50 protein-coding genes (2 of these 50 cut by a window edge) are annotated in these 57671 nt (G+C 56.7%); 26 read left to right on the top strand and 24 right to left on the bottom strand.

Annotation, left to right across the window (positions count from 1 at the left end):
* Positions 1–90: the 3' portion of a VOC family metalloprotein YjdN gene (gene yjdN, locus GC087_RS20990; RefSeq protein WP_039339045.1), read on the top strand. The gene continues 348 nt to the left of window position 1, outside the view; the window shows 90 of its 438 coding nt (coding positions 349–438); its start codon lies beyond the left edge, outside the window; the stop codon is at positions 88–90.
* Between the two features lie 104 nt (positions 91–194).
* On the opposite strand, the gene GC087_RS20985 is transcribed toward yjdN, so the two are convergent.
* From GC087_RS20985 to GC087_RS20975, 3 genes are all read right to left on the bottom strand, one after another.
* Positions 195–1061, bottom strand: a complete 867-nt coding sequence (locus GC087_RS20985; RefSeq protein ID WP_324029233.1) for a nucleoside-specific channel-forming protein Tsx — start codon at positions 1059–1061, stop codon at positions 195–197.
* A 274-nt stretch (positions 1062–1335) separates the two neighbouring features.
* The gene (locus GC087_RS20980) at positions 1336–2685 is read right to left on the bottom strand and encodes a sensor histidine kinase (RefSeq protein ID WP_058702342.1); all 1350 of its coding nucleotides are present in this window, start codon (positions 2683–2685) and stop codon (positions 1336–1338) included.
* Positions 2682–3341 carry a response regulator gene (locus GC087_RS20975; RefSeq protein ID WP_033739018.1) on the bottom strand — a complete coding sequence of 220 codons (660 nt, stop codon included), beginning with the start codon at positions 3339–3341 and terminating at the stop codon, positions 2682–2684. The genes GC087_RS20980 and GC087_RS20975 overlap by 4 nt, the downstream gene beginning before the upstream one ends.
* A 233-nt stretch (positions 3342–3574) precedes the next feature.
* Between GC087_RS20975 and GC087_RS20970 the strand changes: the two genes are divergently transcribed.
* The 3 genes from GC087_RS20970 to GC087_RS20960 all read left to right on the top strand — a co-directional run bounded on the left by GC087_RS20970 (position 3575) and on the right by GC087_RS20960 (position 6359).
* On the top strand, positions 3575–3943 hold the full coding sequence (locus GC087_RS20970) for a helix-turn-helix domain-containing protein (RefSeq protein WP_058702343.1): 369 nt from the start codon (positions 3575–3577) through the stop codon (positions 3941–3943).
* A gap of 189 nt (positions 3944–4132) precedes the next feature.
* Positions 4133–5029 (top strand): LysR family transcriptional regulator, encoded by an 897-nt coding sequence (locus tag GC087_RS20965; protein ID WP_054634654.1) that lies wholly within the window; start codon positions 4133–4135, stop codon positions 5027–5029.
* Between the two features lie 109 nt (positions 5030–5138).
* The gene (locus tag GC087_RS20960) at positions 5139–6359 is read left to right on the top strand and encodes an MFS transporter (protein ID WP_324029231.1); all 1221 of its coding nucleotides are present in this window, start codon (positions 5139–5141) and stop codon (positions 6357–6359) included.
* 41 nt (positions 6360–6400) lie between these two features.
* Here GC087_RS20960 and GC087_RS20955 read toward each other — a convergent pair whose 3' ends face one another.
* The 3 genes from GC087_RS20955 to GC087_RS20945 form a co-directional block, all read right to left on the bottom strand.
* Entirely contained in the window at positions 6401–8791 is a 2391-nt protein-coding gene (locus GC087_RS20955; protein ID WP_324029229.1) for a glucose/quinate/shikimate family membrane-bound PQQ-dependent dehydrogenase, read from the bottom strand.
* A gap of 266 nt (positions 8792–9057) precedes the next feature.
* A complete protein-coding gene (locus tag GC087_RS20950; protein WP_033739027.1) occupies positions 9058–9663 on the bottom strand; it encodes a hypothetical protein in 606 nt (201 codons plus the stop codon).
* Between the two features lie 831 nt (positions 9664–10494).
* On the bottom strand, positions 10495–11655 hold the full coding sequence (locus tag GC087_RS20945) for a Gfo/Idh/MocA family protein (protein WP_058702345.1): 1161 nt from the start codon (positions 11653–11655) through the stop codon (positions 10495–10497).
* 273 nt (positions 11656–11928) lie between these two features.
* On the opposite strand from GC087_RS20945, the gene GC087_RS20940 reads away from it, so the two are divergent.
* Together GC087_RS20940 and GC087_RS20935 are read left to right on the top strand one after the other, a co-directional pair.
* Complete coding sequence (locus GC087_RS20940; protein WP_039339041.1) at positions 11929–12804, top strand: glucosamine kinase nucleotide-binding domain-containing protein; 876 nt, start codon at positions 11929–11931, stop codon at positions 12802–12804.
* On the top strand, positions 12801–13919 hold the full coding sequence (locus GC087_RS20935; protein ID WP_033739033.1) for an ROK family transcriptional regulator: 1119 nt from the start codon (positions 12801–12803) through the stop codon (positions 13917–13919). The genes GC087_RS20940 and GC087_RS20935 overlap by 4 nt, the downstream gene beginning before the upstream one ends.
* Before the next feature lie 89 nt (positions 13920–14008).
* On the opposite strand, the gene GC087_RS20930 is transcribed toward GC087_RS20935, so the two are convergent.
* Both GC087_RS20930 and GC087_RS20925 read right to left on the bottom strand, forming a co-directional pair.
* Positions 14009–15100 carry an ABC transporter ATP-binding protein gene (locus tag GC087_RS20930; protein ID WP_033739035.1) on the bottom strand — a complete coding sequence of 364 codons (1092 nt, stop codon included), beginning with the start codon at positions 15098–15100 and terminating at the stop codon, positions 14009–14011.
* A gap of 13 nt (positions 15101–15113) precedes the next feature.
* The gene (locus tag GC087_RS20925; protein WP_058702346.1) at positions 15114–15713 is read right to left on the bottom strand and encodes a GNAT family N-acetyltransferase; all 600 of its coding nucleotides are present in this window, start codon (positions 15711–15713) and stop codon (positions 15114–15116) included.
* A gap of 202 nt (positions 15714–15915) precedes the next feature.
* Between GC087_RS20925 and GC087_RS20920 the strand changes: the two genes are divergently transcribed.
* From GC087_RS20920 to GC087_RS20900, 5 genes are all read left to right on the top strand, one after another.
* Positions 15916–16143 (top strand): hypothetical protein, encoded by a 228-nt coding sequence (locus GC087_RS20920; protein WP_152607470.1) that lies wholly within the window; start codon positions 15916–15918, stop codon positions 16141–16143.
* A gap of 96 nt (positions 16144–16239) precedes the next feature.
* The gene (locus tag GC087_RS20915) at positions 16240–17571 is read left to right on the top strand and encodes an ABC transporter substrate-binding protein (protein ID WP_324030668.1); all 1332 of its coding nucleotides are present in this window, start codon (positions 16240–16242) and stop codon (positions 17569–17571) included.
* Positions 17572–17634: 63 nt separating this feature from the next.
* The gene (locus GC087_RS20910) at positions 17635–18507 is read left to right on the top strand and encodes a carbohydrate ABC transporter permease (protein ID WP_033739042.1); all 873 of its coding nucleotides are present in this window, start codon (positions 17635–17637) and stop codon (positions 18505–18507) included.
* Entirely contained in the window at positions 18507–19322 is an 816-nt protein-coding gene (locus GC087_RS20905) for a carbohydrate ABC transporter permease (protein WP_039339038.1), read from the top strand. Before GC087_RS20910 ends, GC087_RS20905 begins: the two co-directional genes overlap by 1 nt.
* Before the next feature lie 36 nt (positions 19323–19358).
* Positions 19359–20690 carry a glycoside hydrolase family 28 protein gene (locus GC087_RS20900; RefSeq protein WP_033739046.1) on the top strand — a complete coding sequence of 444 codons (1332 nt, stop codon included), beginning with the start codon at positions 19359–19361 and terminating at the stop codon, positions 20688–20690.
* A 1-nt stretch (position 20691) separates the two neighbouring features.
* Here GC087_RS20900 and GC087_RS20895 read toward each other — a convergent pair whose 3' ends face one another.
* Positions 20692–21762 (bottom strand): tartrate dehydrogenase, encoded by a 1071-nt coding sequence (locus GC087_RS20895; RefSeq protein WP_058702348.1) that lies wholly within the window; start codon positions 21760–21762, stop codon positions 20692–20694.
* Positions 21763–21898: 136 nt separating this feature from the next.
* On the opposite strand from GC087_RS20895, the gene GC087_RS20890 reads away from it, so the two are divergent.
* Positions 21899–22831, top strand: coding sequence for a LysR family transcriptional regulator (locus GC087_RS20890; protein ID WP_054634645.1), 933 nt, complete (start codon positions 21899–21901; stop codon positions 22829–22831).
* A 156-nt stretch (positions 22832–22987) separates the two neighbouring features.
* Positions 22988–24424, top strand: coding sequence for a methyl-accepting chemotaxis protein (locus GC087_RS20885; protein WP_324029227.1), 1437 nt, complete (start codon positions 22988–22990; stop codon positions 24422–24424).
* Between the two features lie 136 nt (positions 24425–24560).
* Here GC087_RS20885 and GC087_RS20880 read toward each other — a convergent pair whose 3' ends face one another.
* Both GC087_RS20880 and yghU read right to left on the bottom strand, forming a co-directional pair.
* The gene (locus tag GC087_RS20880) at positions 24561–24854 is read right to left on the bottom strand and encodes a DUF1330 domain-containing protein (RefSeq protein ID WP_006121667.1); all 294 of its coding nucleotides are present in this window, start codon (positions 24852–24854) and stop codon (positions 24561–24563) included.
* Positions 24855–24865: 11 nt separating this feature from the next.
* Positions 24866–25729, bottom strand: a complete 864-nt coding sequence (gene yghU / locus GC087_RS20875) for a glutathione-dependent disulfide-bond oxidoreductase (RefSeq protein ID WP_006121666.1) — start codon at positions 25727–25729, stop codon at positions 24866–24868.
* Between the two features lie 227 nt (positions 25730–25956).
* Here yghU and GC087_RS20870 point away from each other — a divergent pair, with 227 nt between their 5' ends.
* From GC087_RS20870 to GC087_RS20840, 7 genes are all read left to right on the top strand, one after another.
* Positions 25957–26874: a fructokinase gene (locus GC087_RS20870; RefSeq protein ID WP_058702349.1), complete on the top strand. Its 918-nt coding sequence runs from the start codon at positions 25957–25959 to the stop codon at positions 26872–26874.
* 399 nt (positions 26875–27273) lie between these two features.
* Entirely contained in the window at positions 27274–30360 is a 3087-nt protein-coding gene (locus GC087_RS20865) for a beta-galactosidase (RefSeq protein WP_324029225.1), read from the top strand.
* 50 nt (positions 30361–30410) lie between these two features.
* The gene (locus GC087_RS20860) at positions 30411–31655 is read left to right on the top strand and encodes an MFS transporter (protein WP_054688393.1); all 1245 of its coding nucleotides are present in this window, start codon (positions 30411–30413) and stop codon (positions 31653–31655) included.
* 237 nt (positions 31656–31892) lie between these two features.
* The gene (locus GC087_RS20855) at positions 31893–33431 is read left to right on the top strand and encodes a carbohydrate porin (RefSeq protein ID WP_058702351.1); all 1539 of its coding nucleotides are present in this window, start codon (positions 31893–31895) and stop codon (positions 33429–33431) included.
* Positions 33432–33497: 66 nt separating this feature from the next.
* Entirely contained in the window at positions 33498–34868 is a 1371-nt protein-coding gene (locus tag GC087_RS20850; protein WP_033739068.1) for a sucrose-specific PTS transporter subunit IIBC, read from the top strand.
* A complete protein-coding gene (locus tag GC087_RS20845; protein ID WP_033739254.1) occupies positions 34868–36277 on the top strand; it encodes a sucrose-6-phosphate hydrolase in 1410 nt (469 codons plus the stop codon). Before GC087_RS20850 ends, GC087_RS20845 begins: the two co-directional genes overlap by 1 nt.
* 29 nt (positions 36278–36306) lie before the next feature.
* The gene (locus GC087_RS20840) at positions 36307–37323 is read left to right on the top strand and encodes a substrate-binding domain-containing protein (RefSeq protein WP_033739070.1); all 1017 of its coding nucleotides are present in this window, start codon (positions 36307–36309) and stop codon (positions 37321–37323) included.
* A gap of 170 nt (positions 37324–37493) precedes the next feature.
* Here GC087_RS20840 and GC087_RS20835 read toward each other — a convergent pair whose 3' ends face one another.
* The 3 genes from GC087_RS20835 to GC087_RS20825 all read right to left on the bottom strand — a co-directional run bounded on the left by GC087_RS20835 (position 37494) and on the right by GC087_RS20825 (position 39372).
* Complete coding sequence (locus GC087_RS20835; protein ID WP_039339027.1) at positions 37494–37922, bottom strand: DUF6691 family protein; 429 nt, start codon at positions 37920–37922, stop codon at positions 37494–37496.
* 15 nt (positions 37923–37937) lie between these two features.
* Positions 37938–38363: a YeeE/YedE family protein gene (locus GC087_RS20830; protein WP_033739072.1), complete on the bottom strand. Its 426-nt coding sequence runs from the start codon at positions 38361–38363 to the stop codon at positions 37938–37940.
* A 502-nt stretch (positions 38364–38865) separates the two neighbouring features.
* On the bottom strand, positions 38866–39372 hold the full coding sequence (locus GC087_RS20825) for a phenolic acid decarboxylase (protein WP_033739073.1): 507 nt from the start codon (positions 39370–39372) through the stop codon (positions 38866–38868).
* A 98-nt stretch (positions 39373–39470) separates the two neighbouring features.
* Between GC087_RS20825 and GC087_RS20820 the strand changes: the two genes are divergently transcribed.
* Positions 39471–40349 carry a LysR family transcriptional regulator gene (locus tag GC087_RS20820; RefSeq protein ID WP_058707842.1) on the top strand — a complete coding sequence of 293 codons (879 nt, stop codon included), beginning with the start codon at positions 39471–39473 and terminating at the stop codon, positions 40347–40349.
* Between the two features lie 72 nt (positions 40350–40421).
* On the opposite strand, the gene GC087_RS20815 is transcribed toward GC087_RS20820, so the two are convergent.
* Genes GC087_RS20815 through GC087_RS20805 form a run of 3 tightly spaced genes read right to left on the bottom strand, consistent with a single transcriptional unit; the run spans position 40422 to position 43002 of the window.
* Positions 40422–40853: a GFA family protein gene (locus GC087_RS20815; RefSeq protein ID WP_039339024.1), complete on the bottom strand. Its 432-nt coding sequence runs from the start codon at positions 40851–40853 to the stop codon at positions 40422–40424.
* 37 nt (positions 40854–40890) lie between these two features.
* Positions 40891–41781, bottom strand: coding sequence for a siderophore-interacting protein (locus tag GC087_RS20810; protein WP_058702353.1), 891 nt, complete (start codon positions 41779–41781; stop codon positions 40891–40893).
* Between the two features lie 15 nt (positions 41782–41796).
* Positions 41797–43002, bottom strand: a complete 1206-nt coding sequence (locus GC087_RS20805) for an MFS transporter (protein ID WP_058707843.1) — start codon at positions 43000–43002, stop codon at positions 41797–41799.
* A gap of 132 nt (positions 43003–43134) precedes the next feature.
* Between GC087_RS20805 and iucA the strand changes: the two genes are divergently transcribed.
* From iucA to iutA, 5 genes are read left to right on the top strand one after another with little or no spacing between them, the layout of a single operon-like run.
* Positions 43135–44859, top strand: a complete 1725-nt coding sequence (gene iucA, locus GC087_RS20800) for an aerobactin synthase IucA (protein ID WP_058702355.1) — start codon at positions 43135–43137, stop codon at positions 44857–44859.
* Positions 44860–45807, top strand: a complete 948-nt coding sequence (gene iucB / locus GC087_RS20795; RefSeq protein ID WP_324029223.1) for a N(6)-hydroxylysine O-acetyltransferase — start codon at positions 44860–44862, stop codon at positions 45805–45807.
* Positions 45807–47540 (top strand): aerobactin synthase IucC, encoded by a 1734-nt coding sequence (gene iucC / locus GC087_RS20790; protein WP_324029222.1) that lies wholly within the window; start codon positions 45807–45809, stop codon positions 47538–47540. The genes iucB and iucC overlap by 1 nt, the downstream gene beginning before the upstream one ends.
* Positions 47541–47543: 3 nt before the next feature.
* The gene (gene iucD, locus GC087_RS20785; RefSeq protein WP_058707846.1) at positions 47544–48878 is read left to right on the top strand and encodes an NADPH-dependent L-lysine N(6)-monooxygenase; all 1335 of its coding nucleotides are present in this window, start codon (positions 47544–47546) and stop codon (positions 48876–48878) included.
* A gap of 27 nt (positions 48879–48905) precedes the next feature.
* Positions 48906–51101, top strand: coding sequence for a ferric aerobactin receptor IutA (gene iutA / locus GC087_RS20780; RefSeq protein WP_039339017.1), 2196 nt, complete (start codon positions 48906–48908; stop codon positions 51099–51101).
* A 110-nt stretch (positions 51102–51211) separates the two neighbouring features.
* On the opposite strand, the gene GC087_RS20775 is transcribed toward iutA, so the two are convergent.
* From GC087_RS20775 to GC087_RS20745, 7 genes are all read right to left on the bottom strand, one after another.
* Complete coding sequence (locus GC087_RS20775) at positions 51212–52285, bottom strand: acyltransferase family protein (protein WP_033739089.1); 1074 nt, start codon at positions 52283–52285, stop codon at positions 51212–51214.
* 262 nt (positions 52286–52547) lie between these two features.
* Positions 52548–53066, bottom strand: coding sequence for a YagU family protein (locus GC087_RS20770; RefSeq protein ID WP_058707847.1), 519 nt, complete (start codon positions 53064–53066; stop codon positions 52548–52550).
* A gap of 34 nt (positions 53067–53100) precedes the next feature.
* Positions 53101–53799, bottom strand: a complete 699-nt coding sequence (araD, locus tag GC087_RS20765; RefSeq protein ID WP_324029220.1) for an L-ribulose-5-phosphate 4-epimerase — start codon at positions 53797–53799, stop codon at positions 53101–53103.
* Positions 53796–54656 (bottom strand): L-ribulose-5-phosphate 3-epimerase, encoded by an 861-nt coding sequence (locus GC087_RS20760; protein WP_006121631.1) that lies wholly within the window; start codon positions 54654–54656, stop codon positions 53796–53798. The genes araD and GC087_RS20760 overlap by 4 nt, the downstream gene beginning before the upstream one ends.
* A complete protein-coding gene (gene ulaD, locus GC087_RS20755) occupies positions 54653–55309 on the bottom strand; it encodes a 3-keto-L-gulonate-6-phosphate decarboxylase UlaD (protein WP_039339014.1) in 657 nt (218 codons plus the stop codon). Before ulaD ends, GC087_RS20760 begins: the two co-directional genes overlap by 4 nt.
* Positions 55306–56787 carry an FGGY-family carbohydrate kinase gene (locus GC087_RS20750; RefSeq protein ID WP_039339013.1) on the bottom strand — a complete coding sequence of 494 codons (1482 nt, stop codon included), beginning with the start codon at positions 56785–56787 and terminating at the stop codon, positions 55306–55308. The genes ulaD and GC087_RS20750 overlap by 4 nt, the downstream gene beginning before the upstream one ends.
* Positions 56784–57671 carry the 3' portion of an MFS transporter gene (locus GC087_RS20745; protein ID WP_058707848.1) on the bottom strand. Its footprint extends 408 nt past the window's final position, so the window shows 888 of its 1296 coding nt (coding positions 409–1296); its start codon lies off the right edge, out of view; it ends in the stop codon at positions 56784–56786. Before GC087_RS20745 ends, GC087_RS20750 begins: the two co-directional genes overlap by 4 nt.

The following is a 57671-nucleotide window of genomic DNA, read 5'->3' as shown; positions in this document are numbered from 1 at the left end:
CAAAAAACTTTCTGGTCTGATGGCTTCGCCATGTTTATTGATAAATTCAATATTCCGTGGCGCATTAACGTTGTTAAATCAGACGAGTAAATTGTCGGTGATGCCGTTCAACGGCGTTGGATGGCGCATACAACAGCGGCCTTCCCAGGGGGAAGGCCGCCGTCAATTACCGTGCCTGTCTTGCAACAAACTGATCAGAAGTTATAGCCAGCCACCAGATAGTAACCCCAGCCCGTTGATTTAATTTCAGACGCGCTGCTGCCAAAACCTAACTCCTGACCGTCTCCCCACTGACCGCCGTTATGGAAGTAACGCGCCACAGCAGAGAAGTGCCAGTGCTCGTAGCCCAGTGACAGGATATGACTGGAGGCGATGGAATTACTGGTACGGATCGGCCCGGTCTTATCACGCAAGTCTGAGCCCCAGTCGAAGTTGGTAAAGCCTACATAGCCCAGGTTACCACCCCACAGTGTGGTGATTGGCACGAAATACTTCACCTTAAAGCGATAGCCGTCCCAGCTGTCTTCGTTCGTAGCACCGTAGTTTTCCCACTGGTACTTGGCATAGACGTTCAGTGACAGACCGATATCGCTGTGCGTATCGATGTCGGTGCCCAGGCCCATGTACCAGGTGTTCTGGCGGTTTGCGCTGTTACGGCCCATATCGTAGATATAGTTGTTGGCAAAATACCACTCTTTAAACGGACCGAAAGCCAGGCTGGTGCCGGTCAGTTTATCAATAGAGAAACGCGGTTCGATTTCCATGAACAGCGGTGAACCGTGGTCGAAAATACCGTTGGCGTTGTTGTTACCTACGCCAAAGAAGTTTGGCAGGTCAACGTAGCCGTAAAAATCAAACCAGTCTTTTTTGGCGAACGCTTCGTATTCCAGATAGACATCGTTATTGAACTGGGGCCCGAAGCGGGTGTGGTAACTGCCCACCACGTTGACGCTCTGATGCCACCAGTCGGAAAGGTACTGGGGATCGTTTTCTGCAGCCTGCACTGCACCGTTCAGGGAGCCTGCCAGCAGGGCACCTGCAACTAACGTTTTAAATTTCATTATATTTGACCACTGGTTTTCATACGCAAGACAATCGTTTGCGTGCTGTTTGGAAATCAATCCCAAAGGTTGGGCAGTAATGTACTCAGGCCGCCTGTTTTAGTTAGCGTAGCGTGCCTGTAACAGAGAGATAGAAAATAGCTTTTGATCACATTTGTCAAAATGTGTTGCATAACAATTCATCATAATTGTGATGATTGTCACAATATAGGGTTGTGGCTAACGGAACCAGGCAACCGTTTACGTTGTCGGGTTCCGAATCGATCGGCAGGAATCAGGGAAAGGTGACGCGTACCTGAAAACCGCAGTGCAGGCCTTGTGCGTCCCGACAGTTGGCAAGGGCAACGTCGATATGGTGTTTCTGGGCGACGCTGCGCACGATAGACAGACCTAAACCGCTGCCCTGCGCTTTAACGTCGGGTGAACGGGCAAAGCGATCGAATGCGCGTTCAAGAAAGGATTCCGGTACACCCGGACCGTTATCAACGATGTCGACAACGGTTTGTCCCGCTACACGATGCAGCAGCACATCGACCATGCTGCCTTCAGGCGTATGTAACATCGCGTTGCCAATCAGATTATCAAACAGGCTGCGAAGTTCGGAACGCCCGGCCTGCAGTCGATAGTGCGTGGTGCCGCTAAAGCCAATGTCGATACCGCGTTTATCCGCCACAACCATGAGCTGTTCAATACTCTCTTTCAGCACATCTTCCAGATCGATATTTTCGAGATGCGCGACGACTGACTGATCTTCCCAGCGCGACATATTCAGCAGTTGAGTGACCAGATGGCGCGTGCGGGTCACACCTGATTCCAGTTGAGCGAACTGACGGCTGGCCTCGCCGGGTTGAATGTGCTGACGCAGATTTTCCAGTTGCAGCGTGACGGCGGTGACTGGCGTCCGCAGTTCATGAGCGGCATCTTCCATAAACTGACGTTGTGAAGACCAGGCGGCACGCAGTTTATCCAGTAAGGAGTTGTAGGCCTCAACCAGGGGCTGAATTTCGTCGGGCAGCCGTTCCGGCGATACGCTGTGGGGATGGTGCGCATCCTGGGCGGCGATTTCTCGCGAGGCAACGCGCAAATCCCGGGTGATCTTGCGCACGACCAGCCAGATGACCAGCAGCGACAGCGGCATCATCAAAATCAGCGGAATAATCGCCGACAGCGCCCGTCGCACCATCATCTCTTTCATGTAGCTCAGGTTCAGCATGACCTGAATGGTTTTAATCTCACTGCCTGGCTGACCGGAACGGGTGTAAATGCGCCATTCACAGTCGCGGCAGTCACCGATCTGCACGTCTTTGTAGCCATTTTCCGACTGTAACGGCGCATGCAGCTCTGGCCATGAGCTGGATCGTAACCGGCCCTGCGCATCCCACAGTTGAATGACAAAGGCACTTTTGATCTTATGCGCAGGCGCAATCACCGGCATCAACGGGGGGATTTCACGGTTAACGGACCACGCATCGGCCAGCTTGGCGAGCTGTTCGTCCTTAATGACGCCAACCATTTCGCCGTAGCAGTTAAAAAAATACCAGGCGACACCGCCAATCATCAGTAAATGAATCAACAGCAGGGTACTGAGTAATTTATTTCGTAATGAACGCATAAAGATTTTCATATTGCCGGTACTCGCCAGCCCAGCCCACGCACGTTGCGAATCACATCATTATCCAGCTTGCGCCGCATCCCGTGGATAAGAACGTCCACGGCATTGCTGCTGACTTCTTCGCCCCAGCCGTAGATACGGTTTTCCAGCTGTTCACGTGACAGAATGGCACCGGGCCGCTCCAGCAGAGCATAAAGCAGGGCATATTCCCGGGCGGTGAGCTGTTCACGCTGCCCTTTGTACAGGACTTCGCGGGTCAACATATCCAGTTGAACATCGCCGCTGCCCAGCACCGAATCGGCAGAACCATGGTGGCGTCGGGTGATCGCGCGCATACGGGCCATGACTTCCTGCAGATCAAAGGGTTTGAGCAAATAGTCATCTGCCCCGTAATCCAGGCCCTGTACCCGCTGAGCGACCGTGTCGCGTGCGGTCAGAATTAATACCGGTGTGGCATCACCGCGCCCACGTGCGCGTCTGAGCACCTGCAACCCGTCGTCGCGAGGCAGACCGAGGTCAAGCAGCACGCAACTGTAACCGCCTTCGCTCCAGGCATTGTGCGCATACACGCCATCGCGTACCCAGTCGACAGACCAGCCCGCGGCTTCCAGCGCCTGCTGTAAATTGGCACCGATCATTTCATCATCTTCAACCAGCAACACGCGCATGGATGACGTCCCCCAGAAAAATGACCCCAGTGTAGCGCTGGATTATTAGCGCAGAATTATTGCTGTTACCAGCCTCAGCACTCTTACCGCACTGGCCGGGAAGGCGACAAAACCTGGCGTCGGTGCAGGCATGGAGCGCTTTGCTAATTCTGCGCTAATTTTCCGCTAATTAAGGGATAAATTTAGCGCGCTAAAGTGTGTTCCTGCACATCTGCTTTAACCAGGAGAACACCATGAATCAGCGCGAGTTTATTCGTAGTTTGCTGGAATGGATAGAAAGCAATTTAGGACACGATCTGCATCTGGACGAAGTCGCCCGCCGGGCGGGCTATTCCCGTTGGCACTTACAGCGTTTGTTTCGCCAGCACACCGGTTTCTCACTTGCCGAGTACATCCGCCAGCGCCGCCTGACCGAATCGGCCCTGACGCTGCTCAACAGCAATGAAGCGATCCTGCAGGTGGCGATGAACTACGGCTTTGATACGCAACAGGCCTACACGCGCACCTTTAAAAACTATTTTATGATGACGCCCGGCCAGTTACGACGCCAGCGCCGTGTTGAACCGGAGCGCTTGTTGTTTCCTCTCGCCATGGCCAGTTAGTCTCTGTATGGACATTGCCATCCTGATCGCTTGTGGCAATGTCCATACATCGCCCGCGCGATGTTCTGCCTCCTTTCCGCCGTGATGTTGTCAGCTTTCCTGACGTTCCTTTATGCTTAACGCCTGATACATGGCGCGCCTGCCATGTTGCACCCGGCGGCAGCATGCCGCGATGTCCGCAGGAAGCCCATGAATAACAGCGATAACCTCATCGCCATGATGGTGTTTGCACGCGTGGTTGAATTAAAAAGCTTCACAGAAGCCGCGCGCGTACTCGGCGTGTCAAAATCCCACATCAGTCGGGAGATCGCCGGACTGGAACAACGGTTGGGGATCCGTTTACTGCAGCGCACCACCCGCAGGATGACCCTGACCGAATTAGGCCAGGCTTACTATCCCTACTGCGTGCGCATGCTGGATGAAATGCAGCGGGCAGAGGCGTTTGTTCAGGAGACGCATCAACATCCCGTTGGACATGTGCGCCTGCAGGCTCCCGTTACCTTTGGCTGTCAGTGCATCGTTCCCATCCTCAATCGCTTTCTGCGCGGTCATCTGCACATCAACGTCGACCTCAGCCTGACGGATAACAACGACGAGACGATGGGCGAAGGCGTGGATGTCGCGGTTATCATCCGCGCTCATGCGCCACGTCAGGGCAATTTCCGGGTACTGAACGATATCCACTGGGGGCTGTATGCCGCCCCGGCTTATCTGGCGCAGCATCCTGCTATCTCGCATCCTCGCCTGTTACCGCGCCATGATTTATTGATGTTCCACGGCCCGGCACACACGGCTGCGCTGCCTTTTCGCCGTGATAAACAGCGCCTGGCGGTGGATGTCCGCAGCCGCTTTCGCGCTAACAACAGTATGGCTTTGCTGAATGCCGCGCTGGCAGGCACGGGTATTGCCTATTTGCCTTCGTACATGGTGCAGGAAGCCTTGGCGCAGGGCACGATTGTGCAGGTGCTGTCAGAGTGGCAGATGGATCGCTTGCAGAGTTACCTGCTGGTGCATCAGGACAGTCTGGCGGTTTCCGCGGTCAATCTGCTCTGTGATGTGCTTATCAGCCAGCTCAGTGGTCGCTGATTGTTGCAATACAGCAACAAACTATGCCAGCAGACAAATATCCCGCCCTCACTGTTGTTGTCTCGTGACCATTGGTAGCCTGAATCCCTGAACATAAGGGGGATATCGCATGGCAACCGCGTCGGAAGCACCTGACTCTGAACACTGGCAACGCAACTTGTGGGTTTGCGTATTCGGCTCCTTTACCACACTGGTAGCGATGACGCTTCTGCTGCCGTTTTTGCCGTTGTATGTGCAGCAGCTTGGCGTCAACGCGCCTGCTGCAATTGCGCGATGGTCGGGCATCGCCTATGGTGCCACCTTCTTCAGTGCGGCCTTAACTGCACCGCTGTGGGGGAGACTGGCCGATCGCTACGGACGTAAGCTGATGCTCATCCGCGCCAGTCTGGGTATGGCAGTAGCCATGGCGCTGACGGGCATGGCGACGGCGGCCTGGCAACTGGTGGCGCTGCGTTTACTGGCGGGATTACTGGGCGGTTATGCCTCCGGTTCGACCATTTTGATTGCGGCACAAACGCCCAAAGCGCACACCGGATGGGCTCTGGGTGTGCTGGCATCCGGCATGATGGCCGGTAACATTGTTGGTCCGCTGCTGGGTGGCGTCCTGCCGCCGCTGATAGGGATTAGAGCGACCTTCTGGCTGATGGGGGCGATCATCTTTGTGGCCTTTCTGGCGACGACCTTTTTACTGAAAGCGCGGCCGCCGGTGCGAAAAACCGACCAGGGGCTGTCTCAGCCGGTTGACGACCCGTCGCCGCACAAGCTTGTTAACGTCAGGCTGATGTGGCTCTCAGGCATGCTGCTGATTTTTGCCAACATGTCGATTGAGCCGATCATTACCCTGTATATCGGCCAGTTTTTACATGAGCAGCATGCCATAACGCTGATGTCGGGTGTGGTCATGGCGGCAGCCGCGCTGGGCAGCATTCTTTCCGCGCCTTATGCCGGCAGGCTGGCCGACCGTATCGGCCACTGGCGCGTACTGAGTGGCGGATTGCTGAGCTGTGCGCTGTTACTCATTCCGCAGGCGTTTATTACCGACGCGTGGCAACTTCTGCCTCTGCGCTTTTTGATGGGGCTGGCGCTGGGCGGATTGATGCCCTGTATTACCGCCATTATTCGTCACACTGTTCCGGCCACGCAGGTGGGGCGGATGCTGGGCTATTCCACCTCGGCGCAGTATATCGGGCAGGTAACGGGGCCGGTGTTCGGCGGGTTTATTGGCGGCGCATGGGGCATGCGGCCCGTCTTTCTGGCGACCAGCCTCGTGGTGGGCGTGTGCGCCTGGCTAAACTGGCGGCAGGGCAGAAAGGGCGGAAGGTCGGCATAAAAAAGGCGGACCGGAGTCCGCCTTGTTTTTACAGGTTCAGGTTATTTCTGGTCCGGCAGTGCATAGGCAATGACATAATCGCCCAGTTTGGTACCAAATGAACCATGGCCACCGGCAGCAATCACGACGTACTGCTTACCGTTAACTTCATAAGTCATTGGTGTCGCCTGACCGCCTGCTGGCAGACGCGCCTGCCACAGCAGCTCACCGGTATCGGTGCTGTAAGCACGCAGGTAGTTATCGGCCGTTGCGCCAATAAAGAACACTTTGCCGGCTGTGGCGACTGGGCCACCCAGCATTGGCATACCCATTTTGAATGGCAGCGGCACTGGCGCACTGTCACGAACGGTACCAATACGTTGCTTCCAGACGACCTTATTGGTTTTCAGGTCAACCGCCGATACATAACCCCATGCAGGCTGTTTACAGGGCAGACCAAACGGTGACAGGAACGGATTCAGTTCCACGCCATACGGCACGCCGTACTGCGGCTGAATACCGGTTTCGGTACCGGAACCGCCTGTTGCGCCGGCTGGTGGCTCTTCCGGATTACCCGGTCCGCGCGGAATCAGCTTGGACACAAACGGCAGTGCCATTGGGTTGGCAATCGCAATCTGACGATGCGGATCGACCGAAATCCCGCCCCACTCAAACATGCCCAGGTTACCCGGGAACACCAGCGTACCTTGCTCAGAAGGCGGGGTGAACGGACCTTCATAGCGCAGGCGTTTGAAGATCACGCGGCACACCAGTTGGTCGTACATCGTGGCGCCCCACATGTCCTTGTCCGTCAGATTCTGTTTTGGACGGAAGGTCAGTTCAGAGTAAGGCTGAGTCGGAGAGACGTGGTCGCCTTTTGCGGCACCCTGCGGAACCGGGGTTTCGGGGGCCGGTACAACGGTTTTACCGGTACGGCGGTCCAGGACGAAAATGTTCCCGGTTTTCGCTGGCGCATAAATCACCGGCACGGTGTTACCGTCTTTATCGGTAATATCGGCCAGCGTCGGCTGCGACGGCAGATCCATGTCCCACAGATCGTGATGCACGGTCTGATAAGACCACACCAGCTTACCGGTGGTGGCATTCAGGGCCAGGACGCTGCTCGCATAACGCTCCTGCTCTGGGGTGCGGTTACCGCCCCAGATATCAGGCGTTGTCACGCCCATAGGCAGATAAACGATATCCAGTTTCGGATCGTAGACCGCAGGTGCCCAGGAGTTCGGCGAGTTCATGGTGAACGTGTGTTCATCCGCCGGTATCGCGTTAGGATCTTTCGCACCCGGATCAAATACCCACAGCAGTTTGCCGGTATTAACGTCAAAACCACGGATAACGCCGGATGGCTCACGGGTTGAGAAGTTATCGGTCACCGCACCCGCCATCACGATGGTGGTGTCGGTAATCACTGGCGGAGAGGTCGGCTCATACATGCCAGGCGTAGTGACCGGCTGTTTGTGCTGAAGATCCAGCTCACCGTTATTACCAAAGGCCGGGCAACGTTCACCGGTTTCCGCATCCAGTGCAAACAGGCGACCATCGTTCACAGGCAGGTAGATACGACGCGAGCACAGCGCAGGCTGCGTATTCGCGGCATCTTTAGCTGCCGGGAACTCGTGGTAGGACACACCACGGCAGGTAACATGCTGGAAGGTTGGGTCAGTTTTCAAACCGGGATCAAATTTCCATTTCTGCTTACCCGTTGCCGCATCCAGGGCGAACAAAATCTGGTGAGGTGAGCAGAGATACAGCGTGTCGCGGATTTTAATCGGCGTCACTTCATCGGTGATTTCACCGGGATCGCTCGGCTTTTTCATATCGCCGGTCTGGAACTGCCAGGCAACCTGCAGCTCTTTCACGTTATCGTGATTGATCTGCTTCAGCGGTGAATAGCGTGTACCTTGCTGATCGCGCGCATAAGCTGGCCAGTCAGCATCGGCAACATTGCTCAACGGCTGAGCCTGCGTCGCCGTATCTGCTGTGGCAGACACGGCGCCGTTAACAACCTGCGGATCGTTAAAGACGGCATAGGCTAATACGACTGCACTGGCCACCAGGGCAACCGCCATCGCACTCAATGGGCCTTTGCCTGGACGATAAAAGACCCGGTAAACAAAAGGCAACACCAGCCAGACGCCAAAAATGACCAGGACATCGGTGCGAGGTGCCAGCGCCCAGAAGTCAGTACCGACTTCCCAAACGCCCCATGCCAGGGTCGCCAGCAGCAGTAATGCATAGACCAGCAGCGCAGCACTGTTTCGACGCCAGAGCAGAAAAGCGGTAAGCAGCATAGCTGCACCACCAATGATGTAGTACCAGGAACCACCAATCGTGGCTAACCAGATACCACCAATTAACATGAACGCACCCGTTAGCACGGCGAACAGCACCGTTAAAAAACGGACCACGCTAAAGGATGAGGAGTTTTTCCCCATAATGTTGACCTCGTTTCGTTGCCATAAAACACAAGAAAACAATCAGATAGATTGTTTTCAGTCATAAAGTACAAAAGTTAAAGGCATTCTTAATTAGGCTCTTCCGTTAAGCTCGATGATCCAGATGTGTTAAATGTTATAGCAAAATTGGTATGAGTTTTGATTTTTTTGGCTTAAAACTCTTAACAACGCACCTAAGGCAACACTTTAGAAGGGGTTAATGGTTCATCTCGATATGATCCATTACTAATCGAACGCAGGAAAGGTTAAAGCGTAAAAGGAATGAGATCGCCCGATAAACGCTGTAATTGCCAGCCGCTGATGTTCACGGCTGCGAGTTGTTCTGCGCTTAACGTTGGATCATAACCGCGGACGAATATCTCGGCGCCTTTTTCCCTTAACGATTCAATTAAGAAAGGAAAACTAAATTTCCGATAGTTGTCATTAAAGAAGGTTTCACTCAGGACAATTGCGGAAAAGGGAAAAGATTCGACTAAATGCCACTCTGCGCCAGGCGGTGCGAAATCAAAAAGCCAGAAAGCATAGGTGTTAATTAATTCCAGTAATCTTTCCCGGTAAAGCAAAAGACTGTGATAATTAATACCAATACGCACCCGTGAATCCTGCAAAGGTAAATAACGCGCAGGCTGATTCATCCATTCCTTTAACTGGCGATCGCACAGCGGAATAATCATTAATGCTGCTTCAGTTGCAAGGTGATTGTGTAATGAAATAATGTTGTCGTCATTAAGTATCATTTTCTCAGGACGTGCAAAGTCCGCATTGGGAAGATGATAGCAAATACCGGCCACCTGGCTCGTGACGTGATGAATAGGCTCAGTAATATAAGGGTTATATAAGCTATTTTTCATTATCTCTTCGAAACGTTTTTTATGTTTGCTGTGCGTTATATTTTTTCATTAACAAAGTGAAGTACGGCAATGAATATACGCTATTCTGTTGGCAAACACATTATCTCACTCTTCTTATTAGGCATTCATTTAACTTTATATGACATCTAATTATAACGTTGAATGGTTTTTCCAGACGTGATTACTGCACGCATGTTAATTTAGCAACACGCGATAACTTTACGAAATCGGGAAAGTCCGCAGTTAAGATTCACAGAATAAACTGTCGTGTTTTTGCCTGACTTACCGCTTCGGTTATGGCTTTATTTTCTCCTGGCTAAAGTTAGCAGCAGAGTTATCGGTTTTTTTATCGTTCGCACGTAATTATGATTGTGATAATCGTGACAGAAAACGCGACCAGATTGCTAAATAGCGTGACGAATTGAGGGGCGTACGAAACGGTATGGCACGCCGGACAGGGCGGGTACAGGCATTGTCCTCAACGCCCGAAGAAACCGGGCTGTGGCTGACTGGTCCCTGACGCCGCAAGGCGCGTGCAGCGCCGAATGGCCTGACAGGAGCCACTCTGAATGTGGCTCCTGTACTCCTGTAAGCAGGCAGCCACACTGGCGCGCCTCAGCGTGAACCTGATAAAGGCGTCGCAGGTGCGGAGCGTCGTTCACGCACAGGCTGTCAGCAACCTTTCGTGTCGGCGGGCAGGCTGGTAAGAAACGGTACGTTTCCCTTTGCCCTAAAAAAAAACCGGCCCAGAGGGCCGGTTTGAGTGAGGTACCAGTCAGTGATGCTAGCGATCAACCTGATGCTCTCGGGGAAGAAAAGATCAGGAGGGAACTAAGGCGTTCCCGTTTTTCCCAGGTTGGCGTCAAAATTTTCCCAGCTTTCGGTCAGATCGATGACGCTGCGGGTTTTGCGCGCTTCGTCAATCTTAATGGCCGTCAGGCCCGCTTCCAGTGCATCGATCACAGAAACTTTTAGCGGCGTGCCCTGCTTAATATGTTTCACGATCTCTTCAGCCATCAAGGCATCGGCCCCGTAGTGGCCATCATAGGCATTACCGTTATAGATGGTTTCAACCTCTTTTTCGCCGGTACGTGCGTTGTGCACGCGGAAATAGTTACGGACAAAATCGCCCTCGGCCATGCCGTCAGTCCCGATCACGCAGAAGCGACGGAACTCGTCCGGGACATTCAGGTTGGCGTGAAAGGCGAGCGTCGCGCCACTGGCATATTCAATCAGGGCCGTCTGGTAATCGACGATGTCCGCATCGCTGTCAAAGACCGCGTCGGTACTCGCCCAGCCACTCGGTTTAGTATGGTAAATCTCAGACTGCGCATTCACTGCGCCCTGCGGCGCATGTTGCGGTGTAAAGGATTTACGTCCACCAAAGCTGGCAACCCGCACAGGACGTTCCTGCATTAATCCCTGATAGAGATCGATGTCGTGACAGCATTTTTCCAGAATATAGGGGCCGGCATATTTTTCCAGCCTGCGCCAGTCGCGCTGAAAGAACGCGCCATGGTAAGGCTTGATATGCTCAGTGGCTTCAATTGAGGTAATTTCACCCAGTCGACGATCGTCCCGTGCGGCCAACAGATCGTGGTACAGCGGCGAATAACGCAGCACCAGCCCAACCAGGATTCGGTCTTCACCGTACTGGCGCACCAGTCTTGCCATCGACATCGTCTGTTCTTCATTGATCACGACAGGCTTTTCCGTAAATACGGTATAACCTGCTGCCAGCGCCTGCGTGACATGCTCAAGATGCATAAAGTTTGGCGAGCCCACCAGCAACAAATCAAAGCCGCCGTGCTGCAGCAGCGCGTCAATGGAGTCAAACGCCTTGCCGGGATCGATACCAAAACTGTGCAGATTCGGCAGCCCGGCAGGTGCGGGATCGCAATAGCCTACCAGCGAAAATGCGGGATCGGCTTTGTGAAACTCTTTAACCACGTGAGAAAGACGAAAGCCGAGACCAATAATGCCTACTTTCATGGGAAACCCCTGATCCTGAGTTCTGACAACGGTAATCACGCCGCTGACCGGACGTTATGGTTGAGATGCTGACCACCAACTTATTACGATGGAAAAAGTAATGTCAATAACGGGTTGTGTGATTTGCGTACGTATTTTTTGTTATTTAACTGATTTTAAATAAAAAATAGTTTTTGTTTTTTCCCTATATTTATTTGTTATTGCGATTTAAGTTTTTTTCACCTATCGTTCGCAGATTACAGAATCGAGATGAGTTAAGGCGGGAGGAAGCGCGTGCAATCACACTATCTCCTTGGTATTGATGGCGGCGGCACCCAGTGTCGCGCACGGTTAACCGACAGCGAGGGCACGCTCCTGGCCCAGGCTGTGGGCGGTCCCGCTAACGTCTGGTCCCAGTTCGATGCCGCACTGAACAGCGTTGAACAGTTAATCGCGGCGGTGCTGTCTCAGGCCGGCCTGGCCCCCGAGGCGCTGTCTCACACGTCGCTGGTAGCCGGTTTAGCAGGGGCCAATGTGGCCTCCGTTCAGGCACGTCTGGCACAATGGCAGCCCGACTGCGCGGCCCTGCAGGTCGTCAGTGATGTGGAAATCGCCTGCGCCGGTGCGCATGCGGCGGCACCGGGCGCGGTCTTTATTACCGGCACCGGGAGCCAGGGCGCGGCATGGGATGGCGAACGCTTTACGCTGCTGGGCGGCTGGGGATTTGCGCTTTCCGACCAGGGATCGGGCGCTGAGCTTGGTCGACGGGCACTGCGACTGGCGCTGCTGGCGCATGAAGCCATTGTTGAACGTACCGCATTGACGCACAGCCTGATGGCGCGTTTTGATCACAGCCCGGAATCCATGCTGCTGTGGACGCGCGATGCCATGCCGGCCGACTGGGCGCGCGTGGTGCCCGAGGTTTTCGCCGCGGCACATGCAGACGATCCTCATGCGACCGTCTTACTGCGGCAAACCGCTCACGATATTGGTTTGATGGTGAATCGTCTTTCCGCCATCAGTCAGGGGCAGGTTGCGTTAATGGGCGGGCTGGCAACCCCGATTTTGCCCTGGCTGGCAAGCGATGTGCAGGCTCGCCTGGTCGCTGCGCAATACGATGCGCTGGACGGCGCATTAATGATGGCACGATCAAATCTGAGGACTTTATGATCGCTCCCAACGTCACCGCGCGCATTCTGCGACTGATTGTGGAACATGCGCCCATCAGTCAGTCTGACCTGAAGGTTCGCAGTGGACTCAGTATGTCGACCGTGTCTCAGGCGACCAACCGCCTGCTCGCCCAGGGCATTGTGCAGGAGCTTGGCCTGCGGCGGGTCTCAATGGGGCGGCCTAAAACGCTGCTGGGGCTGAATCCCGATCGCGCCAGCGTCATCGGAATCCAGCTGAATGCCGAACGTAACCTGATCGTCATGACGGATCTCAGCGGCAATTTGCTGGGGGAACAGCAGATGCCTGCGGGCGCGATCACGCCGCGTCAGTTAGGCGACGCACTGGCCAGGTTTTTACGCGGTGTTGAAGAAAAACACGTCGGTGCGATTGGCCTGGCCCTGTCCGGTTTAGTCGATGCCGAAAACGGCTACTGCATCCGGTCTAAAGTTCTCGACTGGGAAAATGTCCCCATTGCGCAGCTACTGGAAACGCGCTTTTCTCTGCCGGTCTTTATCGAAAACGATGCCAACGCGATGGCGATGGCAACGATGGTCTTTGGGCAACTGGGTCATGCACAGTCTGCCGTTATCGCCACGTACGGCAAAGGCATCGGTGCGGGCATCATTCTCAACCGGCGACTGTACCGTGGACGGCACGGCAAAGCGGGCGAAATTGGCAATGGCCTGGTCGGTGATGGCTCGATGCGCCTGCTGGAGGATGTGGCCTCGTCCCGCGCCATTCTGCAACGTGTGGCGCAGGATGAGGAGGGCGGTCCGTTAACGCTGCAGGCGCTTGATCAGCGTCCGACGGCCGATGTGCTGGCGGCGCTGGAAGAGGCCGGTCGTGAGCTGGGAATTTCACTGGCAAACCTGTCGGTCGCCTACGATCCGGATATCGTTTATCTGGCTATGGAGCCGCATATGGCCTCGCGTATTCTTTTAGACCATATCACCCAAAGCTTTCAGGCCTATCGTCTGAAGCTTACGCCTCATATGACACCGCTGCAGTTTCTGACCGAATCCAACCGGATGTGGGCCCTGGGCGCGGCGGGTTTCGCCGTGAACATGCTGCTCGACCTGCTGGCTGCACAGGCAGACGAAGAACCGGTGACCTGACGAGGGGCACGCAGGCCGCTGGTACGATGATGCGGTCTGCACTGGTGAAGCTGGAAAAGTCATCTGACGGCGCCGGGGCGCCATCCGGTTTAGCGCAGACGCTGCCCCTGCTCATCAAACAGCAGGCAGTGATCGGTCGACAGTCCCAGCCTGACCGCCGTCCCCAACTCACGTGGCTGAGCCTCACGTTCTTCTACCACCAACATCTGTTCAATGCCCACATCCAGATAAAGGTAGCTGGTATGGCCCAGCATTTCGGCAAAGGACAGCGTTCCGCTAAATTGCTGTGCAGATGGTGTGGCGGCAGCGGGCTGAATATGTTCAGGGCGAATGCCCAGCGTTACGCGCTGACCTTCATGGCAGGGCGCCTCAATCTTCAGTACCAGCTGCGTGATGGCCAGATCAGGGACGGTTAACTGCACTTCGCCCTGACGCGTCGCCGTAATCTCAGCCCGCAGGAAATTCATCTTCGGTGAGCCAATAAATCCGGCCACAAACAGGTTGTCGGGATCGCTGTACAGGCTCAGCGGCGCGCCCACCTGCTCAATCTTGCCTTTACGCAGCACGACGATGCGATCGGCCAGCGTCATTGCCTCAGACTGATCGTGAGTAACATAGATCATGGTATTGCCCAGTGAGGCATGCAGACGGGCGATTTCAATGCGCATCTGCAGACGCAGTTCGGCATCTAGGTTGGACAGCGGCTCATCAAACAGGAAAATGCGGGGATGACGAATGATGGCCCGGCCAATGGCGACGCGCTGGCGCTGACCACCGGACAGTGCGCGCGGCAGGCGGTCTAACAGTTCTGTCAGGTGTAAGCGCGCGGCGGTCTGTTCAATGGCCTGGGCAATCTCCGCTTTTGATTTCTTCATTACCTCTAACGGATACGCCAGATTGCCGCGCACGGTCATATTGGGATAGAGCGCGTAAGACTGAAAGACCATGGCAATGCCGCGTTCGGTGGCAGGCTGGCGGGTCATGTCTTTGTCGTCGATGAGCAGCTTTCCGTCAGTAATCTCTTCCAGTCCGGCGATCATGCGTAGCAGGGTGGATTTGCCACAGCCGGAAGGCCCGACAAACACAACAAACTCGCCGCTGTTTATGGTGAGATCGACCCCGTGAATCACCCCGATGTTGTCATAGGACTTCTTAACGTTCTGTAAGCGCAGGCTGGTCATAAGCTTCCCCTGATCAAAGTAACTGGCCCATATAGATGGCGTTGCTGCGCAGGATATGGCTGAATCCCAGGCGTTGATAAAACGCGCAAACCTGCTCATTTTGCAGGCTGACGCCAAGATGGACACCGCGCACACCCGCGTTGCGCAGGGCTGCCAGTTCATGTTCGATCATCCTGCGTCCCCAGCCGCCCGCCTGAACGGGCGGCAGAAGATTGATATGCAGATGGGCAGGCCACTGCGTCACCAGCGCCTGTGCGGCAGGCTCAGGCTGACGGATACTGTCAAGAATCTTGCTGTCGTAAGGGGCGACAGGTGTGCGATCGCGGTATTTCTCCTGCAGCCGGGGCCACCAGTCGCGTGCAAGCTGCGCTTCAAAGGCGACGGTATCCGGTGTGGCAACGACATATCCCATCACCTTACCCTCAACCTCCAGCACAAAGGCAAAATCCGGGGCAAAGCGTGCATAGGGCACGGCAAAGCGCTGCCCGGGATACTCAGGGTCGGAATAGCAGTGACTGGCATCTTTTCCAGCATTGGCCGTTTCCAGACAAATACGGTAGAGCGCGGGATAATCCGACGCGGTCGCCGGACGAATGACACCTTGATTCACCATCGTCATTTCTCACAGGTCAGTCATTGAACAATCTCACGTTAATGAAAGCTGACTTAGTTTTCAAGATGGAATAATTACCGTGCTGTCAGTGGGCTTCCCGTTATGCCCGCGCTCTGCCTGACCAGACCAGTCTCCGTGCGCCCTTGTGGCGTGCTACCGCAGGGCCTGCGCGGATTACCCGTTTAAATTAAAAGTTAAAAATGTGAGCGTCATAGGATTTTCATATTTTTTATCAGCAGGTTATTACGTCATTTTGGCGGTGGATTATTGTGCTGCTGCGGAAAAGATCAGCATGAATATTACGCTGCATTTCTTTTTATCACCCCGCGCTTATTCGGATAAGCGGGCTGCCAGGTTGATTTTTTGCGCAGGCTCACAACCTGGCAATTCCGCCGGCCCGGTGTTTGACTTTATTTTTTTATTAAAGTAACTATGGATGAGAAGGTGAGTTATGCGGCTTCAGTCTGCGGGAGTGCAGACCGTGTGAAGAAAGGATGCCCGTCCTCTATTGGAGAAAGTGAGCATGATGTCTGATTCCTCAGTTCGTTCGTTCCGTTTTCGCACGTCGGTTCGTAGCCTCCTGGCGGCGGGCTTGCTGATGGGCAGCGTTGCGCATGCCGACAGCAAAGTCACGCTGAATGAGTGGGATATCTATACGTATCCTCAGCAAACGGCGGCAGTCGATGAAGGCATTAAAGAATTCACTCAACAAAACCCCGGCATCGTCATTAATCGCTCCGTGCACTCTTTCGAAGATACCCGAATTCCACTGAAGCTGGCGTTAACCGCAGGTGAAGGGCCGCAGATCGCACAGGTGAACCAGGGCGGCGGCGATATGGGATCGCTGGTAAAAGACAAACTGCTGCTGCCGCTGGACAGCTATGCGGCCGAGTACGGCTGGACCAAACGCTTCCCGGACTCCATTCTGAAGCGTAACCGCTGGTCTGACAGTGGTCAGTTTGGCAGCGGTAAGCTGTACGGTGTTGCCAGCCTCGGTGAAATGGTCGGCCTGTATTACAACAAAGCGCTACTGGATAAAGCCGGTATTGCGGTGCCGAAAACCCTGAGCGAGCTGGAAGCCGCCATGGCAAAACTGAAGCAGCAGGGCACGCCGCCAATGATGTTAGGTCTGCTGGACGGCAATATGGGTCAGCAACTGCTCAGCACCTTGTGGGAAGCGCAGATTGAAAGTCACGATCGTAAAGCGCTGGATGACCTGATTTATGACGTGGGCGGCACGTTCAAAGATGAAAAGCTGATTAAGGCCGCCACGATGATGAAAGGCTGGGCCGATAAAGGTTACCTGTTCCCTGGCTATCAGGGCATTGGCCACGATGATGCCGCCACGCTGTTCCAGAACGGTCAGGCGGCTTTTCTGGTCAGCGGCACCTGGTATCTGGGCCAGTTTAAAGACAATAAAGATATTCACTTTGCCGCGATGCCGGCGGGTGAGGGTGTGAAGCAGCCGTTGATGGTCGGCGGGACTGACCTGGCCTTCTCGATGACCAGCATGGCAAAAACCAAAGCGCAGCAGGATGCCTCAGCCAAATTTATCAACTATATGGTGTCAGACAGCATGGCAAACCGCTGGCTGAGTGTGGGCTTCCTGCCCGCCAGCACCAGTAAAGACGCAAAAATCCCGGCCGACAATCCGCTCTTAGGCGAGGCCTATCAGGTCTGGCTGACGCTCAATGCCTATGACGGACTGGGTCACTATGTGGACTGGGCCACCCCGACGATGAACGCCGAACTCAATCAAAACGTACAGCTGCTGCTGGCGGGACGACTCACGGCGAATCAGACGGTCACTAACTTCGATAACAACTATCAGCGTTATATAAAAACCCTGAAACACTAAGCCGGGTGCCCGGCAGCATATCTGCCGGGCCTGAATGTCGATCTCACTACGACGAGTACGGTTATGTTGAATCAAAGCAGTTGGCGCAATTTTCTCTATCTTCTTCCAGCCGTGCTGGTTTATGGACTGTTTCTGTTATTGCCGCTGCTGGCGTCACTGGGAATCAGTTTTACCGAATGGGATGGCATATCCATGCCGGTTTTTGCCGGCGTCGCTAACTACCTGCGCATGTTCAGCGATCCGGTGTTCTGGATTGCGCTGGGCAACAACGCCATCCTGATGCTGTTTTATACGCTGCTGCCGATCAGCGTCGGACTCCTGCTATGCAGCTTTTTGTATGAAACCCGCAACAATACCGAGCGCAGCGTGCTGCGGATTCTGTTCTTCCTGCCCTATATCATGCCGATGGCGGTGCTGGGCGTGGTCTGGCGCTGGCTTTATAACCCGGCATTTGGCCCGATCGATCAGTTCCTGCGTGCTGTCGGTTTACCGCAGCTGGCAATGTCGTGGCTGGGGGATTTTACCTGGGCACTGCCTGCCGTGGGCATGGTGGCCACCTGGTACTTCTTTGGCTTCTGTCTGGTGCTGTTTATGGCGGGCCTGCAGCGTATGGACCCGTCCCTGCTGGAAGCGGCCGATCTGGATGGCTCGTCGCGGCGGCGTAAGTTTATGCGCATCACGCTGCCGGGCCTGCGCCCGGAGTTGCGTATCGCGCTGCTCCTGACAGTGATTGCCAGCTTAAAAGCCTTTGATCTGGTTTATGTGATGACCCAGGGCGGGCCGGGCACTTCCACGATGGTCACCAATATCTTTATGTATAAGCAGGGTTTTGATCTGCACTACTTCGGCTATGCCTCATCGGTCGCCGTATTCAGCATGGTGATTGTGCTAGGGATTAACTACCTGATTCATCTGGCCCTGAAGGAGCGTTACTGATGAAAAGCACTCCGGTTATTTCTCGTGCGCTCATCTGGGTCGTGGCGTTGCTGACCATCATGCCGTTTCTGATGGCGTTTATGACCTCATTTAAGACTCAGACAGAGCTGTTTCAGGGCGTGTTTACGCTGCCCGCGTCTCTGAATATCAAAAATTACGTGACCGCCTGGCAACAGGGGCATTTTAACGTTTACTTTATGAACTCCGTGCTGGTCGTGATTCCGGTGGTGCTGTGCAGTATTTTGCTGGGTATTCTGGCCGGATTTGGCTTTGCCATGCTGAAAATTCCCGGTAAAAAGCTGGTGGCGGCGATGCTGGCGCTGGGCATGGTATTACCAAGTGAAGCCTTTATCATTCCGCTGTATCACGAACTGCACTGGATGGGATTAACCAATACCACTCTGGCCCTGATCCTGCCGCAGATTGCGCTCTCGTTGCCCTTTACGACGCTGATGATTGCCAGCGCCTTCCAGCAGGTTCCGAAAGAGCTGGTTGAAGCGGCCGTGATGGATGGTGCGTCGCGCGTCAAAATCCTGTGGGGCATTTTAGTCCCGGCTATCTGGCCGACGATCTCCACGCTGGCCTTGCTGCTATTTATCTGGACGTGGAACGAATTTCTTATCCCGTTAATTCTGGTGAATAAAGACGAACTGCGTACCCTGCCGATTGGCATGATGTTTTTTCAGAATAAAAACACCATCGATATCCCGGTACTGATGGCAGGGGCGATGATCGTCATTATGCCGCTCATTCTGGTGTTCCTGTTCTTCCAGCGCAAATTCATCAGTGGCGTGACCGAAGGCGCGGTGAAATAACCCCACCAGGTCACACTTCACGACGGAGGCCGAAAAATGGATCTTTCTCTTGCTGATTTTCATCCGGCAGCGGACGGTGAAACGCCGGACACGCAGGCACTGCAACGCGCGATCGATCAGATTGCTGAAGCGGGCGGCGGTCGGCTGACGTTGCCACCGGGGCGTTATCGCAGTGGCAGCCTGAATCTGCCTTCCAATTTTGAGCTGCATCTGGCCGCCGGGGCGGTGCTGATTGCCAGCCGGCACCTGGCAGATTATCAGCAATGGAAGACGCTGAGCAGTGCTGAGAAATCGCATAACGTCCTGCTGTATGCGTTGGGGCAGCGCAATCTGACGATCAGTGGCAAAGGCCGTATAGAAGGCGACGCCGAAGCCTGGTTTGCGGCAGAGGCCGACGAACAGGGCTATCGCATGCCCAGGGCAGACAGACCGCGCATGATCGTCTTTGAGGACTGCGAGCAGGTGACGCTCAAGGACTTTACCCTGTTCCAGGCCCCAATGTGGACGGTGCACCTTGTCAGCTGCCGCCATGTACACATTGACCATCTGACCATTGATAACGCCATGACGCTGCCCAACACGGACGCGCTGGATATCGACAGCTGCGAGGCCGTGTTGATTAGCAACAGCTATTTCAGCGCCGCTGACGATGCGATTTGCATTAAAACGACCTTGAAGCCTGGCAGCCTGCGCCGTCCGGCCCGGCGCATCGCGATCAGCAACTGCCTGCTGCGCAGCGACAGCTGCGCGATTAAAATCGGCACGGAAACCTGGGATGACGTCGAAGATATTACCGTGACCGGCTGCAGCCTATTTGATTCCAACCGCGGCATTGGCATTGTCTCGCGGGACGGCGGTGCGATACGGCGCGTCCTGTTCAGTCACATCACCTTTCACTGTCACCATGTTGCCGCCTGCCACTGGGGCAAAGCCGATCCCCTGTTTATTTCTGTGCGCACGCGCGATCCGCAGGTGCCACCAGGGATCGTTGAACAGGTTCAGTTCAGCCATCTCAGCGGTGTGGCAGAAGGGGCGATCAACCTGCATGCGGCGCAGCCGGGTTGGATCCGCGACATCGTCATCAGCCAGCTACAGCTGCGTCAGACAGTCGCGCAGGGCGTACAGGGTCAGTTCGATGTTCGGCCGCCCTGTAATCCGGACTCACCGACCGGGATGGGGCTGGACAACGCGTACCGGGTCGATGTGACCACGGGCGAGGCGTACGGCGTGGAGCGCTATCCGGGCGGGCTGCCGGGCCTGTTCGCGCGCGGCGTTGAACATTTGCACCTGCATCACCTGGCGATTCAGCGGCCTGAGCCACTGCCGCCAGGCTGGCATCCGGACAGCGTAGTGCTGCTGGCGGAGTAACTTACAGCGCCGCTGCGATAGCGTCGCCCAGTTGCTGTGTATTGGCGCTGCCGCCCAGGTCGCGGGTTAAGTGCTCGCCTGCGGCCAGCGTGCGTTCGATGGCATCCAGCACGGCATCTCCTGCCGCCTTGTAGCCCAGATGCTCCAGCATCATCGCACCACACCAAATCTGACCAATCGGGTTCGCGATGTTTTTACCGGCGATATCGGGCGCGGAACCGTGTACCGGTTCAAACAGGCTGGGGAAGTTGCCTTCCGGGTTAATATTGGCGGACGGCGCGATGCCGATGGTGCCGGTACAGGCAGGGCCCAGATCTGACAAAATGTCGCCGAACAGATTGCTGGCCACCACGACATCAAACCAGTCGGGATGCAGAACAAAATTCGCGGTCAGAATATCAATATGATACTTGTCGACCTTAACGTCAGGATAATGCGCCTGCATTGCCTGAACGCGGTTGTCCCAGTAAGGCATGGTGATGGCGATGCCGTTTGATTTGGTGGCAGAGGTCAGGTGTTTTTTAGGCCGACGCTGCGCTAGGTCAAAGGCAAACTTCAGGATGCGGTCAACGCCCACCCGGGTCATCACGGTTTCCTGAATGACCACTTCTCGTTCTGTGCCGGGGAACATCGTGCCGCCGACGCTGGAGTACTCACCTTCCGTGTTTTCGCGCACGACGTAAAAGTCGATATCACCGGGATGCCGGTTGGCTAACGGCGCTTTCACGCCGGGCATCAGGCGGACCGGACGCAGGTTAACATACTGATCGAACTCACGACGGAACTGCAGTAACGACCCCCACAGAGAAACGTGATCCGGCACGATATCGGGCCAGCCGACCGCGCCAAAATAGATTGCATCAAAGGTTTTCAGCTCAGCAAACCAGTTATCAGGCAGCATTTTGCCATGCTGTTGCCAGTATTCCGCGCTGGCATAATCGAACCACGTCCACTGCAGCGGAATATTAAATTTCTCTGCTGCGGCATTCATCACGCGAATACCTTCTGGCATCACTTCCTTACCAATGCCGTCGCCGGGAATCACGGCGATACGATGAATTTTCTCTGTCACAGGGTACCTCTGAGGTTGATGTTGTAGGGGCCCGTCAGTGGGTGAAGGCTGTCGATATGCAGCTTGATTAATGATCGGGCATCGGCGCAGTATAACTCTCCACCTGAGGTAAATAATTAGCCTGGAAGTTAATCCCATGTTGAATCAAAGTAGAGAATCACGCACCTCCAGTGATGACTTAGTGTTCTTTCTGCGCGTCGCTTCTCTGGACAGCTTAACGGCGGCGGCGCGCGAGCTGGGATTATCGCTGGCGGCCGTCAGCAAACGATTAAGCCAGCTGGAGCAGCGGCTGGGCGTACAGTTACTGCGCCGCACCACGCGCAGGCTGGAGCTGACGCCGGAAGGGCGGCGCTATCTGGACGGTGCACGTCCGCTGCTGGAGCAACTGGCGGCACTGGAAGAGGCGGTCAGTGGTGAAACGACGCAGTTACGCGGCACGCTGAACATCAACGCCTCCTTCGGCTTTGGCCGTCGCCATATTGCACCCTGCGTGTCAGCTTTTGCCGCCCGCCATCCTCATCTGGCCCTCTCCCTGCAGCTCAGCAGCCAGCCGCTGAATTTTCTTGATGCGCATGTGGATATTGATATTCGCGTAGGCGAGCCGCCGGATTCGCGGCTGATCGCCCGTAAGCTGGTCCAGAATCCGCGTGTGCTGTGCTGCTCGCCAGGCTATGCGGCGAAGCACGGCCTGCCAGACAGTATCCGTGCGCTGGCGCAACATAACTGCATTTTACTCAGGCAACATGACAGCGACTTCGCTCTGTGGCGCTTAGTCAGCGGCGCTGAGAGCCTGAGCCAGAAGGTGCGCGGTAATCTGGTGACCAACGACGGGGAAGTGGCGATGCGCATGGCGCTGGATGGTCATGGTATTTTGCTGCGCTCATGGTGGGACGCAAAACACAGCATTGCGGCGGGGGAATTGCTGCATGTTCTGCCTGCCTGGCATGCGCCCGATGGCGATATTTTTGCCGTCTGGCAGGCGCAGCGGCAGCCGCCAGCACGCATCTCGGCGTTTGTGACTTTTCTGCAGGAAAATTTGCAGATGGATGCATCGTTAACGAATCTGTGAGGTTTTGAAAAATCGCCCTCAGTTATGCATTACCCGCCATAAAGTATTTACGGAACGCGTCGATACCAATCTTATGTGTCTGCGCCCGTTGCGCCGACCAACTCTGGGCACGCCTCAGGTCTGAGGCGCGGTGCAACCTCTGGTGGATGCGTACCTATGAATACAGATTTAACCCGCGTCGGGGAGGGGGTTTCCCCTCAGCGTATTGCGAAGCAGGCCGACAGGCTGATTGTTATGCTGTGCTGGGCCCTGGTAGTGATTTCCGCTATCGTCGGCAGTCTGTATCAGTCAACGTGGCTGGCCATAACCGTGGGTACCGCGCTGGCGCTGGTCGCCACGCTGGTGGGATGGCTGGCAAACGGAACGCTGTTTTCCCGACTCTGGCTGGCCTTCACGCTGATTGGGTTTGCGGGGCTGCTGATTCAGTTGGGCCGGGGCGAAACCGAGTTTCACTTTTCGGTGTTTGTTTTACTGTCGGTCTTGCTGGTTTACCGCGACAGCCGACCGCTTCTGATGGCAGCCGCGACGGGCGCGGTGCATCACCTGGTATTCAACTATCTGCAGGAGCACGATCGGTTTGGCATCGTGGTCTTTCACCATCCAGGTCTGGAGATGGTGCTGTTTCATTCACTGTTTGTGGTGGCGCAAACCGCGATGCTGGTGCTTATTGCCCGGCAGATGGCTGTGGATTTGCGCGCCTCCAGCGAAGTGGCGCAACTGGCTGCCCGCATTAACCGCGAGCCTGGTTGCCTGACGCTGTTTGCGGACAGTCATCAGAGCGAAACGCCCTTTGCCCGCACCTTTAGTCAGACGCTGGGGACGATGCGCGGTACGTTAAATCAGGTCAGCCACGGCGTTGCGGAACTGCTGCAGGAATCAGACAGTATGCTGTCTCGTAATGCCGCGCTGTCACAGCGCACTGACGAGCAGGCGCAGGCGCTGGATGTTGCGACCAGTGCAATGTCACAAATCAGCGTGGCGGCAAGTCTTGCGCGGGACAAAGCGCAAACGGCCTGCGATCTGGCCCGGGAAACCCGCCAGGTCGCCAGTAAAGGCCAGGAGAATATTCAGCAGGCCATGCACTCAATGGCCCAGATTAATGTCGAGTCGGGGCGGGTAAAAACCATTCTTGAACTGATTGACGGCATTGCCTTCCAGACCAACATCCTGTCGCTGAACGCCTCGGTGGAAGCCGCACGAGCCGGTCAGGAAGGACGCGGATTCGCAGTCGTTGCCAGTGAGGTGCGTACCCTGGCGTTACGCTGTGAGAATGCGGCACGGGAAATCCGGCAACTGATGGATGCCTCCAGCTCCAGCGCCGGTCAGGGCACCGTTCAGGTTGACCAGGCCGCGCAAACCATGCAGGCCATTCACGTAAGTATCGACAGCCTGTCACAGCTGGTAAGTGAACTCTCTGAGATGAGTGTCCAGCAGAATCAGAGCATTGCGCAGATTCAGCAAAGTATTAGCAGTATCGATCACAGCGTGCAGCATAACGTCAAACATGTGACCGAAACGCTTCAGGTTGCGCAGCAGCAACGGCAGCAGGCAGGCGCGTTGCAGCAGGCGATTTCGCTGTTTCGTTTTAGCTGATTAAAGACAGGGGAACCATCCCGGGATGAGGTTCACAAGGGCAGGGGTTACGTTGGCTGGCTAAGTGGGCAGCCGCCGGCCTGCGGGTCCGTCAGGATGACGTCGTGATCCGCAGGACGACAGCGGCCCCTGGCCGTTAGCTGTCCACGCCTTTCACTAACAGTACACGGTAGTTGGCGCCTTTCAGGCGATGCTGTTTCGCCGCCTGATATTCCGGACTGTCATACCAGGCATGCGCCGCCTCAGTCGTCGGGAACTCAATAATCACAACGCCTTCGGCTTCAGGCCCTTCCAGCGTTTCCAGTTCGCCATAGAACGCCAGCGGTTTGATGGGATGGTCACCCCGTGCTTTGCCCGCTTTTTCCGCGTAGGCAGCCATTTCATCCTGATTCAGGGTGTTATCACGAATAAATACGACATATGCACTCACTGTCTTTCTCCTCAGGCCTGCTTGTCTTGGGTTTGGGTATCAAAGTCCGATGCATCATGGCGTTCACGCAGCTGGTCGGCGGGATCGCCCATCACGCGGTTAACTTTGCGACCACGCATCACAGCCGGACGTTGGGCGATCTCTTTGGCCCAGCGCACCACATTTTTATAGGACTGAAGATCCAGGAATTCGGCCGCGTTGTACTGGTTGTACAGCACCATGCTGCCGTACCACGGCCAGGTGGCGATATCAGCTATGGTGTAGTCATCACCGGCCAGATAGCGGTTATTGGCCAACTGACGATCCAGAACGTCAAACTGACGTTTGGCTTCCAGTGAGAAGCGGTTAATGGCGTACTCAATTTTCTCTGGCGCGTAGTGATAGAAGTGACCAAAACCGCCGCCCAGATAAGGCGCAGAGCCTTGCAGCCAGAACAGCCAGTTCAGCGTCTCGGTGCGCTTCGCAATGTCTTTTGGCAGAAAATAACCGTATTTCTCTGCCAGATAGAGCAGGATATTACCGGATTCAAACACCCGAATCGGCGGCGTGGCAGAGTGGTCACTCAGGGCCGGGATTTTGGAATTCGGGTTGATATCAACAAAGCCGCTGGTGAACTGGTCGCCTTCGCCAATGTTAATCAGCCAGGCATCGTACTCCGCATCATTTACGTTCAGCGCCAGCAGCTCCTCCAGCAGAATGGTGACTTTCTGGCCGTTTGGCGTACCAAGGGAGTAAAGCTGCAAAGGATGTTTACCGACCGGCAGGGCTTTTTCATGCGTTGGGCCTGCGGTTGGGCGATTTGTTTTGGCGCCGTTACCTTTGGCTTCCGGGTCCCACTTCCAGACTTTAGCGGGCTGATAGTGTTGTTCAGACATGATGAGGTTCGCCTTTTTGTGTTTGGAGTGTCACGAGTGTAGCAGTTGCCAGCACGCCGGTTTAACCCTGGTGGCGGTGACTTTGTATCGCTTTACTACAATGCTTAAGGCAATTGACCGTCAGCCCTGTGTCTGTTTTCTCTGCCTAAATCACATTGATGACGGCTGAGCATTGCTATGCTAAAACGGTTTAGTAAAATTTAGCTATAGCTGAGCAGGAGATAACGATGACAGCGCGAGTCTGGTGTCTGGGTGACGCCGTGGTGGACCTGCTTCCGGACGGACCGGGGCATTTAATTCAGTGTGCAGGCGGCGCGCCCGCCAATGTGGCCGTCGGCATTGCCCGCTTGCAGGGCAAGAGCGGATTTATCGGCCGGGTCGGGGACGATCCCTTTGGCCATTTTATGCAGCAAACGCTGGCCAGTGAGCAGGTTGAGACGGCGTATATGACGCTGGACAGCGCGCATCGCACGTCAACGGTCGTGGTCGCGCTCGACCATGAGGGCGAACGCTCTTTTACCTTCATGGTCCGGCCCAGCGCAGACCTGTTTCTTGAACAAGGCGATCTGCCGCCGTTTCAGCCGGGCGAGTGGCTTCACTGCTGTTCCATTGCGCTGGCCGCCGAACCGTCCCGTTCCACGACCTTTACGGCGATGCAGCGGATAAGCGAAGCCGGGGGATATGTCAGCTTTGATCCCAACATTCGTCACGACCTGTGGCGCGATGACGCGCAGTTACGTGACTGTGTGAACCGCGCGCTGCAACAGGCAGATGTGGTCAAGCTGTCGGAGGAAGAGCTGGCCTTTCTGACCGAAGAGGCGCAGGGCGGTGACAGCCTGCAGATGCTGGCAGAACGCTATGCGATCAGTCTGCTGATGGTTACCCAGGGCAAAGCCGGCGTAAAAGTCTGGCACCAGGGCCAGCATTATCACTATCCCACGTTACCCGTGGTGAGCGTGGACACCACCGGTGCCGGTGACGCTTTTGTCGCGGGGTTATTGTGGGGACTGGCAGAAAAAGGCCTGCCCACCAATGAAACGGAGCTGGCGGCATGCCTAACCAGCGCTCAGCAATGTGGCGCGCTGGCGACGACCGCCAAAGGCGCGATGACGGCGCTGCCCTATCGTCATCAGATTGCGGGCTAATGCCCACTGTCGCCGCGCTCAGGCCCGCCCGGCGGGCAGCAGAACCCATACGGGGCAGGTGACCGTTGGCGGAACGCCCAGATGCGCGCGTTCCGTCACCCTGGCGACCACGACGGATTACGCACCCGAACCTGCCCCCTTCTCCTGCCGTATCATTTCACCGCGTTGCGCTGGCCTTATCAGTTTCCCGGCTGATTTCACTGACCTGTGACGGCTTCGACGTTGCCTGACCGCGCCCGCTTTGTCCTGCTTCGCCAGGCCCCCGACGCTACGTTATGCCCGAATGCGCTTTGCTGTGAGGCAGTTCACTCATTCGCCTTTCCCTGCTTTACAAGCGCTGACCTGGCTCGTAATGTCATTTTTATGTGAGCGGATAACAATTTTACGCAGGAGAGTAACATGGCCCTGGAGAGAGATTCACTGGCTGCCGTACTGGCCCGGCGCGACTGGGAAAACCCTGGCATCAGCGAACGTAACCGGCTTGAAGCCCATCCCCCTTTTTGCAGCTGGCGCAGTGCAGAAGCTGCGCGTGAGAAGCACCAGTCAGCGCACGTCCAGTGTCTGAATGGCGAGTGGCAATTTGCTTATTTCACCGCGCCCGAGGCCGTACCGGAGAGCTGGCGGACGCAGGATCTGGCCGAAGCCGCGCCGATAGCCGTGCCGTCGGTATGGCAGATGCAGGGTTATGATGTTCCCATCTATACCAATGTCACCTATCCCATCCCGGTAAATCCCCCCTTCGTTCCCGCTGAAAACCCCACAGGATGTTATTCGCTCACATTTAATGTGGATGCCGGGTGGCTGGTGTCAGGACAAACCCGAGTGGTATTCGACGGTGTGAATTCAGCGTTTAATGTGTGGTGCAACGGCCGCTGGGTTGGCTATGGTCAGGACAGTCGTCTGCCCTCGGAGTATGATCTGACGGAGTACCTGGTCAGGGGTGAAAACCGCCTTGCCGTCATGGTGTTACGCTGGAGCGATGGCAGCTACCTGGAAGATCAGGACATGTGGCGCATGAGCGGCATTTTCCGCGATGTCACCCTGCTGCACAAACCGGCCACCCATATCCGCGATCTGCGTATCCGCACACATTTCAATGACGATTTCAGCCGTGCCCGGCTGGACGCCGAGGTGCGCGTCGCCGGCAAGCTGGATGACGACTTACAGGTGAGCATACAGCTCTTTGCAGGCACTGAATTGGTGGGGGAAGCGACATCGCCACTGGGCAGTGCGATCGTTGACGAGCGCGGCGCCTGGAACGATCGGACAACGCTGTCCCTCCGCGTGAACAATCCTGCGCTCTGGAGCGCGGAAACGCCGCATCTCTATCGGGCGGTGGTGCAGTTGCACCGGGCGGACGGCACGCTGATTGAAGCGGAAGCCTGCGATGTGGGATTCCGCCACGTCAGTATTGAGAACGGCCTGTTGTTACTCAATGGCCAGCCACTGCTTATCCGCGGCACCAACCGTCATGAGCACCATCCTGTCCACGGCCAGGTGATGGATCGCGATACGATGGTGCAGGACATTCTGCTGATGAAGCAGAATAACTTTAATGCCGTGCGCTGCTCCCATTATCCCAATCATCCTCTGTGGTACAGCCTGTGTGATTATTACGGGCTGTATGTGGTGGATGAAGCCAATATCGAAACCCACGGCATGGTGCCGATGAATCGCCTGAGTGACGATCCGGCCTGGCTGCCCGCGATGAGCCAGCGCGTTACGCGCATGGTGCAGCGTGACCGCAATCACCCCTGCATTATTATATGGTCTCTGGGCAATGAATCAGGCCATGGGGCCAACCATGATGCGCTCTATCGCTGGCTGAAAAGCGAAGATCCGTCCCGTCCGGTGCAGTATGAGGGCGGCGGCGCCAACACGGCGGCCACTGACATTATTTGCCCGATGTATGCGCGCGTCGATCAGGACCAGCCGTTCCCGGCGGTGCCAAAATGGTCGATTAAGAAATGGCTGTCGATGCCGGGCGAGCAGCGGCCGCTGATTCTGTGTGAATACGCCCATGCGATGGGCAACAGCCTGGGCGGCTATGCGAAGTACTGGCAGGCCTTCCGTCAGTATCCCCGCCTGCAGGGCGGTTTTGTCTGGGACTGGGTCGATCAGTCTTTAATTCGGTACGATGAGAACGGCGAAGCCTGGTCCGCTTATGGCGGTGACTTTGGCGATACGCCCAACGACCGTCAGTTCTGCATGAACGGGCTGGTTTTTGCCGACCGGACGCCGCATCCGTCGCTGTATGAAGCGCGCCACGCACAGCAGTTCTTCCAGTTCAGCCTGCTGCCCGGCAGTGAGCGCACGCTGGAGGTCACCAGCGAATACCTGTTCCGCCATAGTGACAATGAAATTCTGCACTGGTCCGTGGCCCAGGACGGTAATCTGCTGGCGACAGGTGAGGTCACGCTCGACATCGCACCGCAGGGCCGTCAGCGCATCACACTGCCCGCCATGCCACTGCCAGAATCCGCAGGGCAACTGTGGTTAACGGTGCGCGTAGAGCAGCCGCAACCTACCGCCTGGTCCGAAGCCGGACACATCAGTGCCTGGCAGCAGTGGCCGCTGGAGACGATTCTTGATATCGCGCCTGCGCCTGTGGCCGCCAGCGCCCCCGCGCTTGAGCGCAGCGAAGACCGCTTTAGCGTGATGGTGAATAATCAGCGCTGGGCGTTCAGTCGGGAGCAGGGCGTCCTGACGCAGTACTGGATTGATGAAAAAGCACAATTACTGTCGCCGCTGACGGACCAGTTCACCCGCGCGCCACTGGATAACGATATCGGTGTCAGCGAGGCCACCCGTATCGATCCCAACGCCTGGGTTGAGCGCTGGAAAGCGGCGGGGCATTACCAGACGGACGTTATCACCCTGCAGTGCAGCGCGGAAACGCTCACCGATGCCGTACTGATTACCACCGCGCATGCCTGGCAGTTCCAGGGCAAGACCCTGTTTATCAGCCGCAAAACATACCGTATCGATGGCTTTGGTGAGATGCAGGTGACGGTCAATGTTGAGGTCGCCCGCGATACGCCGTATCCGGCCCGCATCGGGATGTGTTGCCAGTTAGCGGAGGTGGCTGATCGGGTGAACTGGTTAGGTCTGGGTCCCCATGAAAATTACCCGGATCGCCTGACCGCGGCCTGTTTTGATCGCTGGGATTTATCGCTGGACGACATGTACACGCCGTATGTCTTCCCCACCGAGAACGGCCTGCGCTGTGGCACGCGTGAACTGCGGTACGGTGTCCATCAGTGGCGCGGTGATTTTCAGTTCAACATCAGCCGCTACAGCCAGAAACAGCTGATGGATACCAGCCACCGTCACCTTTTGCAGCCTGAAGCAGGCACCTGGCTCAACATTGATGGCTTCCATATGGGCGTCGGCGGCGATGACTCCTGGAGTCCGTCGGTTTCCCCTGAATTCCTGCTTAGTGCCGGACGTTATGGCTACCAGTTTACCTGGGGGCAACAAAAGTAACTTAGCGGGCAGGCTCCGGCCTGCCTGACTCTCGCATAAGGAAGTCCGCTATGTACTATTTAAAAAATACTAACTTTTGGTTGTTTGGCCTTTTCTTCTTCTTTTACTTTTTCATCATGGGTGCCTATTTCCCGTTCTTCCCCATCTGGCTGCATGATATTAATCACATCAGCAAAGGGGACACCGGCATTATCTTCGCCAGTATTTCGTTGTTTTCTTTACTGTTCCAGCCGCTGTTTGGGCTGCTTTCCGACAAACTCGGGCTGCGCAAACACCTGTTATGGGTGATCACCGGCATGCTGGTGATGTTCGCCCCTTTCTTTATTTATGTATTTGGCCCGCTCCTGCAGGTGAATATTCTGGCGGGTTCGGTTGTGGGCGGTATTTATCTGGGCTTTATCTACAATGCGGGGGCACCTGCAATTGAAGCTTATATTGAGAAAGTCAGTCGCCGCAGCCATTTTGAATTTGGCCGGGCCCGTATGTTTGGCTGCGTTGGCTGGGCACTGTGCGCCTCTATCGTCGGCATCATGTTCACCATTAATAACCAGTTTGTTTTCTGGTTAGGCTCTGGCTGTGCCGTGATCCTGGCGCTGCTGCTGTTCTTTTCACGCACCAGCAATTCCTCATCTGCCACGGTGGCGCAGGCCGTGGGGGCGAACCAGTCCGCGTTCAGTTTGAAGCTGGCACTGGAGCTGTTTAAGCAACCCAAACTGTGGTTTTTGTCGCTATATGTTGTGGGCGTTTCCTGTACGTACGATGTATTTGATCAGCAGTTTGCCAACTTCTTTACCTCGTTTTTTACGTCGGGTGAGCAGGGCACGCGCGTCTTTGGTTACGTCACCACGCTGGGCGAATTGCTGAACGCCTGCATCATGTTTTTTGCGCCGCTCATCGTTAACCGTATCGGCGGCAAAAATGCCTTGTTGCTGGCGGGCATGATCATGTCTGTGCGCATTATGGGCTCCTCTTTTGCCACCACGGCGGTGGAGGTGGTGATCCTGAAAACATTACATATGTTTGAGATCCCTTTCCTGATCGTCGGCTGTTTTAAATACATCACCAGCCAGTTTGAGGTGCGCTTCTCCGCCACGATTTATCTGGTGTGCTTCTGCTTCTTTAAGCAGTTAGCAATGATTTTTATGTCGGTACTGGCGGGCAATATGTATGAAAGCATTGGCTTCCAGGGCGCGTATCTGGTGCTGGGCTGTATTGCACTGGCCTTCACGCTGCTTTCCGTCTTCACGCTCAGCGGGCCAGGGCCGCTGACAGCGTTACGTCGGCAGCCTGTCTGACGCACAATTATCCCCTTAACACTGGGCAGGAGACTGCCCATTGCTTTGTCCGCGCCCCCGCTTTTTGCCGCTTCCTTTCCCACCATATCGTGTCGTTTTGCGAACTGACTCACAATCATAAAAACGGTTTAGCAAATTGCTTTGCCTGGAAATACGGCGATCAATATTATCCAAAACCTAAACCGGTTTAGCAAAATGACAACACCACGACCTGGACCTTTCTGGAATGGCAAAACGATGAGAAAAAAGAGACTTGCTGCAACCGTTGGATTGTTGCTCTGCGCAGGCCCGGCTCTGGCTGCGGAACCGAGTATGAGCAGTATCGAAGCCCGGCTGGCCGCACTGGAAAAGCGCCTGCAGGCGGCTGAGCAGCGTGCTGACGCCGCCGAACGTCGCGCAAACACCGCAGAAAAACAGGCCGCTTCAGCGGAAAAACAGGCCCAGCAGCTTGCCAGCGCACAACAGCAAACCCAGGCCACTGCCACCCAGGTGGAACAGCGTACGGCGAAGCTGGAACAGAAGGCGAGTGATGACGGGGGCTTTGAATTTCACGGCTATGCGCGTTCTGGCTTATTAATGAACAGCTCGGCGGCCAAAACGCAGGGCGGCCCGACCGTGACGCCGGCAGGGGAAACCGGTGGGCATGTCGGGCGCTTAGGCAACGAACCGGATACCTATGTCGAACTGAATCTGGAACATAAGCAAACGCTGGAAAACGGGGCGACCACCCGCTTTAAAGCCATGCTGGCCGACGGTCAGCGGACCTATAACGACTGGACGGCCGCCAGTAGCGATCTCAACCTGCGGCAGGCGTTTGTGGAACTCGGTCAACTGCCCACCTTTACGGGCGCGTTCAAAGACACCACCGTCTGGGCGGGGAAACGCTTTGACCGCGACAATTTCGATATTCACTGGATCGACTCCGACGTCGTGTTCCTCGCCGGGACCGGTGCCGGTATTTACGACATGAAGTGGAGCGATCAGGCTCACAGCAACCTGTCGCTCTACGGGCGCACCTTTGGTGATATCGAAAACAACGATAACACCGCACAGAACTACATTCTGACAGCCAACAACTATTACGGCCCGTTCCAGCTGATGCTCAGCGGTATGCGCGCCAAAGACAATGACGATCGGCTGGACGTGAATGGCCTGAAAGTGAAAGGCGATGCTGCGAATACCGGTCTGCATGCCCTGGTGGGGCTGCACAACGACAGCTTTTATGGTCTGCGTGAAGGAACGGCGAAAACCGCGCTCTTGTATGGTCACGGCTTAGGTGCAGAGGTCAAAGCCATTGGGTCCGACGGCGCATTGCTGCCGGATGCGGATACCTGGCGTCTGGCCAGCTACGGGATCACCCCACTGGGCGGCGGCTGGCATATCGCTCCGGCGGTACTGGCGCAGAGCAGTAAAGATCGTTACGTCAAAGGCGACAGCTATCAGTGGGCGACCGCCAACATGCGCCTGATTCAGGGGCTGACGGAGAATTTCGAAATGCAGTACGAAGCCACCTATCAATATATGGATCTGCGTCCGGAAGGCTTCAATCAGCGTAGCGCAGTGAGTGGTAACTTCTACAAACTGACCGTTGCGCCTACGTTGAAAGCCAGCAACGTAGGGGAATTCCTGAAACGTCCGGAAATTCGCCTTTTCGCCACCTGGATGGACTGGGATCACCGACTGGACAACTATGCGCGCGGCGATGCGTTTGGCAGCAGCGGCTTTGAAGCCGGCGGTGAATGGAACTTCGGCGTACAAATGGAAACCTGGTTCTGACCGGGCGGCCCTGTAGGGCCGTTTCAACCGGGTTGACAACATTACACGACAACACAGAGGTTTTTTATGGATTTTGTACAAATCTCCCGCGCATTACTGCCGCTGCTGGGAGGCAAAGAAAATATTGCCAGCGCAGCCCATTGCGCAACCCGGCTCCGGCTGGTGCTGGTCGAGGATGCCAAAGCGGATACCGCCGCGATCGGTAAAATCGACGGTGTGAAGGGCTGTTTCCGCAACGCGGGCCAGCTGCAGGTCATTTTTGGGACTGGCGTGGTCAACAAAGTCTATGCGGCGTTTGTGGCGGAAGCGGGCATCAGCGAGTCCAGTAAATCGGAAGCGGCCGACATTGCGGCCCGTAAGCTCAATCCCTTCCAGCGTATCGCCCGGTTGCTGTCGAATATTTTTGTCCCAATTATTCCGGCGATCGTTGCCTCCGGCCTGCTGATGGGCCTGCTGGGCATGGTCAAAACCTATGGCTGGGTTAACCCGGAAAACGCCCTGTATATCATGCTGGATATGTGCAGTTCGGCGGCGTTTATCATTCTGCCGATTCTGATTGGCTTTACGGCGGCCCGTGAGTTTGGTGGCAACCCGTTCTTAGGCGCTACGCTGGGCGGTATTCTGACGCATCCTGCGCTGACTAATGCCTGGGGCGTGGCGGCCGGTTTCCATACCATGAACTTCTTTGGTATCGAAGTGGCGATGATTGGCTACCAGGGCACGGTCTTTCCGGTCCTGCTGGCCGTGTGGTTTATGAGTCTGCTGGAAAAACAGCTGCGCCGCATCATCCCGGATGCTCTCGATCTGATCCTGACGCCCTTCCTGACAGTGATCATCTCTGGCTTTGTGGCACTGCTCATCATTGGCCCGGCCGGGCGCGCATTGGGGGATGGTATCTCCTTTGTGCTCAGCACCCTGATTGCCCATGCAGGCTGGCTGGCCGGATTGCTGTTTGGCGGGCTGTATTCCGTTATCGTGATTACTGGTGTGCATCACAGTTTCCACGCGATTGAAGCTGGCTTGCTGGGTAACCCGTCTATCGGCGTCAATTTCCTGTTGCCGATATGGGCGATGGCTAACGTGGCACAGGGCGGCGCATGTCTGGCCGTGTGGTTCAAAACGCAGGATGCCAAAATCAAGGCGATTACTTTACCCTCTGCGTTTTCTGCCTTGCTGGGCATTACCGAAGCGGCCATCTTTGGTATTAACCTGCGCTTCATGAAGCCCTTCATCGCCGGCCTGATCGGGGGAGCCATCGGCGGTGCCTGGGTGGTGTCGATGAAAGTGTATATGACGGCGGTGGGCCTGACGGGCTTACCCGGTATGGCGATCGTTCAGGCCAGTTCGCTGCTGAATTATATTATTGGTATGGTTATCGCCTTTAGCGTCGCCTTTGTGATCGCCTTCCTGCTGAAATACAAAACGGACTCTGAATGATGGCTAACAACACTCTGCTGCCCGCCATGCTGAAGGCGGTAATGAAAGGCCAGCCTAAAGCACGCGAGGACAGCCACTATCCGGGCTGGCACCTGGCACCGGTCACCGGGCTGCTTAACGATCCCAATGGGTTTATCCATTTCGACGGGCACTATCACCTGTTCTACCAGTGGAACGCCCTGGGCTGTGAGCATAAGCATAAATGCTGGGGCCACTGGCGCTCTGCGGATTTGCTGCACTGGTCGCATGAACCTGTCGCCTTGCTGCCAGACGAAGAGTACGACCGGAGCGGCTGCTATTCAGGCAGCGCGGTAGACGATAATGGCACCTTAACCCTGTGTTATACCGGCAACGTTAAGTTTGCCGACGGCTCCCGTACCGCCTGGCAGTGCCTGGCGGTGCAGAACCCTGACGGGGGATTCGATAAGCTGGGGCCGGTGCTTCCCCTGCCGGCGGGCTACACCGGCCATGTTCGTGATCCGAAAGTCTGGCGTCATGGCGCACACTGGTACATGGTGCTGGGCGCGCAGGACAAGCAGCTCAAGGGCAAAGTCCTGCTACTGCGCGGAAGCGATCTGCGCCACTGGGAAAACCTCGGCGAAATTGCCGGTAGCGGTTTGGGTGGACTGGGCGAAGCCGGTTATATGTGGGAATGCCCGGACATGTTCACCCTGGGAGAATCGACGTTTTTGATCTGCTGTCCTCAGGGCATTGAACGGGAAGAGAAACGCTTTCTGAACAGCCATCCCTGCGCCTGTCTCAGCGGCACGCTGGATTATGAAAACGCCCGCTATACGCACGGGGGGTTCACTGAGCTGGATGCGGGGTTTGAATTCTATGCGCCGCAGACCACGCTGACCGAGGATGGCCGTCGGCTGCTGGTGGGCTGGATGGGCGTCCCGGACGGAGAGGAGATGCATCAGCCTACCGTGAAATTCGGCTGGATTCATCAAATGACCTGTATTCGGGAACTGAGCGCGCGCGACGGTAAACTGTACCAGCAACCGGTGGCGGAACTGCAGGCGTTGCGCGGCGAGACGCAGCGCTATCACGGCAACGCCAGTCAGGCTCCGTTACTCGCTGCACAACGGCTTGAGCTGATGCTGGAATCAGGCGGCGGGATCACGCTGGATTTCGCCGGTTCACTGCTGCTGACCTGGCATGCGGATGCATTGTGCCTGGCGCGCCGCAGTCTGGAAACCGGCGAATGGCTTTACCGCCACTGGAACGGGCGGGCGCACAAACTGCATATTTTGTGTGACCACTCCAGCGTAGAGATTTTTATCAATGACGGAGAAGGCGTGATGAGTAGCCGTTACTTTCCCACGCATCCGGCGGAGTTACGCCTGCGCGGTAGCGCAGAAGTCACGGCCTGCTACTGGTCGTTACGATCCTGCATGGTAGAATAAGCCCTTGTTTCCTTAACCGAAGCACCGTCGTGAAAAAAACAAAGCGCGTTACCATCAGTGATATCGCTGCGCTGGCCGGGGTGTCAAAAGCCACGGCCAGCCTGGTGCTTAACGGACGCGGTAAAGAACTGCGCGTGGCGCAGGAAACGCGTGAACGCGTCATGGCCCTTGCTCAGCAACATCACTATCAGCCCAGCATCCACGCGCGTCTGCTGCGTGAAAATCGCAGCCATACGTTGGGGCTGGTGGTGCCTGAAATCACCAACTATGGTTTCGCCGTGTTTTCTCACGCGCTGGAAAACCTGTGCCGTGAAGCGGGTCTGCAACTGCTGATCTCCTGCACCGATGAAAATGCCAGTCAGGAAACCCTGGTGGTCAACAATCTGGTCTCGCGTCAGGTGGATGGTTTGATCGTCGCCTCCAGTCAGCAGAGCGACAGCGACTACCTGAAGCTGAGCGAGCAACTGCCGGTCGTGCTGTTTGACCGCCACGTAAATAACAGCAGTTTGCCGCTGGTGATAACGGATTCACTAACGCCAACTGCCGAGCTGGTAGAACGTCTGGCGCGCGCGCATCCTGATGAGGTTTATTTTCTGGGTGGGCAGCCGCGCCTGTCACCGACGAAAGATCGGCTGGCTGGCTTTATGCAGGGCCTGGCGCGGGCGGGCGTCACGCCGCGACCGGAATGGATTATCCAGGGCAACTACCACCCCAGCAGCGGCTATGAGATGTTTGCCGCTCTCTGTGCGCGGTTAGGCAGGCCGCCGAAAGCCGTGTTTACCGCCGCCTGTGGCTTACTGGAAGGGGTTTTGCGCTACATGAGCCAGCACCATTTGCTGGAGAGTGATATCCATATCGCCAGTTTCGACGATCACTATTTATATGACTCGCTGTCACTGCATATCGATACCGTAGAGCAGGATGTGCCGCGCCTGGCGCAGGAGTGCTTTTCGGTCATCACGCAAATGATTCAGGGGCAGGACCTGGCGGAGCGGCAGATCGTTTTGCCCGCCAGGCTGCGCTACCGCTCCTCGCTGGCGGGGTGATCCGGTTCAGCGGCAGGCCACAAGCGTGGTTCAGGTAACCGATCCCGTGCTGCCGCCACTCCGTTTCTCCATCAGGGCAAGATTACGGACAGGGCTCACGAAACGGGGACGGTATCAGGCCGTGCTTCGCCATGTGGCCATCTGAACGTTTTCATGATGGCCAGTTGGGATTACTGACCACGCGATAACGTGCGGCTGTCGAGCCACTCAAAAAGCAGCATACCTGCCAGCATCGCCAGGACAAAGACAATGCCTTTGAGCACGCCGCCGCCGAGCAGGACCAGCGCCGGGCCGGGGCAGATGCCCGCCAGTCCCCAGCCGATGCCAAACAGGGCCGCGCCGCTGATGAGCCGTTTATCCAGTGTGCGGTTGCCAGGCAGATAAAACGTTTCCTCAAAGACGGGCCGCTTGCGTCGGGAAGCCAGCCAGAACGTTACCAGCCCGGCGATAACCGCGCCGCCCATCACCAGCGCCAGAGAGGGATCCCAGGCGCGGGTAATGTCCAGAAAACCCAAAACCTTCGCCGGATTCGCCATGCCGCTGACGAGCAAACCCGTGCCAAACAACAGTCCACTAAGCAGAGAAAATAAAACGACCATCGTGCCTCCTGATGTTTACCCGTGACCCATCATGCCGACGGTCAGCATGGCGGTTAACATAAAGACCAGTGTCGCCACCAGTGAGCGCGGCGACAGTCGCGATAAACCACAGACGCCGTGACCGCTGGTACAGCCCGAGCCCAGGCGCGCGCCCAGGCCCACCAGTAAGCCGGCCAGCACCAGGCGTCCCCATGAGGCGTCAATGTCGATAGCGGGCAGCGCGCTGAATAACTGAAACACCAGCGGTGACAACACCAGGCCCGCAATGAACGCGAACCGCCACGGCTTGTCAGCCGACTGACGTTTCAGCAGGCCGCCCAGAATGCCGCTGATACCGGCGATGCGGCCACAAAATAGCACTAACAGACCCGCCGCTGCGCCAATCAGCAGGCCACCTGCCAGACTCTGAATCGGCGTAAAATGGTCCAGATCGATATGCATTACCGTTGACTCCTTGTGCTCTGCCAATGCGTGCTTTAAACACGCCCTGTTCCAGCTAGCGTTCACCGTCGCTCTCAGGTGAACGACCGCGATTGCGCTTTACCTGCAACGCCATGCGCCTCAGCGCAAATAACGTGGTCGCGCTGCGGTGGCCGGGCAATATCTTCTGCTGACGACTGTCACAGGCTATTTTCACACAGCTGACGAACTGTGCTTACCGGCTTTTAAAGCAGGATGACGGCATCTGCCGTCTTTATCAATCGGCTTCGTGTGAGGCACATAAAAGTTCTGTGCACAGATCTGTTTTGCGCCAGGTGTACGGGGAGAGGGTACGGACAGAGGTGAATGTCCGGACAGGATAAAAGAGGCCTGATAAGGGAAAGGAACCGGTCAGGGATAACCGCCAGTAAAGATCAACCGGGCCGTTTTGCATTGGCGGAATCGTATTGCTGTGTGCGTCTTGGTGAACAAAAAGGGGCTTAGCCCCTTTCCTGCCTGGTGATTATTTTAAGTTTTCAGGGAAATTCGCCGGCAGCTCGCTTGCCGCGCAGGCAATCACGTCTTCGTTATTTTTTCCGGCATCCCGTACAAAGGTAATCGTGGCAAACTCATCGATCACTTCGATTGGGTAGGTTGGGCCCGCATCGCGGTATTTCGCCATTTCGTCCAGATGGTCGTTCTGGAAACAGACGGTACGTTCAGGATTATTGATGACCCAGCGTGGGAAGAAAATGGTGCCGTGGAACAGCTTGTCGCTCATGTTGGCAATCAGGCTGACGCTGGTGCCGGTAGGTTCGGTCCAGGACACTTTATAGCTATTTTCCGCGACTCTGACGATATAAACGTGTTGGTCTTTGACCCAACGATTGCCCACCATCCCGCTGTGGATACGATAATCAATGGTGTCTTCGTTTTTAATGTACAGCTCATAATTCCAGCCGTTGTCGTAGGTATAAACCAGATGTTTACCTGTGAAACCGTCAAGATTGTGTTTGTCGAAGCTGCTCATCTTTCGTTCTCCTCTGTTGGTGAACCCAGCTTAGTCATTCACTTTATGAATTAAAAACGCTAATTTATGATGAAAACCATTCAAAAAATGGATTAATGATGCATAAAACCACGCTGGAACAATGGAGCCTGCTGGATAAGGTTATGAAAGAAGGCAGCTTTGCAAAAGCCGCCAACCTGACCAACCGCAGCCAGTCCTCCGTCAGTTACAATCTTGCCATGCTGCAACAGCGTATTGGCATCACCTTACTGCACATTGAGGGGCGCAAAGCGGTACTTACGCCCGCCGGTGAATTGCTGCTGGCGCAGGTGCGGCCGCTTCTTAAGGCGTTTCATTCGCTGGAGGCGTATGCGGGCGCCATACGCAGCGGCGTCAGAACCAAACTGGATCTGGTGGTGGACAGCATCTTTCCGCGCCGCCGCCTGTTCGCTGTCCTGAAAACCTTTCAGCAACGCCACCCACACACGCAAATTAATCTCACCGAAGTGCTCGAAACCGATACCGATTATGCTGAGGCCGATGTGATGGTGGTAACCCAGCGTCAGGATATGGCCGGGCGGGGCGAATGGTTGATGAACGTGGATTTTGTCGCGGTGGCGCACCGCGATCACCCCTTGCATCAATGCGGCGTAGACCTGGATGAGGAACAACTGGCGCGGTATCCGCTGATTCGCATTGCGGATCGCGAACATTTTACAGTGCAGAATGAAAGCAGCAGTGGCGATTACTGGTCTTTCTCAACCATTGACGCGGCGGTAGAAGCGGTAATGCATCAGGTGGGCTATGGCTGGATTCCGCAGGCGCGCATCCGTCACGAACTGGCACAGGGCATCCTGAAGATATTGCCGCTTCGGCATGGGGTGCGCCGCGCCACCACGCTGCATCTGCTGATTAAAAAAGACATTATCATGCTGGATCCGCCCATCGCGACCTTACTTGACCTGCTGAAAACGGCACCGCAAACGGACGTACCGTAACGGGCGCCACGGGCCGGGCAGACGATCCGCCACGGCACAGCTTTCGTGAGCCAGTTACGCGGCGGACTGGATTTACGGTGTGACGTGCAGGGCGTGAAGCAGGGCATCCAGCGAGTCAGGAGCCTGCTGATGGCGGTTTTCAACCGGATGACCGCTCCACGACAGGGCATCGTCCAGGCAATAGTCGCCGGCGCAATGCAGATCAAGATCGTCATCCAGCAGGCCAATCGGCAGCCAGATCAGCGGCCGGTCACGTAAGTCGTTCGGCACGGTGGATCCACAGTTCCTGCAGAAGTCATTACGGTATCCCTGCGGGCGACGCCAGCTGGCGATAAAGGTTTCACCGGCCAACCAGCGAAAGTGGTCTGCATTAACGATCGTCGCCAGATTATGGCCCGTGCCGGTCTGGCGACGACACAGCGAACAGTGGCAGCGGTAAAAATGACTGGGCTTTTGTGTCAGCCTGAATACCACCGTTCCGCATAAACAACGTCCTGAAATCATGCTGGCTTCCCTGAATAAAATGCGCTTAAAAAGACGCTTAGTGTGCCCGCTTTTTGGCCCAGTACGCCATAAAGTTAATCGCTTCGCGATCAACGCCGCGCTCGCCAATCAGATGGCGACGCAGCAGTTTCACGACGGTCGATTCGGCGGCCACCCAGCCGTAAAATTCATTGTTGCGCGCCTGCGCACGATCCCACAGTAACTCACCGTCTTCCTCTTCCTGCACGGCCTGCTGCTGGCCGCCATCGGGTACGCTGACCTGGGACTGAATTGCCGCGATCAGGCATTCACCATGTGAAGCAAACGCAGGTTTGCGGGGCAACCACACAATGTCGGCAAACGCGTACGCCTGTAAATCGACGCAATCCTCAGCATCCGGCACCTCAAAAAAAGCCTGAACCCGGGGCGGATGGGGCTGGCGGGCCAGCGATTCCAGAATGCCTTTCGCGGCAGGCAAGGCGGTTTCATCGGCAATCAGCAGCGCATTGCGCAGGCCGTCTGGCGGCGTCCATTCATAGCCACCGCTGTCGGCCTCAAACGCCGCATTCGGCGCAACGATTACCAGGCTGTCGCCCGGTTTCGCGTTGATGGCCCAGGCCGAGGCCGGACCTTCTGTACCGTGGCTGACAAACTCAATGGTGAGCTCCTCACGTTGGGCATCCAGATGGCGCAGCGTATAGGTGCGCAGCAGCGGCCGCTGCGCTTTGGGCAGCGACAGAATCGTCTGGTACCACTCATCGTTATTGGGCAGGTCGGGCAGGCTGCCATCTTCGGCAGGCAGCAAAATCTTAATCCGCTGGTCGGGCGCATCCGATTTCATTTGTGCCACGTCGGGCCCGTTAAACACCAGGCTCAGCATCGAAGGTGAAAGGTGATGTTTGCGGGCCAGTTTGACCTCAAAAAGGCGGTAAGCAGGGACGTCAGCCATCGTCGTTCCTTGTGGTTAATGAGCCGATAAGGCTGATCGTGAACGCCAGATCAGCCCCGACAGGGCAATAAAGAGCATGGCGGCAGTGAGTGCGGCGGCAATCAGCGCGGCTTCGCCGTGCGAGTGCGTGATCACTGGCACCAAAAGGGCACACAAGCCATAGCCCAGCGTATGGCTGGTGGCGATCCAGCCAGCTCCGGCGCCGTCTGCCAGCGTGTCGTTGAGCAGCAACTGATAGGCGGGTGTGCCGAGCGCTGCACCGAACGACATCACGGCACAGCCGACATAAAACAGCCAGAGCGGCGTGGTCAGCATCATGCCCAGGCCCAGCGCCATCAGGATCCCGGCGCTGATTAGCAGTGAAAGCGGCGTCAGTAACTGCGGACGCAACACCAGAAACTGCGCACTCAGCGACGCGATGGCGGCAACGCTCAGCAGCCAGGCAACCTGATGGCTTATCGCCGCCGTCTGCCCGGCAAATTGTCGGGCCAGCGCCGGAGACAGCCCCAGTTGCATCAGGCTGACGGTGGCCGCCAGCAGCAGGGCGCATAACAGGTAGGGCAGGCAATGAGGGCGCAGGCGGGCGTTTTTACGCGTCACCGCTGGCTGCGGGGCCGAACGTTGTAACGGCAGCAACAGCGCCAGCGCCAGCAGCGGCGCCACCACCAACAGCGCCAGCGGGGCCAGCGGATGAATCACCAGCATTCCGGCTGCGCAGAGGGGGCCAAAAAGTCGGCCACAGCTCAGGCCGGAGCTGATGGTCGCCAGCGCCGTCATGCGCTTCTCTTCGCCCGCCCGGTGCAGCGCCCATACCTGACAGGCGGGCACCATGGCCGATACCATCAAACCATAAAAAACCCGGGCAATAATTAATATGCCTAATCCAATCGGTGCGCTGACGGCCTGCACAGACAGCAGCGCACAGCCCAGACCGAGCAGCAAAAAGCTGGTGCCGTAACCGGCCAGCGACCACAGGACCACTGGTTTACTTCCCTGACGGGCAATCTGCTTTCCCCACCACGGCGACGCGGGCAAAAACAACATGGAGCCGAGCGTTAACAGTCCTGCCCACACCGACAGGCTCAGGCTGGTCTGAGCAACCAGCACCGGAATCGCGACCAGCAGGCCATTTTGTCCCACACCCAGCAACCCGGCGCTGATGGCTAAAGGCCAGTTTGCTAACGCTTTTTTTTGCGTCATGGCCAGTTCAGGAGATGTCACGATGTTGCTAACCCGTATCTTTGTTGTATGTATTTGTAAAATTTATTCTGCCAATTCTAACAATTGTCGTTGATAATGAGAACTGTTATCGGCAGAATTCGCATTATCATAACGACTGGAAATTGTTTGATAATGATACAATCAACGCATGACGGGGCCTGGGACGTGGCGGCACAATGCTTCCTGAACGCCCTGATCCGTGAAACCAGGGACTGGCAGTTGAGCCAGGGTGACCCCGCCGAACTGACGATCCCGTTGGATGAACAGCAGACCTTACACTTTAAGGTGGCTTACTTTTCTCCGACGCAGCACCACCGTTTTGTCTTTCCGGCCCGGCTGGTGACGCAGCGTGGCAGCCAACCGGTGGCGTTTGAAACCGTCGCCAGGCTGATTGTCGATAAGTTACAACACCAGCACGCGCTGCCCGTCGCAGGCTGCGAGGCGTTTTACCAGCGCGTAATGCAAAGTCATGCCCACACCCGCGAAGCGGCGGCGTCCCGTCATGACTGGTGCGGCCTGCGCGAAAACGCACTCAATTTTGCCGAGGCCGAACAGGCGCTGCTGGTCGGGCACGCTTTCCATCCTGCCCCCAAATCGCACGAACCTTTCACGCCGCAGCAGGCCAGACGCTACCTGCCCGATTTTGCCCCGCATTTTCCGCTGCGCTGGTTCGCGGTGGATAAAGACTACCTGGCGGGCGACAGCCTGAAACTGAACTTACAGCAGCGCCTGACGCGTTTTGCGGCCGAGAATGCACCGCAGCTGCTGCATGCGCTGACGGACCAGCAGTGGTTATTCCCGCTGCATCCCTGGCAGGCGGACTATTTGCTGCAGCAGAGCTGGTGTCAGCAACTGATGGAGAAAGGATTGCTACAGGATCTGGGTGAGGCGGGAACATCCTGGCTGCCCACCACGTCATCACGCTCGCTCTATTGCGCGACCAGTCGTGACATGATCAAGTTCTCGCTGAGCGTGCGACTCACTAACTCCGTCCGCACTTTATCGGTGAAAGAAGTCAAACGCGGCATGCGGCTGGCGCGGCTGGCGCAGACCGCGCGCTGGCAGGCGATGCAGGCGCGTTTCCCGACGTTTCGTGTGATGCAGGAAGACGGCTGGGCCGGGCTGCGTGATATGCAGGGCACGATCAGGGAAGAGAGCCTGTTCGCACTGCGTGAAAACCTGATGGTCGACCAGCCGCAGAGTCAGACCAACGTGCTGGTCTCCCTGACGCAGTCCGCGCCGGACGGCGGCGACGCACTGCTGACGGCGGCGGTTAAGCGCCTGAGTCAGCGCCTGCGTATCAGCGAACAACAGGCCGCCCATGCCTGGGTGGACGCATACTGCCAGCAGGTGCTGAAACCGCTGTTTACGGCCGAAGCCGATTACGGACTGGTGCTGTTAGCGCATCAGCAAAATATCCTGGTGGAAATGGCACAAGATCTGCCGGTTGGCCTGATCTATCGCGATTGCCAGGGCAGCGCCTTTATGCCGCACGCCGCAGGCTGGCTGGATGAGATTAGCGAAGCGCAGGCAGAAAACGTCTTTAGCCGCGAACAGCTGCTGCGCTATTTCCCCTATTACCTGTTAGTGAATTCCACGTTCGCGGTCACGGCGGCACTGGGCGCGGCGGGCATGGACAGCGAAATGCACCTGATGGCGCGCGTACGTGATGCGCTGTCTGCGCTGCGCTGCGAGGTCACGCACACGGACTGTCTCGATTACGTGCTGGAAAGTCCGCACTGGAATGTGAAAGGCAACTTCTTCTGTTACCTGCACGATCACAACGAAAACACCATCGTCGATCCGTCGGTAATCTACTTCAACTTCACCAATCCCCTTCTGTCCCAGGAGCGCTAAATGTCTCAGGCAACGATTGTTCACAGCGGCCACGGTTTGCGCTGCGAGAAGTCTGGTAAGGCCCTGAATCTGGGCTGGGGACAGGACAACAGTGCGGTCCTGCATTATACCGGCCCGCTTGCCGAAGGCTGGTTGCGTGATGCGCTGGATCAGATGTTTATCGCGGCCCCGTCGCTTTCCGCCATTGTGTTGCCCTATGCCGAATGGCGGGAAGAGCCGCAGGCGCTGGCCCTGTTTGCCGCGCTGAAAAGCGATATCGTGCACCGCGAGGCGTTCTGGCAACTGCCGCTGTGGCTGTCCACGCCGCGTCAGCAGGCGTTCGGCGAGATGGTCTTTGATGCCGAACGTGAGATTTACTTCCCCCAGCGTCCGCCGCGCCCTCAAGGCGAAGTCTATCGCCGTTACGATCCGCGTGTGCGCAGGACGCTGAGTTTCCGCGTGGCCGAGCCTGCGCGGGATGCCGAGATGTTCACCCGCTGGATGAACGATCCGCGCGTGGATTATTTTTGGGAGCAGAGCGGATCGCTGGCGGTGCAGACCGCCTACCTGCAACGCCAGCTCACCAGCAGCTATGCCTTTCCGCTGATTGGCTGCTTTGATGATGCGCCTTTCAGCTACTTTGAAATCTACTGGGCCGCCGAAGATCGTATCGGACGCCACTATAGCTGGCAGCCGTATGACCGCGGCCTGCATCTGCTGGTGGGCGAATCGCAGTGGCGCGGACCGCACTATGTGCAGAGCTGGCTGCGCGGTATCAGCCACTACCTGTTCCTGGATAACCCGCACACCCAGCGCCTGGTGCTGGAGCCACGCGCTGATAATCAGCGCCTGTTCCGTCATCTGGCACCTGCGGGCTATGCCACCGTTAAAGAGTTCGACTTCCCTCACAAGCGCTCTCGCCTGGTGATGACCCGGCGTGCCCGCTTCTTCAGCGAGGTGGGCCTGTGATGAATCCGCACGCATGGGAAATCGTGAACCGTCAGCTGGTGGCGAAAATGCTGGCCGAGCTGGAGTACGAGCAGGTCTTTCAGGCCCAGGCGCAGGGCGATAACCGTTACTGCATCAGCCTGCCGGGCGCTGAGTGGCACTTCACCGCCGAGCGCGGCATCTGGGGCTGGCTATGGATCGATGCGCAAAGCCTGCGTTGTGCGGATACGCCGGTACTGGCCCAGACCCTGCTCTGCCAGTTACAGCCGGTGCTGTCGATGAGCGATGCCACGGTAGCGGAGCATATGCAGGATCTCTACGCCACCTTGCGCGGCGATCTTCAGCTTATGCAGGCGCGTCAGGGAATGAGCGCGGACGCGCTTATCGATCTGGATGCCGACCGCCTGCAGTGCCTGCTCAGCGGCCATCCCAAATTTGTCTTCAACAAAGGCCGACGCGGCTGGGGACTGGCGGCACTGGCGCGCTACGCCCCGGAATACCTGAACACGTTCCGCCTGCACTGGCTGGCGGTTCAGCGTGAGCATCTGGTCTGGCGCTGCGACAGCGCGCTGGACATCCAGCAACTGCTGCATGCCGCGATGGATGACGGCGAATATGCCCGGTTCACCGAGGCCTGGCAGGCACAGGGACTGGACGACAGCTGGCTGCCGTTACCGGTTCATCCCTGGCAATGGCAGCAAAAAATCGCACTCGATTTTGTCGCGGATCTGGCCACTGGCAAAATGGTCTCGCTGGGCGAGTTTGGCGATCGGTGGCTGGCACAGCAGTCACTGCGCACGCTGACCAACGCCAGCCGTCAGGGCGGACTGGATATCAAACTGCCGCTGACTATCTACAACACCTCCTGCTATCGCGGCATTCCTGGCAAATACATCGCGGCGGGCCCGCTGGCCTCGCGCTGGTTACAACATGTCTTTGCCACTGATGCAACGTTGCAGCAAAGCGGGGCGGTGATTTTGGGCGAACCGGCCGCAGGCTATGTCGCTCATCAAGGTTACGCCGCGCTGGCCGAAGCCCCCTATCGCTACCAGGAAATGCTGGGCGTGATCTGGCGCGAAAATCCTGCGCGCTGGCTGCATCAGGACGAAACGCCGATTCTGATGGCGACGTTGATGGAGTGCGATGAGCAGGGACAGCCGCTTATCGGTGCCTACATTGCCCGCTCGGGCCTGAGCGCCGAGGCCTGGCTCAGTCAGATGTTTCGCGTGGTCGTCGTGCCGCTGTATCACCTGCTGTGCCGTTACGGCGTGGCGCTGATCGCGCACGGACAAAATATTACCCTGGCGATGAAAGACAGTATTCCGCAGCGCGTCCTGCTGAAGGATTTTCAGGGCGACATGCGGCTGGTGAAGGACGATTTTCCCGAGATGGCCTCTCTGCCTCAGGCGGTCCGTGATGTCACGGCCCGCCTGAGCGCGGACTATTTGATTCATGACCTGCAAACCGGACATTTTGTCACGGTTCTGCGTTTTATTTCGCCGTTGATGGCGCGCCTTGGCGTACCCGAGCGGCGCTTTTACCAACTGCTTGCCGCAGTGTTGAGCGATTACATGCAGGCGCACCCGCAGCTGTCGGCGCGCTTTGCGCTTTTCTCCCTCTTCAAGCCACAAATCATTCGCGTCGTGCTGAACCCGGTAAAGCTCACCTGGCCCGATCAGGATGGCGGGAGCCGCATGTTGCCCACTTACCTGGAAAATCTGCAAAACCCGCTGTGGCTGGTCACCAAGGACTGAATCATGACAAACACTGTTGATTTTATTGGCATCGGTATTGGCCCGTTCAACCTGAGTATCGCGGCGCTGGCACACGAAGCCGAGGGTTTTACCAGTGCGTTTTTAGACAGTCGGCCGGATTTTGCCTGGCATCCCGGCATGCTGGTGCCGGACTGCCATATGCAGACCTCGTTCTTAAAAGATCTGGTCTCGGCAGTTGCGCCCACCAGCCCGTTCAGCTTTGTGAACTATCTTGTGAAGCGTAAGAAATTCTACCGCTTTATGACGGCAGAGCTGCGAACCGTATCGCGGGATGAGTTTTCTGACTATCTGCGCTGGGCCGCCGAGGGCATGGATAACCTGCACTTTAATCACACGGTGGAGCGCATCGAGTTTGACGACACGAAACAGCGTTTCGTGATTCACAGCCATGACGGTGAGCGCTACGCACGCAATATTTGTCTTGGTATTGGTAAACAGCCCTATCTGCCGCCGTGCGTCAACCGCATCAGTGCGACCTGTTTCCACGCCAGTGAGATGAGCCTGCGCAAGCCGGATCTGCGCGGCAAACGCGTTGCCGTGATTGGCGGAGGGCAGAGCGGTGCCGATCTGTTCCTGAACGCCTTCCGGGGAGAGTGGGGTGAACCGGCGAATGTCAGTTGGGTGTCGCGCCGCAATAACTTTAACGCGCTGGATGAAGCGGCCTTTGCCAATGAATATTTCACCCCTGAGTACGTATCCAGCTTTGTCGGCCTGAGTGAGAAGGCGCGCCAGACCATGCTGGATGAGCAAAAGATGACTTCGGATGGCATTACGGCAGCGTCGCTGCTGACGATTTATCGCGAGCTGTATCATCGCTTTGAGGTGCTGGGGCAGCCGCGCAATGCGCATCTGCTTCCCAGCCGCTCGGTGGTGGAACTGACCCGCCATCAGCAATGCTGGCAGTTGCAGTTACAGCATCAGCTCGATCAGGGTTATGACCTGATTGAGTGCGATGTGGTGATTTTTGCCACCGGTTATCGGCCGGCGTTGCCCGAGCTACTGTCACCGCTGATGAACCGCCTGACCATGAAAGACGAGTGCACGTTCAGCGTGCGCGAAGATTTCACGCTGGAGTGGAACGGACCCAGGGACACTAACATCTTTGCGGTCAACGCCAGTATGCAAACGCACGGCATCGCTGAACCGCAACTCAGCCTGATGGCCTGGCGTTCCGCCCGTATTCTGAATCGCGCGCTGGGGCGTGATTTGTTCGATCTCAGCACGCCGCCTGCCCTGATTCAGTGGCGCAGCGCGAGCCGGGAAAAACCGCAGCAGGGTGCTGCATCCACTCAAAACTATACCGAGTCCTTGGGGTAAACCTTAACCTCGCATGCAGGAACGACGATGAAGACTAAAAACAAAAATATCTGGCTGCTTAATCCGCTGTTATTAGCCATGATGGCACCGGCGGTGGCACAGCAAACCAGTGAGAATGAAATGGTTGTCTCCGCCAGCCGTACGCACCGCACCGTGGCGGAAATGGCACAGACCACCTGGGTGATTGAAGGGGCCGAACTGGAGCAACAGGTCCAGGGCGGAAAAGAGTTTAAAGATGCGCTGGCACAGCTGGTACCGGGCCTGGACGTCAGTAGCCAGGGCCGCACCAACTACGGTATGAACATGCGTGGTCGCGCTATTGTGGTGCTGGTAGATGGCGTACGCCTTAACTCCTCGCGTACCGACAGCCGTCAGCTGGATTCCATCGATCCGTTTAATATCGATCATATTGAAGTGATCTCCGGTTCCACCTCGCTATACGGCGGCGGCAGTACCGGTGGCCTGATCAATATCGTGACCAAAAAAGGCCAGCCAGGGACCCAGTTTGAGTTTGAAACCGGCACCAAAACCGGATTCAACAGTAGCAAAGACCATGATGAACGCGTGGCGGCTGCCCTCTCCGGCGGCACCGATCGTGCCTCCGGACGCCTGTCCGTTGCCTACCAAAAGTTTGGCGGCTGGTATGATGGCAAGGGCGATTCACTGCTGATGGACAATACCCAGACGGGCCTGCAGTATTCCGATCGTCTGGATATTATGGGCACCGGCACGCTGGAGATTGATGACCACCAGCAACTGCAGCTGGTCACGCAGTACTACAAAAGTCAGGGCGATGACGATTATGGCCTCTATCTTGGGCGTAACTTCTCCGCAGTAACGGGCGGAGGCACCGCGTACACCCGCAAAGGGCTGAACTCCGACCGCCTTCCCGGCACCGAACGCCATCTGGTCAGCCTGCAGTACTCCAATACTGATTTTCTTGGTCAGGAGCTGGTGGGGCAGGTTTACTACCGGGACGAGTCACTGGCGTTTTATCCGTTCCCCACGGTGTCCGGCGGACGCGTCACCAGTTTGTCCTCCTCAGAGCAGAACACCGATCAGTACGGCGGTAAGCTGGCGATCACCAGTAAGCCGGTCGATGGGCTGCAGCTGACCTACGGCGTAGACGCCGATCATGAGCGTTTCAGTTCCAACCAGATGTTCTTTGATCTGGGCCAGTCGGCCGCCTCGGGCGGGCTGAACAACCAGAGCATCTACACCACGGGCCGTTATCCGGGTTATGACATTACTAATCTGGCGACCTTCCTGCAGTCCAGCTACGACATCAATGAGACGTTTACGCTGAGTGGCGGTGTGCGCTATCAGTACACCGAAAACAAGGTGGATGATTTCGTCGGTTACGCTCAGCAGCAGGCGATTGCCAACGGTACCGCGCGCTCGGCCGATGCGATTCCAGGCGGGTCTACCGATTACGATAACTTCCTGTATAACGCCGGTATCCTGATGCATATCACGGCGCGGCAGCAGGCCTGGTTTAACTTCTCGCAGGGCGTTGAGCTGCCCGATCCAGGCAAATATTACGGGCGCGGCACCTATGGCCGGGCGGTTAACGGCAATCTCCCGCTGACCAACAGCGTTAATGTGGATGCCAGCAAGTTGCAGGGCATCAAAGTCGATTCATGGGAACTGGGCTGGCGCTATACCGGCGATAATCTGCGTACGCAACTCAGCGCCTATTACTCGCTGTCAGACAAGAATGTGCAGCAGAATCAGGACCTGACGATCAGCGTGGTTGACGATAAGCGCCGCATTTACGGGGTGGAAGGGGCCGTGGATTACTTTATCCCGGACACCGACTGGAGCACCGGAGCGAACTTCAACGTGCTCAAAACCGAGTCCAAAGTGGATGGCAGCTGGCGAAAATATGACGTGAAAGTGGCCAGCCCGTCGAAAGCGACCGCCTATGTTGGCTGGTCGCCGGATCCGTGGAGCCTGAAGGTGCAGAGCACTACCTCGTTTAATCTCAGCGACGACGCGGGCTACAACATCAACGGCTACACCACTGTTGATTTCATTGGCAGCTATGAACTGCCTGTCGGCAAGCTGAGCTTCAGCGTGGAAAACCTGCTGGATCGTGATTACACCACGGTATGGGGCCAGCGCGCGCCGCTGTACTACAGCCCGACCTATGGTTCACCGTCGCTGTATCAGTACAAAGGTCGGGGACGGACGTTTGGTCTGAACTACTCCGTGCTGTTCTGAGTCGGTATTTTTGCCCGGTGTTGCGCCGGGCAAGCCTCACGCCCGTTATCCTGGCAGCGTGTTGAGTACAACAAACACAGTGACCGGTTCAGGCCACTGTGTTTACCGGATTACGAACTGCGATGCAGCGTCAGCGGGGCAGACAACCAGCGGGCGACGCGCTTACCTGCTTTGATGGCGGGCTTTTCAATGTAGAAAAACATTACCGACGCCAGCGCCACGCTGGCGCTGACCGACAGTACGAAAATCATAAGGTTATCTGTCCAGGCTTTATCTGCCAGGCTGTTCATCAGCAGTACCATGAGCGGATAGTGGATGAGATACAGCGAATATGAGATATCCCCCAGGAAAATCAGCGTACGGTTGTGACCGGTGTCGGCACGGTAGCTCAGCATCACCGTCATGATCATGATGGCGGCGGCCAGCCAGAAACCGCCGTGCAGGCCAAAGGGCTGAGGTCCTGTAATCAGGGCGGTAATGACCGCCAGCACCAGCCCTGCCTGAAGCAGTCGGCGCATTCTGTTATCCAGTTCCGGTAGCTTACGCTTCACCAGCAATTCTGCCAGCAGCATCCCCAGGATGAACTCCATACAGATAGTGTTACTGATTAACTTAATCCACGCCTGCCACCAGTGCGTCACCGTCAGATGCGGCGAAACCTGTGAGGAAAAGTCAAAACTGCCGTTGTAGTAAAGCTGAAATCCCACACTGGAGACGATGAAAATCAGTGCACAAAGGTAGCTGCGATAGCGGTAGTTGATGCACATCGCTACGGTGAAAACGGCGTAAAACAGGATCTCGTAAGACAGCGTCCAGGGCGGCCCTAACGCGCTGAATCCAAACGTCGGTCCGGCGCTGCTGTAATCCTGCAGACAGAAATAGAGCGCACAGGACATATCATGAAGAGAGCGATCGTGATACACCACTGCGAAAGACAACAGCCAGACGACAAAGAAGACCGGCCAGATGCGGAAAAAGCGTTTCACCATGAATGAGGTCGGGGCTTCGTTAAACTGATGGGTAATGAAGGTCATGATGAAGCCGCTGATAATAAAGAACACGTCCACGCCCAGCGCGCCTGGAATGTGTCGGGTCCAGTGACCCTCTAACAGCGATGAGTTGTGCGCCAGTACCACAAGTAACGCAGCAAGGCCGCGCAGATACTGGATTGAGACGATTTTCATGAATGTTACAGCCTGTCGGTTGACTCATTAGCGGCAGTCGCGCGGGCGAGCCGATACGGTTAAGCGTAGGCCGTATTGTAAAAATGACTTAACAATGGTCAACCGCCGTTTATCGGGCAGAAAAATACATTTCCAAACGATAGCGTATTTTTGCTGAATAAAGCGCGGCGATCGAGGCTGTTGGGCGCACAAGGAGAAAAGTGCGCCATCAGGATTTCAGAGGGTTCTTAACCAAAATTGATAACTTACATGCGCAACAGACTCATGCAGCACGGCGCGGCGATACGTGTCCACCCAGGGCGCGCCGAAAGATTTCTATCGTCCACATCCACAGAATATGTCCCAGCGTTTCCGAGGCAATTTCCGCCAGCGGCAGGTGCCATAAGGGCGGTGCCCAGCCGTTTATGGGCAGGATCACGGCGTGAAATGCCACGGTAATGATCAGGGCGAACGCCACGCCCTGACCCAGCGTAATGATCGGGATAATCTCGGCCAGGGCGCAGTAGAGCAGGGCAAAGAAAATCGAGAACATATGATGAACACCGGCCACGCCCCAGTTCACCACATGACCGGAATAGTGATAGACCAGGTTGCTGACGTTGATTCCCATATCCTGGAGCATCTCGGCGGGGGGAATTGCCCTGTCCGGCGTTCTGGGCGGAAACGGATTCTCCGTGCCCCATTTGACAAAACTGGCGACGTTACCGCCCCAAAACCCTGCCCACAGCGCCGCACCGTAATGCCGATCGGCCGGGGACGTCAGATAAAACCCTGTTTTCATTTTTCACCGCTCCCGCTGAGTAAAAAGAAGAGAATTACTGGCCGTAATAGGCGTTTGCTCCATGCTTTCTGAGAAAGTGTTTATCCAGTAACGGCTGCTGCATTCGGATGATATCAGGCGTCAGCTGGCGGGAAAAAATCCCCATATAGGCGATTTCCTCCAGCACGACTGCGTTATGCACGGCATTATCTGCGTCTTTCCCCCAGGCAAACGGCCCGTGAGCATTAACCAGCACGGCGGGAATGGCCGTCGGGCTGATGCCGCGTGAGCGGAAGGTTTCGATAATCACTTCGCCGGTATTGTGCTCGTAATCGTGAGTAATTTCGGCCTCCGTCATCAGTCGGGTGCAGGGAATGGCACCATAGAAGTAGTCAGCGTGCGTGGTGCCCCAGGCTGGCAGGTCCTGGCCCGCCTGCGCCCAGATGGTGGCATGACGCGAATGCGTGTGCACAATGCCGCCGATGTCCTCAAAGGCCCGATAGAGCGCCAGATGGGTGGCCGTGTCCGATGAAGGCTTTTTCGTGCCCTCCACCACGCGGCCGCTTGCCAGTTCCAGTACCACAATATCGTCTACCGTCATGCCGTCGTATTCCACGCCGGAGGGCTTAATCGCCATCAGCCCTTGCGCACGATCGACGGCGCTGACGTTGCCCCAGGTAAACGTCACCAGATGGTGGCGCGGCAGCGCCAGGTTTGCCGCCAGCACCTGCTCTTTCATCATGGCAATGCTCATAGTAAGCCTCCTTCCTGCATTTTCTGTTCAATCCAGCGCCGTGCCTGTACGATCTCGGCAACCGGCTCCTCGGCTTTCTCGGTCCACATCTCAATCAGAAACGATCCGCGATAATTCAGCGCTTTGAGCGTGCGAAACACGCCAACGAAATCCACGCAGCCTTCACCAAAGGGCACATCGCGGAACTGCCCCGGCGAATGGGCGGTGACCGGTTGGGTATCTTTCAAATGAATGGCGGCGATGCGATCAATGCCCAGCGTCAGTTCGGCAGTCACGTCATTGCCCCAGGCGCTGAGATTGCCCACATCCGGATAAACGGAAAACCACGGAGAAGCCTGCTGCTGTTCCCAGGCTTTCCACTTGCTGATGGCGTTCATGAATTCGGTATCCATGATCTCCACCGCCAGCATCACCTGCGCCGCTGCTGCGCGCTGCACTGCGCGTGACAAGCCCTCGGCAAACCGCGCGACTGTGCCTGCATCATGCGGTTCGTAGTAGACGTCATAGCCCGCCAGTTGAATCGTGCGGATCCCCACATCTTTCGCCAGCTGGATGGCCTGATCGATCAGATCGTCTGCGCGCTGGCGGATCGCCGGATCGTGGCTGCCAAAGGGAAAGCGGCGATGGCCGGACAGGCACAGGGAAGGAATGGTGACGCCGGTTTCGATGGTCGCGTTGACCAGCGACAGGCGCTGCTCTTTGCTCCAGTTCAGCCGGTCCAGCCGTTCATCGGTTTCATCGACCGACATTTCCACAAAATCAAACCCGCAGGCTTTGGCCAGCGCGAGACGTTCTGGCCAGGTGAGATTCGCAGGCAGGGCTTTTTCGTAAATCCCTAACGGGTGCAGGCGTTTCATACTGTCCCCCAATGGCGGCCAATGGCCTGGTGAAATGCGGTGGCGCATGCAATGCCGTTCTCGCCATCGCTCAGGGCGCGGCCGGCAATAAACGCCTTCACATCGATATCGCGAAACTGAGAAAGGTCATCCGGGGTGATACCGCCCGTGACGGACAGGGCAAAACCCAGGTCTGATAAGGCTTTCATGGTATCCAGATCGTGCTGATTCCACTGTTGCCCGCTGGCCTGTGCGTCCCGTCCACGGTGATAAATAGCTTGGGTCAGACCCAGCTTTCGCCACTGCCGGGCATCATCCAGCGTCCAGTTGCCAAACAGTTCGATCTGAATATCCCCCTGGTACTGCTGCGCAACCGCCAGCGCGCTGGCAAAGGTTGCCAGCGGCGCGGCACAGATCACCGTCATCCAGTTAGCCCCTGCCGCAAAAGCCATCTCCGCCAGGGTGCCGCCGGCATCCGCCACTTTGTAATCCGCGACCAGCGTTTTTTCCGGGTGCTGCTGGCGCAGATGACGTACGGCTTCAACACCGCAGCTCAGGCACAAAAGCGTACCGGCTTCGATAATGTCGACATGCGGATGCAGTTGCCGGGCGGTACTGAGTGCGGCATCCAGCGTGGTGTGATCCAGCGCCAGCTGGAGTAAGGGCAGGCTCATGGCAGGTCTCCCTGGGCGTCGCGCAGGACGCGAATCAGATGTTGATAACGCTGATACTTTTGCTGGTAGCGGTCATAGCACGTGCTGTCCGGTTGCCAGCACACGATGTCAGGGGCCAGGGCCTGCTGGGCCGCCTGGAGTGAGGCATAAGCCCCGGTACCGGTTAATGCCACCAGCGCCGCGCCCAGACAGCCGCTCTCACTGATCTGCGGAACTTCAACCGTCAGGCCGCTGGCATCGGCAAACATCTGCATCCAGGGCGCAGAGCGCGTAGGCCCACCGCTCAGACGCAGGGCGGTAACCTGAGGAAAACGTTGCAGAATACGGTTGAGGTGCGTCAGATGTGAGAACACCACGCCTTCGTAGATGGCCTGAACCAGATGGGCGCGCGTGTGACCTGCCTGCAGGCCAAAAAAGCTGCCGTGCAGATCGGCGCCGGCATTGGTGCCATACAGGAAAGGCAGAAACAGCACACTGCTGCTGGCGGGGGCCAGCGCTGCTACCCACGCATTAAGCTGGCTGTAGTCCTTAATGCCCCACTGGTCACAAAACCATTCCAGATTGGCCGCCGACGTCGGGCTGGCCTCATGGATAAGGTACTGACCCTCAATGGCATAACGACCATAAACGTAGGGATAGTCTGCTTCATCGCTGATGCAGTCGGTAATGCCGCTGGTCACTGACCAGGTTCCCATCACCGCGTTCAGGCGCGTCGCATCATTCAGGCCCGCGCACAGCGCTGTTGACATCACATCGAACAGGCCGCCCACGACGGGCGTACCGGGCAGCAGACCGCATTCGGCAGCGGCCCCGGCGGTAACATAGCCCGCAATCTGCGTCGGGCCGATAATCGGCGGCAGTGCCGATATTATCTCCGGGATACCTGACATCTCTGCCAGTGCAGGCGACCAGTCGGCTGCCTGCATGTCATACAGATTGGACTCAGAGATATTGGTTTCTTCGCATGCCCGCTCGCCGGTCAGACAGAAACGCAGATAGTCATGGGCCATCATGACGCTGCCAATCGCCGCATAGCGCTGTGGCTGATGCTGCTTGATCCAGCGCAGCAGCGACACCGGGTGGCCGGTCCACAGCGTTTGTCGGGTCAGCGGATAGAGTTTCTGCGGCAAGCCTTCCCGTTGCCACTGTTGCACAAGGCTCAGGGCGCGGCGGTCGGAGGAGAGGATGCCGTTGCCCAGCGGGCGGTGCTGTTTGTCCAGCAGAAACAGCCCCTTACCCTGTGCGGAAATGCCCATACCGGCGACCGACGCCGCATCCTCGCCGCTGGTGGTCAGCACCTCACGGATGACGGCTGCCGCCTGGTGCCACAGCAGCGTCATATCGCGTTCGGCATAACCCGGTTCCGGTACAACAACCGGCAGGTTTTGCCGGGCGACGGCCAGCTCGCGGCCCTGTATATCGTACAGCCCGGCTTTAATAAAGGTGCCGCCACAGTCCAGTCCCAGCCAGCGTTTCATAATGCCTCCTGTTGAGGGGAATCGCAGCGTGCGGGCAACGTCATCGCCAGCAGGGCGGCAATCGCCAGTGAAATGGCAAGGCTGTAAACCCCGGCATCCCGGCTGTAAAACGCCATCAGAATGCCCACCATGTAGGGACCGCAGAAGCCGCCCAGGTTGCCCAGCGCGTTGATCAGGCCGCGCGCGCCGCCAGCCACCTCGGCATTAAACAGGCGCGGCGGAATACTCCAGAACACGCCCGCCGCAGACTGGATAAAGACGCCACAGCCCACCAGCGCCGCGTAGGACCACCAGATATGCGCTTTCAGTAACACCGACAGCGCCATGCACAGCGCAAAGCCGGCCAGCGGCAGCGCCACGAACAGCTTGCGCCGTCCGGTCGCGTCCGACAGAACAGAAAACAAAAACATGCCGACGATCGCCCCGACGTAGGGCAGAATGGCCAGAAAGCCCACCTGCTCCACATTACCGTGCGTCAGTCCTTTCAGGATGGTGGGCAGCCAGAGCGTGTAGCCGTAAATGCCGGTCTGATAGAAGAAATTGACCAGAATCAGCCGCCACATAACCGGTTCGCGCATCACGCGCATCAGCGAGGCGTTGCGCACGTTCTGCCCTTTGATCATCAGCTGTTCGTTATGCAGCGTGGTGATGAGATAGTGTTTTTCGGCTGGCGAAATCCATCTCGCTTCCTGCGGGCGGTTACTGATCGTGAAATGCCACAGGGCCATCACGACCAGAGATAACGCGCCTTCCACGTAGAACAGCATGCGCCAGTCCCAGCCGGTAATGATCCAGCCTGAGAGCGGAGCCGTGATGATCCCGGCGATCGGCACAAACATGATCACGATGGCATTTGCACGACCGCGCTCCGCATCCGGGAACCA

Origin of the sequence: Pantoea sp. JZ2 (genome assembly GCF_035191405.1) — a bacterium.
Taxonomy (GTDB): domain Bacteria; phylum Pseudomonadota; class Gammaproteobacteria; order Enterobacterales; family Enterobacteriaceae; genus Pantoea; species Pantoea stewartii.
Note: the sequence above shows the minus strand (reverse complement) of the source record. Positions and strands in the feature narration are given on the sequence as shown.

Coding starts and splice junctions, on each gene's coding strand:
- GC087_RS20770 (WP_058707847.1), bottom strand. CDS start 53,066: ATGAAAACAGGGTTTTATCTGACGTCCCCGGCCGATCGGCATTACGGT.
- GC087_RS20915 (WP_324030668.1), top strand. CDS start 16,240: ATGTCTGATTCCTCAGTTCGTTCGTTCCGTTTTCGCACGTCGGTTCGT.
- GC087_RS20905 (WP_039339038.1), top strand. CDS start 18,507: ATGAAAAGCACTCCGGTTATTTCTCGTGCGCTCATCTGGGTCGTGGCG.
- GC087_RS20835 (WP_039339027.1), bottom strand. CDS start 37,922: ATGGTCGTTTTATTTTCTCTGCTTAGTGGACTGTTGTTTGGCACGGGT.
- GC087_RS20965 (WP_054634654.1), top strand. CDS start 4,133: ATGAATAACAGCGATAACCTCATCGCCATGATGGTGTTTGCACGCGTG.
- GC087_RS20750 (WP_039339013.1), bottom strand. CDS start 56,787: ATGAAACGCTGGCTGGGACTGGACTGTGGCGGCACCTTTATTAAAGCC.
- GC087_RS20925 (WP_058702346.1), bottom strand. CDS start 15,713: ATGGTGAATCAAGGTGTCATTCGTCCGGCGACCGCGTCGGATTATCCC.
- GC087_RS20865 (WP_324029225.1), top strand. CDS start 27,274: ATGGCCCTGGAGAGAGATTCACTGGCTGCCGTACTGGCCCGGCGCGAC.
- GC087_RS20935 (WP_033739033.1), top strand. CDS start 12,801: ATGATCGCTCCCAACGTCACCGCGCGCATTCTGCGACTGATTGTGGAA.
- iucD (WP_058707846.1), top strand. CDS start 47,544: ATGACAAACACTGTTGATTTTATTGGCATCGGTATTGGCCCGTTCAAC.
- GC087_RS20775 (WP_033739089.1), bottom strand. CDS start 52,285: ATGAAAATCGTCTCAATCCAGTATCTGCGCGGCCTTGCTGCGTTACTT.
- GC087_RS20810 (WP_058702353.1), bottom strand. CDS start 41,781: ATGGCTGACGTCCCTGCTTACCGCCTTTTTGAGGTCAAACTGGCCCGC.
- GC087_RS20985 (WP_324029233.1), bottom strand. CDS start 1,061: ATGAAATTTAAAACGTTAGTTGCAGGTGCCCTGCTGGCAGGCTCCCTG.
- GC087_RS20900 (WP_033739046.1), top strand. CDS start 19,359: ATGGATCTTTCTCTTGCTGATTTTCATCCGGCAGCGGACGGTGAAACG.
- GC087_RS20910 (WP_033739042.1), top strand. CDS start 17,635: ATGTTGAATCAAAGCAGTTGGCGCAATTTTCTCTATCTTCTTCCAGCC.
- GC087_RS20815 (WP_039339024.1), bottom strand. CDS start 40,853: ATGATTTCAGGACGTTGTTTATGCGGAACGGTGGTATTCAGGCTGACA.
- araD (WP_324029220.1), bottom strand. CDS start 53,799: ATGAGCATTGCCATGATGAAAGAGCAGGTGCTGGCGGCAAACCTGGCG.
- GC087_RS20860 (WP_054688393.1), top strand. CDS start 30,411: ATGTACTATTTAAAAAATACTAACTTTTGGTTGTTTGGCCTTTTCTTC.
- GC087_RS20825 (WP_033739073.1), bottom strand. CDS start 39,372: ATGAGCAGCTTCGACAAACACAATCTTGACGGTTTCACAGGTAAACAT.
- GC087_RS20830 (WP_033739072.1), bottom strand. CDS start 38,363: ATGCATATCGATCTGGACCATTTTACGCCGATTCAGAGTCTGGCAGGT.
- GC087_RS20885 (WP_324029227.1), top strand. CDS start 22,988: ATGAATACAGATTTAACCCGCGTCGGGGAGGGGGTTTCCCCTCAGCGT.
- GC087_RS20930 (WP_033739035.1), bottom strand. CDS start 15,100: ATGACCAGCCTGCGCTTACAGAACGTTAAGAAGTCCTATGACAACATC.
- GC087_RS20870 (WP_058702349.1), top strand. CDS start 25,957: ATGACAGCGCGAGTCTGGTGTCTGGGTGACGCCGTGGTGGACCTGCTT.
- GC087_RS20945 (WP_058702345.1), bottom strand. CDS start 11,655: ATGAAAGTAGGCATTATTGGTCTCGGCTTTCGTCTTTCTCACGTGGTT.
- GC087_RS20855 (WP_058702351.1), top strand. CDS start 31,893: ATGAGAAAAAAGAGACTTGCTGCAACCGTTGGATTGTTGCTCTGCGCA.
- GC087_RS20850 (WP_033739068.1), top strand. CDS start 33,498: ATGGATTTTGTACAAATCTCCCGCGCATTACTGCCGCTGCTGGGAGGC.
- GC087_RS20760 (WP_006121631.1), bottom strand. CDS start 54,656: ATGAAACGCCTGCACCCGTTAGGGATTTACGAAAAAGCCCTGCCTGCG.
- iucA (WP_058702355.1), top strand. CDS start 43,135: ATGATACAATCAACGCATGACGGGGCCTGGGACGTGGCGGCACAATGC.
- iucB (WP_324029223.1), top strand. CDS start 44,860: ATGTCTCAGGCAACGATTGTTCACAGCGGCCACGGTTTGCGCTGCGAG.
- GC087_RS20955 (WP_324029229.1), bottom strand. CDS start 8,791: ATGGGGAAAAACTCCTCATCCTTTAGCGTGGTCCGTTTTTTAACGGTG.
- GC087_RS20820 (WP_058707842.1), top strand. CDS start 39,471: ATGCATAAAACCACGCTGGAACAATGGAGCCTGCTGGATAAGGTTATG.
- GC087_RS20950 (WP_033739027.1), bottom strand. CDS start 9,663: ATGAAAAATAGCTTATATAACCCTTATATTACTGAGCCTATTCATCAC.
- iucC (WP_324029222.1), top strand. CDS start 45,807: ATGAATCCGCACGCATGGGAAATCGTGAACCGTCAGCTGGTGGCGAAA.
- yghU (WP_006121666.1), bottom strand. CDS start 25,729: ATGTCTGAACAACACTATCAGCCCGCTAAAGTCTGGAAGTGGGACCCG.
- GC087_RS20845 (WP_033739254.1), top strand. CDS start 34,868: ATGGCTAACAACACTCTGCTGCCCGCCATGCTGAAGGCGGTAATGAAA.
- GC087_RS20970 (WP_058702343.1), top strand. CDS start 3,575: ATGAATCAGCGCGAGTTTATTCGTAGTTTGCTGGAATGGATAGAAAGC.
- iutA (WP_039339017.1), top strand. CDS start 48,906: ATGAAGACTAAAAACAAAAATATCTGGCTGCTTAATCCGCTGTTATTA.
- GC087_RS20975 (WP_033739018.1), bottom strand. CDS start 3,341: ATGCGCGTGTTGCTGGTTGAAGATGATGAAATGATCGGTGCCAATTTA.
- GC087_RS20960 (WP_324029231.1), top strand. CDS start 5,139: ATGGCAACCGCGTCGGAAGCACCTGACTCTGAACACTGGCAACGCAAC.
- GC087_RS20980 (WP_058702342.1), bottom strand. CDS start 2,685: ATGAAAATCTTTATGCGTTCATTACGAAATAAATTACTCAGTACCCTG.
- GC087_RS20890 (WP_054634645.1), top strand. CDS start 21,899: ATGTTGAATCAAAGTAGAGAATCACGCACCTCCAGTGATGACTTAGTG.
- ulaD (WP_039339014.1), bottom strand. CDS start 55,309: ATGAGCCTGCCCTTACTCCAGCTGGCGCTGGATCACACCACGCTGGAT.